The sequence below is a fragment of the Paracoccus sp. NFXS7 genome (assembly GCF_040148865.1).
In the GTDB taxonomy this organism is placed as follows: domain Bacteria; phylum Pseudomonadota; class Alphaproteobacteria; order Rhodobacterales; family Rhodobacteraceae; genus Paracoccus; species Paracoccus marcusii.
The window spans coordinates 896600-947995 of record NZ_JAKEKV010000001.1; the positions used below are offsets into that span (position 1 = coordinate 896600).

Genomic DNA, 51396 nt, shown 5'->3' on the forward strand with positions numbered 1-51396 from the left:
CAGCCCCGCCGCGCGGCGCGCCTGTCCCAGCACGTGCCGGGCCAGCCACAGGCCCAGCGCCACGCCGGACAGTTCGGCGATCAGGGTGGCCCAGGCGACGCCCGCCACGCCCAGCCCCAGGCCCAGCACGAACCACACATCCAGCGCGACGTTCAGCCCGTTCTGCAACAGCTGCAGCCCCAGCACCGCACGGGTGCGTTCGACCGCGATCAGCCAGCCGGTGATCGCGTACAATCCGATGGTCGCAGGCGCCCCCCAGATGCGGATCGCCAGATAGTCGCGCGCCAGCGCCTCGACCGCATCCGAGGCGGGGGCCAGCCGGAAGGCCGCCCAGAAGATCGGCGCCTGCAGCGCGATGAAGACCAGCCCCGCGGCGGCGGCGATGGCCAGCGCGCGCAGCAGATGGGCGCCGACCTCGGGCGCGTCGCCCGCGCCATGCGCCTGCGCCACCAGACCGGACGTGCCCATGCGCAGAAACCCGAACACCCAGTAGATGGACGTCAGGATGATCGCGCCGATCCCCACCGCACCGATGGCCTGCGGCTGGCCCAGCTGGCCCACCACGCCGGTATCGACCAGCCCCAGCAACGGCACCGTCAGGTTGGACAGCACGATGGGCACCGCGATCTGCAGCACCCGGCGGTGGGTCAGCAGGCTCAAGGCTGCGGCATCAGGAAGTGACCGGTGGCCTGGGCAATCAGGCGGGCGCGGTTGTCCTGCCACGCCTCGACATGGACGGACGCATAGCGGCGTCCCGACCGCACCACGCGGGCGCGGGCATAGGCGTCGCGCGGCAGGCCCGAGCGCAGGTAGTCGACGGTGAAATCGATGGTCTTGGGCAGCCGCGGCAGGCTGTCGGGAACGGCCGCGTCGGGGGCGATGCGGCCTGATTCCAGATCCTCCCACATCGCGGCCCAGCCCAGCTCGATGATCGCCGTGACCTCCAGGAAGGCCGCGGTGACCCCACCATGGATCGCAGGCAGCATCGGGTTGCCGATCAGCTTGTCGTCATAGGGCAGGATCGCGGTCAGTTCGTCCCCGCGCCGGTCGAAGCGGATGCCCAGCCAGGTCATGTAGGGCACGCCGGTGACCATCGCCGCCAGGGCCGAATCGCGGCGCGACTTGATCTGGTGCAGGGGTTCGTTGCGGTCGCCCATGATCACCGCTCCGCCGTGAAGGCGCCGGTGGCGGCGGCGACGGGATTGGCCTCGTCCTCGTCCAGGGCCACGGCGCGCAGGAAGGCCACGCTGCGGGTCATGTGATAGCATTCGGCCCGCGCGGTGATCCGCTGCCCCGGCGTCGCGGCCCGCATATAGTCGATGCGCAGGTCGATCGTCGCGGTCGATCGCGGGTTCGTCGGATGCGCCATCACCGCCGCCCCGCAGCAGGTGTCCATCAGCGCCGAGACGACACCCCCGTGGATCACCCCGGTGCGCGGATCGCCGACCAGGTGTTCGGCCCAGGGCATGCTGATCGTGGCGCGGCCCGCGCCGATCTCCTCGACCCGCATGCCCAGGGCGCGCGCATGGGGGATCGCCTCGATGAACTGCTGGGCGATGCGGGCGTGATCGTCGGGATCGGTCATGGAGCGTCCTTCTTTGCGCGAGGGGTAGCGTCCGGTCGGGACCCGGATCAAGCCCCGGCACGCGATTCGGTTGAGAAAGGATGCGGCTGCGCTTAGGTTGACGCCAAGGGAAATCTTCCAGGGAGGTGCCGGGTGACCGAAGACCGCATCAGCTTCAAGGACATGTGCGCACGGTTCGAGGTGACGCCCCGCACGCTGCGCTATTACGAATACATCGAACTGCTGCAGCCCCGAAAGGAAGGCCGCGCCCGGTTCTATGGCCCGCGCGAGGTCGCCCGCATGACCCTGATCCTGCGCGGGCGGCGCTTCGGCTTCAGCCTGGAGGAGATCCGCCAGTGGCTGCAGATCTATGACAAGAAGGGCTCTCGCGAGCAGTACCAGGTCTGGATCGACATGGCCGACCGCCAGCTGGCCGTGCTGGACGGGCAGATCGCCGACCTGACGGCGGCGCGGGCGGACCTGGACCAGCTGCGCCAGACCACCGTGGCCGAACTGGCCAAGATGGGCTGACGCGGCGGCACGCGCCCTTGTGACGCCGCGTCCTGCTTACGTTCGCGTCAACTTGGGGCTATGTTCAGGGAAGGACGGAAAGCCGGTTTGAGGAGGAGCCGCACCCATGTCCGAAGATCTGATGACCATCCGCCAGATGTGCGACGCCTTTGACGTGACCCCGCGCACGCTGCGGTTCTACGAGGCACGAGAGCTGATCTTTCCCCAGCGCCGCGGCCAGCACCGGCTGTATGACCGGCGCGACCGGGCCCGGCTGATCCTGATCCTGCGCGGCAAGCGCTTCGGGTTCAGCCTGGAACAGATCCGCCAGCTGCTGCAGCTGTACGAACCCGGCGGCACGAACCGCGCGCAGATCGCGGCCACGATCGATGTCGGCCGCGACCGCCTGGCGGACATGGAACGGCAATATGCCGAACTGAGCGAGGCGATCGCCGACCTTCGCCAGCAGATCTCGGATGCCGAGGGCCGGCTTTCCGCAGCCCCCACAGAACAGCCGTAAAGGATCCCGACATGCCTTCGTACACGCCCCCGATCCGCGACCTGCAGTTCGTCCTGCACGACGTTCTGATGCTGTCGCAATCCGACCTGCCCGGCCATGACGAACTGGCCCCCGACTTTACCGAGGCCGTGCTGGAAGCCGCCGGCAAGCTGTCCGCCGAGGTGCTGGCGCCCCTGAACCTGTCCGGCGACCAGGAGGGCTGCGTTCTGGAGAATGGCGTCGTCCGCACGCCCAAGGGCTTCCGCGAGGCGTTCGAGCAGGTCAAGGAGGGCGGCTGGACCGCGCTGGACTGCGACCCCGAATACGGCGGTCAGGGCATGCCCTACACGATGGGCGTGGCCACCGGAGAGATGTTCGTGTCGGCCAACATGGCCTTCAACATGTACCAGGGCCTGACCCACGGCGCCTATTCCGCGATCCACGCTCACGGCACCGACGACCAGAAGCAGACCTATCTGCCCAAGATGGTCAGCTGTGACTGGACCGGCACGATGAACCTGACGGAACCGCATTGCGGCACCGACCTGGGCCTGCTGCGCACCAAGGCGGAACCGCAGGATGACGGCAGCTACCTGATCACGGGCCAGAAGATCTTCATTTCGGCCGGTGATCACGACATGGCCGAGAACGTCGTCCACCTGGTCCTGGCCAAGGCACCCGGCGGCGGCGAGGGCACCAAGGGCATCAGCCTGTTCATCGTGCCGAAGTTCCTGGTGAACGCGGACGGCTCTCTGGGCGATCGCAACGGCGTGTCGGTGGGCGCGCTGGAGCACAAGATGGGCATCCACGGCAACGCCACCTGCGTGATGAATTACGATAGTGCGAAGGGCTGGCTGCTGGGCGACCTGCACAAGGGCATGCGTGCCATGTTCACCATGATGAATGAGGCCCGCTTGGGTGTGGGCCTGCAGGGCTATGCCGCGGCCGTGCCCGCCTATCAGAACGCCCTGGCCTATGCTAAGGACCGCCTGCAGGGCCGCGCGGTGACCGGCGCGCAGAACCCGGCCGGGGCCGCCGATCCGCTGATCGTGCATCCCGACATCCGCCGCAGCCTGCTGGACCAGAAGAGCTTCATCGAGGGCGCCCGCGCCCTGGCGCTCTGGGGCGCGCATCTGATCGACCGCGGCCACCTGGCCGGCGACAAGGATGCCGAGGGGCTGGTGTCGCTGATGACCCCGGTCATCAAGGGCTTCCTGACCGACAAGGGCTTCGAGGCGACGGTCCTGGCCCAGCAGGTCTTCGGCGGCCACGGTTATGTCGAGGAATGGGGCATGAGCCAGTTCGTCCGCGACGCCCGCATTACCATGATCTACGAGGGCGCGAACGGCGTGCAGGCGCTGGACCTGGTCGGCCGCAAGCTGGCCCAGGATGGTGGCAAGCATGTGATGGCCTTCTTCGACATGGTCAAATCGTTCTGCAAGGAACAGTCCGGCAATCAGGCACTGGCGGCCGACTTCATCGAACCGCTGAAGGCCGCGTCCAAGGACCTGCAGGCGGCGTCCATGTTCTTCATGGAGCGCGGCATGAAGAACCCGAACGATGCGCTGTCGGGCAGCTACGACTTCATGCACCTGTTTGGTCACGTGACCCTTGGGTACATGTGGGCCCGGATGGCGGTCGCCGCACAGGCGGCGCTGGATGCGGGCACCGCGGACCCGGCGTTCCACAAGACCAAGCTGGCAACCGGCCGCTACTACATGAAACGGCAGCTGCCGATGACCGCCACGCATCTGGCCCGCATCCAATCCGGAGCAGCCACGGTGATGGAGCTGGAGGCAGAAGCCTTCTGATCCGGCAGCAAGGGCGGAGAGGTCGGATTGGGTATTTTTGCAAAGAAGAAGCAGGATGCGCCCCGACTTCTCCCGATTGTTGTCGGGTCAGGCGTTGTCGGCCCACAGGCCGGGGCGACTTCTCCTTTGGCGGTCATCGGCTCCCCAGCCTGTACCGCAGGACCAGACTAATGCCGTTCAGTTGAAGAAGTGGTTAACGCCGCTTCTTCTTTGCCCAAATACCCCGCGGGGGGTCCGGGGGGGCGCGCAGCCCCCCGGCGTCGAGGAGGAAAGATGACCGCGCAACTCTGGTGCTTCGGCGAATCCGGGAACGCCTACAAACCGGCCCTGACGATGCAAGTGGCGGGCTATGACTGGCAGCCCGTCTATGTCGATTTCTTTAACGGAGAGGGGCGCAGCCCCGCATTTCGGGCGCTGAACCCGATGGGCGAGGTCCCGGTGTTCCGTGAGGGCGATGTGACCCTGACCCAATCGGCCGTTATCCAGCTGCATGTCGCGGAACGCACCGGCCGGTTCCTGGGCAGCGACCGCAACGAGACGCTGCGCTGGCTGATGTTTGACAACCACAAGGTCTCGGGCCAGGCGGGACCGGCGCGGTTCCTGTTGAACTTCCTGCCCGCGGACAAGCGGCCGGCAGGGGCCGCGGAATACCTGCAGGGACGGCTGAAAGGGGCCTATCAGGTGCTGGACGCGCATCTGGCGGACCGCGACTGGGTCGCACCCGGCGGCCCGACCATCGCCGATTTCGCGCTGTGCGGTTACCTGTACTATCCCGAGCCCTTCGGCTTTGACCGCAAGGATTGGCCCCATATCGATCGCTGGCTGGACGGCATCGCCGCCCTGCCCGGCTGGAAACACCCCTATGATCTGATGCCCGGCAACCCATCCGACCGGGCGCCCAAGGAGGACACATGACCGACGCATTCATCTATGACGCCGCCCGCACGCCGCGCGGCAAGGGCCGCCCCGATGGCAGCCTGCACGAGGTCACCTCGCTGGCGCTGTCGGCGCGCCTGCTGAACGCCGTCAAGGACCGCAATGGGCTGGAAGGCCACGCGGTCGAGGATGTCATCTGGGGCAACGTGACCCAGGTCAAGGAACAGGGCGGCTGCCTGGCGCGCAGCGCCGTGCTGGCATCGGACCTGGACCAGAGCATTCCCGGCCTGTCGATCAACCGCTTCTGCGCGTCTGGCATGGAGGCCGTGAACCTGGCCGCCAACCAGATCAAGGGCGGCGCGGGCCAGGCCTATATCGCCGGCGGGGTCGAGATGATGGGCCGCGTTGCCATGGGCAGCGACGGGGCGGCCATCGCGGTCGATCCGGGACTGGCCATGCGGTCGTACTTCGTACCGCAGGGGATCAGCGCCGACATCATCGCGACCGAATACGGCTTCAGCCGCGCGGATGCCGATGCGCTGGCGCTGGAAAGCCAGCGCCGCGCGGCGCAGGCCTGGGCCGACAACCGCTTTGCCAAATCCATCGTCCCGGTGCTGGACCAGAACGGCCTGACCATCCTGGATCGCGACGAATACATGCGCCCCGGCACCACGGCGGACGATCTGGCCAAGCTGCGCCCGGCCTTCAAGGAGATGGGCGAGATGATGCCCGGCTTTGACAAGGTCGCGATGCTGAAATACCCGCACCTGACCCATGTCGATCACATCCACCATGCCGGCAACAGCAGCGGCATCGTCGACGGCGCCGCCGCCGTGCTGATCGGGAATGCGGAATTCGGGCAGGCGCATGGCCTGAAGCCCCGCGCGCGCATCCGCGCCACCGCCAAGATCGGCACCGACCCCACGATCATGCTGACCGGCCCGGTTCCCGTGACCGAGAAGATCCTGAAGGACAGCGGCCTGTCCATCGGCGACATCGACCTGTTCGAGGTGAACGAAGCCTTCGCATCCGTGGTGCTGCGCTTCATGCAGGCCTTCGACGTGGACCATTCCAAGGTCAACGTGAACGGCGGCGCAATCGCCATGGGCCACCCCCTGGGCGCGACCGGCGCGATCATTATCGGCACCCTGCTGGACGAGCTTGAGCGGCAGGACAAGACCATGGGTCTGGCGACCCTGTGCATCGCGTCCGGCATGGGCGCGGCCACCATCATCGAACGCGTGTGAGGAGCCCGGACATGACCGATTTCACGATGGAGAAAGGCGCCGACGGCGTCGCGGTGATCACCTGGGACGTGCCGGGCAAGTCGATGAACGTGCTGTCGATGGACGGCGCGACCGCCCTGAACGGGCTGATCGACGACGCACTGGCCGACGATGCCGTCAAAGGCATCGTCATCACCAGCGGCAAGAAGGATTTTGCCGCCGGGATGGACCTGAAGGTCATCGCGGGCATGAAGGACGCGAACGGCGCGCAGGGCGTGTTCGACGGCGTGATGACGCTGCACCACCTGCTGCGCAAGATCGAGCTGGCGGGCATGGACCCCAAGACCAAGAAGGGCGGCAAGCCGATCGCCAGCGCCCTGCCCGGCACCGCGCTTGGCATCGGGCTGGAGTTGCCGCTGGCGACGCATCGCATCTTTGCAGCCGACAATGCCAAGGCCAAGATCGGCCTGCCCGAGATCATGGTCGGCATCTTTCCCGGCGCCGGCGGCACCACCCGCCTGACGCGCAAGCTGGGCGCCATGATGGCCGCACCCTTCCTGCTGGAAGGCAAGCTGTCGGACCCCAAGAAGGCGAAGTCGGCCGGGCTGATCGACGAGGTCGTCGAAGACCCGCTGGCCGCCGCCAAGGCCTGGGTGCTGGAGGCCAAGGAGGCCGACCTGGTCAAGCCGTGGGACGCCAAGGGCTACAAGATGCCGGGCGGAGAGCCGTTCCACCCGGCGGGTTTCATGACCTTCGTGGGCGCCTCCGCGATGGTGCATGGCAAGACGATGGGCGTCTATCCGGCGGCCAAGGCGCTGCTGTCGGCGGTCTATGAGGGGTCGATGGTACCCTTTGACCAGGCGCTGAAGATCGAGGCGCGCTGGTTTACCAACGTGCTGATGAACCCCAGCAGCACCGCGATGATCCGCAGCCTGTTCATCAACAAGGAAGCCCTTGAGAAGGGCGCGAACCGTCCCGAGGCCCCCGACCAGACCGTGCGCAAGGTCGGCATCCTGGGCGCGGGCATGATGGGCGCGGGCATCGCCTATGTCAGCGCCATGGCCGGGATCGAGGTCGTGCTGATCGACGCGGCCCAGGACAGCGCTGACCGCGGCAAGGCCTATTCCACGGGCCTTCTGGACAAGGCCATCAGCCGCAAGAAATCGACCGAGGAGAAGAAGGCCCAGGTGCTGGACCGCATCACCGCCACCACGGACTACGCCGCGCTGGAGGGCTGCGACCTGATCGTCGAGGCGGTCTTCGAGGACCCGTCGGTCAAGGCCGAGGTGACGAAGAAGGCCGAGGCCGTGATCCCGCATGACGCAATCTTTGCCACCAACACGTCGACCCTGCCGATCAGCGATCTGGCGAAAGCCAGCGCGCGCCCCGAACAGTTCATCGGCATCCACTTCTTCAGCCCAGTCGACAAGATGCTGCTGGTCGAGATCATCAAGGGCCGCGAAACCGGTCCCGTGGCGGTCGCCAAGGCGCTGGATTTCGTGCGCCAGATCCGCAAGACCCCCATCGTCGTGAACGACGAACGGTTCTTCTATGCCAACCGCTGCATCATCCCCTATATCAACGAAGGCATCCGCATGGTGGCCGAGGGCGTGAACCCCACGCTGGTGGAAAACGCCGCAAAGATGATGGGCATGCCCCTGGGTCCGCTGCAGCTGGTCGACGAGACCTCGATCGACCTGGGCGTCAAGATCGCCAAGGCGACCAAGGCCGCGATGGGCGACGCCTATCCCGACGGCGCGGTCGACGACGTGCTGTTCTGGATGGCCGATCAGGGCCGGATGGGACGCAAGGGCGGCGCGGGCTTCTATGCCTATGAGGACGGCAAGCGGCAGGGCCTGTGGGAGGGTCTGGACGCGCAGTACCCGCGCAGCGCCGATCAGCCCGACCTGCACGAGATCCAGCACCGCCTGATGTTCGCCCAAAGCCTGGAGGCCGTGCGTGCGCTGGAGGACGGCGTGCTGGAGGACATCCGCGAAGGGGATGTGGGCGCCATTCTGGGCTGGGGCTTTGCGCCCTGGTCAGGCGGTCCCTTCGGCTGGCTGGACATCCTGGGCGCGCAGAAGGCGGTCGAGATCTGCGACCGGCTGGAGGCCGCGCACGGTGCCCGCTTCAAGGCGCCGCAGATGCTGCGCGACATGGCCGCCAAGGGCGACAGCTTCTACGGGCGCAAGGCCGCGGCCTGACACCCCCGGATGGGCCGCGCTTGTGGCCCATCCGCACCATCCGCTGTGTCCGCCCTGCCATGTGACGAAACTTTCCGGTCTGGCCGTCGTTGAAGCCGCGGAAATTAGTCATATGCTGCGACAACGGAACCGCCCGACGGGCGGATGGCCGTAAAGGGGACATGCCGATGAGTGACGAGACGAAACGCCGCGCCGAAGCTGCCCAGGCCCAGATCGAGGCGATCGCCTCGGCCCCGCTGCCCGAGCCTGCTCCTGCGGCGCAGTCCCTGTCCGATGCCGACCCCGCCGTCCAGGCCCAGATCCGCGCCCGCATGGCCGAGATCGACCTGAAGGACAGCAATTCCATCCTCCGCTTCGGCACCCGTGCGCAGGCCGATCTGCAGCAGATCAGCCAGTCCATGCTGGCCGATGTCAAGGCCAAGGAGGTCGGCCCGGCCGGCGACAGCCTGCGCGAGGTCGTGACCACGATCCGCGGATTCTCGACCAGCGAGCTGGACATGCGCCGCAGCCGCAGCTGGTGGGAAAAGCTTTTGGGCCGGTCGGCGCCCTTTGCCAAGTTCGTGGCGAATTATGAACAGGTCCAGACCCAGATCGACCGCATCACGGCCGAGCTGGAGGGGCACGAGCAGAAGCTGCTCAAGGACATCAAGTCGCTGGACATCCTGTATGACCGCACGTTGACCTTCTATGACGAGCTGGCCCTGTACATCGCCGCCGGCACCGAAAAGCTGGCCGAGCTGGACCGCGAGACTATCCCCGCCAAGGAGGCCGAGCTGGCCGCAAAGGCGCAGCCCGACCAGGTGATCGAGGCGCAGGAGCTGCGCGACCTGCGCACCCTGCGCGACGACCTGGAACGCCGCGTCCACGACCTGAAGCTGACGCGCCAGGTGACGATGCAGTCGCTGCCCTCGATCCGGCTGGTGCAGGAGAACGACAAGTCGCTGGTCACCAAGATCAACTCGACCCTGGTGAACACGGTGCCCCTGTGGGAGACGCAGCTGGCCCAGGCCGTCACCATCCAGCGCAGCGCCGAGGCCGCCCGCGCGGTCAAGGAGGCCAACGACCTGACCAACGAGCTGCTGACGCGCAACGCCGACAACCTGCGTCAGGCGAACGCCCAGATCCGGGCCGAGACCGAGCGCGGCGTCTTTGACATCAAGGCGGTTCAGACCGCCAACGCCCAACTGATCGCCACGATCGAGGACAGCCTGCGCATCGCCGACGAAGGTCGCTCGCGGCGCGCCTCGGCCGAAACCGAACTGGTGCGGATGGAGGCCGAACTGCGCGATGCGCTGGCGGCGGCATCCTCGCGGCAGCCTGCGGCCGTCACCGGCCCCGGCGGGCGGCGCTGATGCGGCGCCTGGCTGCCCCCGCCCTGGGATTGGCGCTGCTGCTGGGCGGCTGCGCCCCCGACCCGTTCACGGACACGCCCGGCTCTCCGCGCCCGCAGGCACGCCCCGAGGCGGCCTCGGCCGCGCAAAGCCAAGCCGAGTTGCGCCGCGCGCGGGCCGAGCGCAACCGCGCCGCGAATGCCGTTGCGCGCCAAGCCTCGGCCTCGCCCAGCCAAGCCAGCCAGTCACAGCGCGACTATTATGCCGCGGCGGAACGGCGGCTGGTGGCGCAGGGTCGCCTGCGCCGCGACCGGACCCCGCTGGACGCGCCGATCGACGCCGAGATCCTGACCCGCAACTTCATCGACATCGCGCTGCGCGACGAATACAGCCAGACCGACGGCGGGCTGGTCTCTCAGTCCCGCGCGGCGCCCCTGCGCCGCTGGCAGGGTCGGGTGCGGATGCAGCTGGAATTCGGCGCCTCGACCGACATGGCCGCCCGCCCCGCCTGGCGGTCGGAGGTCGCAGATTTCGCGGGCCGCCTGTCGGACGCCACGCGCCATCCCGTGTCGCTGACGGCCGAGGGCGGCAACTTCACCATCCTGGTCCTGACCGAGGATGAGCGCCGGGCCATCGGCCCGCGCCTGGCCCAGCTTGTGCCGGGCATCCCGGCGCAGGACGTGTCGATCATGACCGACCTGCCCGCCGCGATCAGTTGTGCGGTCTTCGCCTATTCGCAGGGGGCGGCCGCCGACTATGCCCGCGCCGTGGCGGTGATCCGGGCCGAACTGCCGCCACTGCTGCGCACGTCCTGCATCCACGAGGAGCTGGCGCAGGGAATGGGGCTGGCCAATGACAGCCCCGGCGCGCGTCCGTCGATCTTCAACGACGACGAGGAGTTCGCGCTGCTGACGCGCCATGACGAGCTGCTGCTGCGGATCCTCTATGATCCCCGCCTGCGTCCCGGCATGTCCGAGGCGGAGGCCGCGCCCATCGTCCGCCGCATCGCGACCGAGCTGCTGGGCGAGAACGCTTGATCCCGTCCCCGGCCCGCCCCTAGAAAGGGGCGAGGTCAGCGGGAGGCACCTATGTCCATCTTCGACATCCTGGGCGGCGAATTCATCGAGATCATCGAATGGACGGCCGACGACCGCGACACGATGGTCTGGCGCTTCGACACGGTCGGGCGCGCGATCAAGTATGGCGCCAAGCTGACCGTCCGCGAGGGTCAGGCCGCCGTCTTCGTCCATGAGGGCCAGCTGGCCGACGTGTTCGGCCCCGGCCTGTACCTGCTGGAGACGAACAACCTGCCGGTGCTGACGCGCCTGCAGCACTGGGACCACGGCTTTCGCAGCCCCTTCAAGTCCGAGGTCTATTTCGTCAGCACGACCCGCTTCAACGATCTGAAATGGGGCACCCGCAACCCCATCATCGCACGCGACCCCGAATTCGGCCCGGTCCGCCTGCGGGCCTTCGGCACCTATGCGATGCGCGTGGGCGACCCCGCCCGGTTCATGTCCGAGATCGTCGGCACCGATGGCGACTTCACCCGCGACGAGATTACCTTCCAGATCCGCAACGTGATCGTGCAGGAGTTTTCCCGCGCCATCGCCGCGTCGAACATTCCCGTTCTGGACATGGCCGCAAACACCGACCAGCTGGGTGCGCTGGTCGCCAAGGCCATCGCCCCGGTGATCGAGGCCTATGGCCTGGTCCTGCCGGAATTCTACATCGAGAACATCAGCCTGCCCGCCGAGGTCGAGGCGATGCTGGACAAGCGCACCAGCATGGGGATCATCGGCGATCTGGATCGTTTCGGCCAGTATGCCGCGTCCGAGGCCATGCTGGCGGCCGCGCGGAACGAGGGGGGCGCCGGTGCCGGCCTGGGCGCCGCGATGGGGGCCGCCATGGGCGCCACGATGCGCGGACCCTGGGGCGCCGTGCCCTCGGCCGCCCCACAGCCCGCAGCGCCGCCTGCGGCCCCGCCGCCCCTGCCCGGCGGCACGGCACCACGCTGGCATGTGGCCATCGACGGCGCGGCCTCGGGGCCCTTTGCGCAATCCGACCTGCTGCGGCTTGTGGCCGAGGGGCGCCTGACCCCTGCCACGCTGGTCTGGACCGAAGGCCAGGATGGCTGGCTGGAGGCCGGTCAGGTTCCGGCCTTGGCCGCCATCCTTGGTGCGACGCCGCCGCCCCTGCCGCGCTGAGGACCGGATGATCCCGGCCGAACACCGCTTTCCCTGCGGACAATGCGGAGCCAGCCTGACCTTTCGCCCCGGCCAGCAGGAGCTTGTCTGCGACTGGTGCGGCCACCGCCAGGCCATCGGCCCCGGCCCCGCCCGCGCGCCGGGGCGCAAGGCCGATGACAGCAGCGCCGACCCCGCTCTGCAATGGTCCGAGGGCCCGCGCGCGCCGGGCCCCGCGCTTCGCGAGATCCCCCTGGCCGAGGGGCTGGATCTGTCCCAGGGTGCCGCGGACATCGTGCAGACCGTCCGCACCCTGTCCTGTCCGAACTGCGGGGCACAGGTCGATCTGGACGCCGACCATCACGCCAGCGCCTGCCCCTTCTGTGCAACGCCGGTCGTTACCGACACCGGCCCCACCCGCCGCATCAAGCCGCAGGGGGTGATGCCCTTTACCCTGACCGAGGCGCAGGCCCGCGCCGCGATGAAGGCATGGCTAGGCAGCCTGTGGTTTGCGCCGTCCGGCCTGACGGCCTATGCGCGCAAGGATCGGCGGCTGAGCGGGATCTATTCCCCCTTCTGGACCTTCGACGCCGACACGACGTCGCGCTATCGCGGCCAGCGGGGCGATGCGTATTACGTCATGGTGCAAAGCACCCAGACCGTGAACGGCCGGACGCAGACGGTCAGCCGCCAGGAACGCCGCATCCGCTGGACCCCGGTGTCGGGTCAGGTCGCGCGCCAGTTCAACGACGTGCTGATCCCCGCATCGACCGCGCTGCCGCCGCGCTTCTCCGAGGCGATGAAGCCCTGGGACCTGTCGGCCGTGGCGGAATACGACCCCCGCTTCCTGTCGGGGTTCGAGGCCGAGGGGTACACCGTCCCCCTGGCGGACGGTCACGGGGCTGCGCGCCAGCAGATGGCGCAGGTCATCCACCAGGACGCCCGCCGCAGCATCGGCGGCGCGGAACAGCGCGTCGATCACGTCGACAGCCGCTTCGTGAACGAGACCTTCAAGCACGTGCTGCTGCCGATCTGGGCGGCGGCCTATCGCTACAACGGCGCAAGCTACCGCTTCGTGGTCAATGGCCAGACCGGCAAGGTCATGGGCGAACGCCCGTATTCGGCATGGAAAATCGCCGGGGCCGTCGCCGTGGCACTGGTAGCGTTAGCAGCCATCCTGTATCTGACCCAATAGGGCCGAACCAAGGGGGACCGACCATGATCCTGTGCGCAGGCGAATCGCTGATCGACATGGTGCCGTCCGACGGCACCTTCCGCCCGCTGGCCGGCGGCGCGGTCTACAACACCGCCATCGCGCTTGGGCGGCTTGGCCAGGACACGGGCTATCTGTGGCCGATCAGCCGCGACCCCTTCGGCGACCAGATCCTGCGGCCGCTGGCCGAGGCCGGGGTGAACACCGACCTGTGCCCCCGCACCGACCGGCTGACCACGCTGGCGCTGGTGACGCTGACGAACGGCGAGGCGCGCTACTCCTTCTACGACGAGGGCTCCGCCGGGCGGATGCTGCTGCCCGAGGATATCGGGCCGCTGCCTGATACCGTGACCGCGCTCTTCGCCGGCGGCATCAGCCTGGTGCCCGACCCCTGCGGCGGCACCATCGAGGCGCTGATCGCGCAGCATCACGACCGCCTGCCGGTGATGATCGATCCCAACATCCGGCCGTTCTTCATCACCGATGCGGGCGCCTATCGTGCGCGGCTGGCACGGCTGATGCCCATGGCCGATATCGTCAAGCTGTCGGCCGACGACCTTGAATGGCTGCACCCCGACCTGTCGCCCGAAGACGCCGCCCGCGCGGTGCTGGCCACCGGCCCCAAGCTGGTCCTGCAGACCGGAGGAGAGGCCGGCGCCAAGGCGATCTGGGCCGGAGAGACAGTCCACGCCCCCGCCGTGCGCGCCACCGTGGCCGACACGATCGGCGCGGGCGACACGTTCAACGCGGGCGTGCTGGCCTCGCTGGACCGCCAGGGCCTGCTGACCAAGGACGCCATCGCGGCGATCACCCCCGCCCAGATCCACGCGGCGCTGACGCTCGGCGCGCAGGCCGCCGCCGTCACCGTCTCGCGCCCCGGCGCAAACCCGCCCTGGTCACACGAAATGCCTGCCTGATCTGGGGGAGGGTCCGGGAGGGGCGCAGCCCCATCCCGGCGGGGGGGGTGCGGGGGGCTGGCCCCCCGCCCTTCCGTCGCGGGACGCAAGGGGCTCAGTCCGCCGGGTGCCACCCGCCGCTGCGCGGCTCTTCGGGTTCGTCATCCTCGTCGGCCTCGGTGGCCGTGCCGGTGAACGCCTCGAACGCGCCTTTCTGCCGCGCGGTCCAGCGCAGATCCAGATGCAGCCCGTCCTCGCCTGCCTCCTCGCGCTCGACCACACCGGCCTCGTGCAGCCAGGCACGGCTGCGCCCATCGGCAAAATCCAGCACCACCTGCCCCTCCACGCGCGGCTCGTCCAGAACCTCGCCCAGCTGACGGTCGATGGCGGCGATCAGGTCGTCCAGCCCCTCGCCCGACAGGGCGCTGACCGCCTGCACGCCCTCGGTGCGAGCATCGGTGCGACGCAGGGCCGCCCGGGTGTCGTCGCCTAGGGCGTCGATCTTGTTCCAGACCTCGATCGCGGCGACGTCCTCGTCCACGCCCAGGCTGTCCAGGATCGCGGCCACGTCATGGGCCTGCTCCTCGGTCTCGGGGTGGCTGATGTCGCGCACATGCAGGATCAGGTCGGCCTCCAGCACTTCCTCCAGCGTGGCGCGGAAGGCCGCGACCAGTTCGGTCGGAAGATCGCTGATGAAGCCCACCGTGTCCGACAGGATCACCTTGCGCCCCGAATTCGCGCCCTGCGCGTCAGGCAGGCGGATCGCCCGCATGGTGGGGTCCAGCGTCGCGAACAGCATGTCCTTGACGAACACGTCCGCCCCGGTCAGCCGGTTGAACAGCGTCGATTTCCCGGCGTTGGTGTATCCCACCAGCGCGACGATCGGATAGGGCACCTTCGCACGCGATGCGCGGTGCAGGCTGCGGGTCTTGACCACGCGGTCCAGCTGCCGGCGCAGGCGCGTCATCTGGTCGTCGATGGCGCGACGGTCGGCCTCGATCTGCGTCTCGCCGGGACCGCCCACGAAGCCCAACCCGCCGCGCTGACGCTCCAGGTGGGTCCAGGCACGAACCAGCCGCGTGCGCTGATAGGACAGCGCCGCCAGCTCGACCTGCAGGACGCCCTCGCGGGTGCGGGCACGGTCGGCAAAGATCTCCAGGATCAGCCCGGTCCGGTCCAGAAGCTTGACGCCCCAGTCCTTCTCCAGGTTGCGCTGCTGGACCGGGGTCACCGGCCCGTCGATCAGCACCAGTTCGACCTCAAGCGCCTCAAGGCGCTCCTTGATCTCGGCCAGCTTGCCCTTGCCGAACAGCTTGCCGGCATTGGGCTCGCGCAGGTTGGCGACCTCGGATCCGACCATCTCGATGCCCGGCAGGGCCAAGGCCAGCGACACGGCCTCGGCCAACGCATGCTCGGGCTCGCGCCGTTGGGTACGGGCGCGGCCCAGATCGGGGTGGATCACATAGGCGCGTGTCGGCTTGGCTGCGGTTTCCGTCAGTTCGGCCAATCAATCCTCGCCTTCGTACAGGGTGATGGGTTGGCCCGGCATGATCGTGCTGATCGCATGCTTATAGACCAGTTGCGACTGTCCGTCGCGGCGCAGCAGGACGCAGAAGTTGTCGAACCAGGTGATGACGCCTTGCAGCTTGACACCGTTGATCAAAAAGATGGTGACGGGCACCTTGGCCTTGCGGACATGGTTCAGGAACGCATCCTGCAGGTTCTGCTTGTCGCCAGCCATTTGTTTATCGTCCGTTTTTCACTGTCCCTGTCCGTTCAACATCTAAGCCGATGCCCCACCCCATGCAAGCATGGCGGATTTCGCGAAAACGCGAAGGCAACATTTGGGCCACACCTAGCGGCGCCAGAACTCCGGAGAGAACAGCGCCAGCACCGCCAGCGTCTCGATCCGGCCCAGGACCATCGCGCAGGCCAGCACCGCCTTGGTGAAATCGGGCAGGCCCGACCAACCCTCCCACGGCGCGGAGGCGATGCCGGCGGTACCTTCGAAGGCGGGCGTCAGGGGAATGGCGCTGGCCAGCGGGCCGGCATTGGTCAGCGCGGCGATGGACAGGATGGTCGCGGTCTCGAACTCGATGGCGTGGATGGACACCAGGCTGACCACCAGCGCGATCGAAATCGCGAACAGCATAAAGAAGATGAAGGCCAGATAGGCGCCTTCGCGACGCAACCTGCGGGCGATTCGCCCGCCGCCGGACACGGAATGGGGGTGGATGATCCGCTCCATCTCGCGCTGGCCGTGGGTGGCCAGCGCATAGACGCGCAGCAGCTTGACGCCCCCCGCGGTCGTGGCGATCCCACCCCCCATCAGTGCCAGCCCCGCCAGGACCAACCCCGGCGCGTCCAGCCCCGACCAGGACCGCGCCCCCGCCCAGGCGACAGAGGTCCAGCCGGTCGTGGTCAGATAGCTCAGCGCGCTGAACATGCTGCCCCACATGGCCGACAGGGCGCGCCCGACCTCGGCCATGCCGGTCGGATCGGGGGGCGCCGCGCGGTCGACCTCGATCGCTCCCAGGAAATGGCGCAGGAACAGCATCACGCCGACCCCCAGGACCAGGCCCAGCGCCATGCGCAGTTCGGGGTCCTCGATCAGCCGCTCGGTCGCGCGCAGTTCCGCGCCCCCGGGCCAGAAGCGCCGTGACAGGGCGGGGATCAGGAAGATAAAGACCAGCATCTCTCCGGGAATGCCCGAAGCCTCGCCCGACGGCCCGATCACCGGAGAGATGCCCGACGTCGACAGCGTCCCCATCGCCCGCGTCAGCGCCACGAAGGACGGATCGCCCAGCATCAGCAGCCCCACCCACAGCACCAGCGTGAAGCCCAGATAGAGCGGGCCCACCTGCAGCGCGGCGCGGCCCAGCCGGCTGGCGGGATCCGCCAGCTGCGTGTCGAAGCTGGGATCGGACAGGTGCAGGACCGGGCGGCGCGGCTGGTCCGACGGCGGCAGGTGCTCGCGGTATTCCTCGCGGCCATAGGGGTTCGACATGATCTCGAACCCGCCGACGCGCAGCGGCGCCAGGATCGCGACCGCCGCCACCAGCACGAAAAAGCCCCCCATCCAGCCCACCATCGACCGCCACAGATGCAGCGGCAGCGGCAGCAGGTCGGCCGAATAGAGCGACGCCCCGGTGGTGGTCAGCGACGACACCATCTCCCACCAGGCGTTGAAGAACCCCGTGTCGGGCTGGCTTTCCGCAAAGGGCACGGCCAGCAGCAGCGGCAGCAGCCCATAGACCCCCAGCATCAGCAGCAGCATCTCGCGCGCGGTCTGGCCGCGGGGGTTGGCCTGCGCCGCAAGCCCGATCAGCCCGCAGAAGGTCAGCGTCAGCAGCGCCGCATAGAAGAAGTTGCGCGCGATTGCGGCGTATCCCGTGACCGAGGCAAAACCCGCGGGCGCCAGCATCAGCACCGCCGCCAGCCCGACCAGCAGCACCAGCAGCGGCATCCGCAGAAGAAAGCCCGTCATCCCCCGACCCTCAGAAGAAGTCGATCGAGACCTGCAACAGGCGCTCGACTTCGGGGACATCCTTGGTCAGGGCAAAGATCAGCACGATGTCGCCCTCGTCGATGCGGGTGTCGGCCAGCGGCTTGACCACCCGGTCGCCCTTGCGCACCGCGCCCAGCAGCGCGCCTTCGGGGAAGTCGATGTCGCGGATCGCGCGGCCCGCCATGGGGCTGGTGGACAAAACCTGCGCCTCCATCACCTCGGCCTCGGCGTCGCCGACGGAATAGATGTCGCGCACGCGCCCGTGGCGGATGTGGCGCAGGATCGTGGACACGGTCGTCGATCGCGGGTTGATATAGGCGTCGATGTCCAGCGCCCCCATCAGCGGCACCAGCGTGGGGTCGTTGATCAGCGCAATCGCCATTTTCGCCCCCGCCTGCTTGGCGCGCACCGAGGCCAGGATGTTGGTCTTGTCGTCGTCCGTGACCGCCAGGACGGCGTCGGCCTGGGGAACGGCAGCCTCGTCCAGGATCTCGGCCGACAGGCCGTCGCCGTTCAGCACGATGGTCCGTTCCAGACGGTCGGCCGCGAATTCGGCGCGCCCCCGGTCGCGTTCGATCAGCTTGGCGCGGATGCGGTCCGGCCGCGCCTCCAGCGCCTGCGCCACGGCCAGGCCCACGTTGCCCGCCCCGATGATGGTCACGCGCTCCTGCTTGCGGGCGGGCTTGCCAAAGATGTCCAGCGTACGCGCCACGTCGTCGATGTGGCAGAAGACATAGATCTGGTCCTCGGCGAACAGCTGATCGCCCGGTTCGGGCGCGAACAGCCGCCCCTTGCGGCGTACCCCCGCCACGATAGCACGCAGGCTGGAGAACAGCTCGGTCAGCTGGCGCAGCGGCGTGTTCAGCGCCGGACAGTCCGGTTCCAGGTCGATCCCCAGCAGCTGGATTTTGCCGTCCATGAAGGTCTCGACGTCGAAGGTCGACGGGGCCGACAGGCGCTGCAGGGCAGCCAACGCGACCTCGCGTTCGGGACTGATGACCACGTCGATGGGCAAGTGCTCGGTGCGGTACAGATCGGAATAGATCGCGTCCAGATAGGCACCCGACCGCAGGCGCGCGATCTTGCGCGGCACTTGGAAGATCGAATGCGCGACCTGGCAGGTGACCATGTTCACCTCGTCCGAATGGGTCGCGGCGATGATCAGGTCGGCGTCGCGCGCGCCGGCGCTGTCCAGGATGTCGGGATGGCTGGCAAAACCCGTCACCCCCTGCACGTCCAGCGATTCCGTGGCCCGGCGCACCAGGTCGGGATTGTTGTCGATGACGGTGACATCGTTGCGCTCGCCCGACAGGTGGCGTGCGATCTGCCAGCCGACCTGCCCTGCCCCGCAGATGATGATCTTCATGCGTCACCCTTCCTGTCCCGCGCCCCCTTGCCTAAGCCGGGCGCGCGGTCCGCGCAAGCGGCAGGCTATTTGCCCATCATCAACTCGTCCTCGCCGCGCATCCCGCCGACGACCCCAAGCGACTTCAGCTTGCGGTGCAGCGCGCTGCGCTCCATGCCGACGAACTGCGCGGTGCGGCTGATGTTGCCGCCGAACCGGTTGATCTGGGCGACCAGGTATTCACGCTCGAACAGCTCGCGCGCCTCGCGCAGCGCCATCGCGGTGACCGACGGCCCCAGGCTCAGCGTGTCGCTGTTGTCCGGCGTGGCCCCCTGGGGCTCCAGCTCGGACGGCAGGATCGGCCCGTGGCTTTCCGCCAGGATCAGCACGCGCTCAATGACGTTGCGCAGCTGGCGGATGTTGCCGGGCCAGCGCATCGATTGCAGCGCGGCCACGGTCTCCTCGGGCAGATCGCGCGGGGTCAGGCCCTGGTTCTTGTGGAACTGCTCGATGAAATGGCGCGCCAGGGCCGCGATGTCGTCGCGCCGGTCGGCCAAGGACGGCACCGCGATGGGCACCACGTTCAGCCGGTCGAACAGCTCCTGCCGGAACCGGCCGGCGGCGATCTCCGCCACCAGGTCGCGGTTCGTCGACGACAGCACCCGCAGGTCGACCCGTACCTTGTCCGCGCCGCCCGCGCGCACGAACTGCTGTTCGGTCAGCACGCGCAGGATCTTGGGCTGGGTGCCCATGGGCATGTCGCCCACCTCGTCGAAATAGATGATGCCGCCATGCGCTTGCTCCAAGAGGCCCGGCTCTATCCCGCGTTCGGGGGATTCGCGGCCGAACAGCACCTCCTCCATGCGCTCGGGCTCGATCGTGGCACAGGGGACGGTGACGAAGGGCGCCGACGCGCGCGGGCTGTGCGTGTGGATATAGCGCGCGGCGCTCTCCTTGCCGGTGCCGGGTTCGCCCGCCAGCATCACCCGGCCGTTGGACCGCGCCACCTTGTCCAGCGCGTCGCGCAGCCGCTTGAAGGCTGCGGACTGGCCCAGCATGTCGGCCACGCGGTCGCCGCCGCGCCGCAGGCTGCTGTTCTCGCGGCGCAGGCGGGCGGTCTCCATCGCGCGGTTGATGACGACCATCAGCTGGTCGATGTTGAAGGGCTTCTCGATGAAATCGTACGCCCCCTGCTTGATCGCGGCGACCGCGATCTCGATGTTGCCATGCCCCGAGATGATGATGACCGGCACGTCGGGATTGTTGCGCTTGACCTGTTTCAGGATGTCGATCCCGTCCATGCGGCTGTCCTTCAGCCAGATGTCCAGGATCATCAGCGATGGCTCGCGGTCGTTCAGGGCCGCCACGGCCTCGTCCGAATTCGCGGCCATGCGGGTGTCAAAGCCCTCGTCGCGCAGGATGTCGGCGATCAGTTCGCGGATGTCGCGTTCATCATCGACGATCAGGATGTCGTTCATGGTGTCGCCTCGTCTTTTTCTTGTCTGCTCTTGGTCTTGGGCCCCCGCACGGGATGGCGTTCGCGGGGCAGCCGGATCTCGGCCATGGCGCCCGGCGGATCGGGCGCATCGGTCAGGGACAGGCTGCCGCCATGTTCCTCGACGATCTTCTTGACGATGGGCAGGCCCAGCCCGGTGCCGTGGCTTTTCAGCGTCACATAGGGTTCGAACAGCCTCGACCGGTCGGCGGGCAGGCCCGGCCCGGTATCGGTGATGCGGATGCAGACGGATTCGGGCTGCACCTCCAGCGCGACGGCGATCTTCGGCGTCCAGCCGGGGATCGCCTGCGCGGCCTGTTCGTCGATGGCCTCTCCGGCGTTCTTCAGAAGGTTGGTCAGCGCCTGGCGCATCATCCCCGCGTCGCAGTCGACGATCACCGGCTCCTCCGGGATGTCGCGGATGATGGTCGCGTGCAGGGCGTCCTGCTGCAACAGCAGCACCTGGCGCAGCAGCGCGGCCAAGTCGGTCTCGGCCCGGTCGGGTTCGGGCATCCGGGCAAAGCGGCTGAACTCGTCCACGATCCGGCGCAGGTCGTTCGTCTGGCGGATGATCACCTCGGTGTACTGGTCCAGCGCGGCGCGGTCGCCCTCGGCCGCCAGCGGGCCGAACTTGCGGCGCAGGCGTTCGGCGGACAGCTGGATGGGCGTCAGCGGGTTCTTGATCTCATGGGCCACGCGGCGGGCGACGTCGCCCCAGGCGGCCATGCGCTGCGCGCTGACCAGTTCGGTCACGTCGTCGAAGGCCACCACGTATCCCTCCAGCGCACCGTCCGCGCCGCGGCGCACGGCCATGCGGACCAAGAGGCTCTCCACCCGGCCCTCGCGCATCAGGCGGACCTCGTCCTGGATCGTCTCGGCGACCGAGGCGGACAGGCGGGCGAACAGCGGCGCGAATTCCGGCACCACCTCGGACAGCAGGGCATCGATGTCGCGTTTCGCATCCAGCCCCAGAAGCCGGCTGGCCGAGCGGTTGACGAAGTCGATCTCTCCGGCCGCGTCCAGCCCGATGACCCCTGAGGTGACCGAGGTCAGAACGTTGTCGAACAGCCGCCGCTGGTCATCGGACAGGCGATAGCTCTCGACCAGCTCCTCGCGCTGCGTCTTCAGCTGGCGGGTCATGCGGTTGAAGGCCTGGCCCAGGGTCTGGATCTCGTCCCCGGTGCGGACCTCGGGAACCTGCACGTCCAGATCGCCGCGCCCCACGCGGTCGGTCGCCTGCGCCAGAAGGCCGATGGGCCGCGACAGGCGGGAAGCGAACCACAGCCCCAGCCAGATCGCCGCCGCCACCAGCAGAAGCGCAAAACCCAGATAGACCAGCGAAAACTCCAGCAGGACCTGGCTGCGCATCGCCTCCAGCTGGCGGTAATCGCCCGCGGTCGCACGGGTATCGTCCACCAGCCCCAGCAGGTCGCCATCCACGTCGCGTGTCACGTACAGGTATCGGTCGGCCAGCGGCGGCAGCGCGACAAGCGCGCGGAACTCGTCATTCGCCCAATCCTCGATCAGGGCGATGCCGTCGGCCTGCGCGCGGTCCAGCTGGTCGGCACCCGGCGCCTCGTACCAGAACAGATAGCTCCGCTCGCCCCGGGCGCGGATCTCTCCGGCGCCGTTAATGATATAGGCTTCGCGCAGTCCGCGCTGGATCAGGCCCTGGCCCTGCACCAGCAGCTCGCGCATCTCTCCGTCCTCAATCAGGGGATTGGCGCGCCCCGCACGGGTCAGGATGCTGGCCAGCGCGCGCGCATCCTCGGTCAGATCGCCGCGATGTTCCGCGTGATAGGCCTCGGCCGCGGCCTGGGACGTGGTCACGACCTGCTGCACGCGGTCGGAGAACCAGCCCTCCAGCCCGATGTTGACCAGAAATCCCGCGAACAGCGCGACCAGCACCGTGGGCACCAGCGCCAGCCCGCCAAAGATCGCGACCAGCCGTGCATGCAGGCGCGATGCAGGCGCCGTGCTGCGCCGGGCCGAGATCAGCCGCGCCATGCGCGCGACGATGAACCCGATCAGCACGATCAGAAAGGCCAGGTCCGCCAGCAGGACCACCCGCAGGGTCGCGCCCTGCATGCCCCGACCGAACGGTCCCATCACCGCCAGCGTCGCCACGGCCAGTGCCACGCCCGACAGCACGATGCCCCAGGTCAGCGCCCCGCGCCACGGTCGGGGCAATCGGATACGGGCCAGCCTGTCCCAGCTGAGCCCCGATGCCAAACCTGCCATATCCCCCACTTGCCGTCTTTCGCGGCTTTTGTTGCGGGCGCGCGTGTCCTTCGCGCTGGTCCCTGTGGCGGTTTTACATCAGTTTGCGCCTCCGTGTCACCTCGATATTCAGCTCGGTCAGTTTCTTGCGCAACGTATTGCGGTTGATCCCCAGCAGATCGGCACAACGCAGCTGATTTCCCCCGGTCGCATCCAGCGCCACCTGCAGCAGCGGGCGTTCCACCTCTCGCAGGATGCGGTCATAGAGGCCCGGCGGTGGCAGCGCGTCGCCATGCAGGTCGAAATAGCGCTGCAGATGCGCCTCGACCGAATCCGACAGGCGCGATCCGACCTGGGGCAGGCTGACGACGCCCGCGGGTTCGGGCGCGGGCGCCAGGGCCGATACCGGCGCCGCCGCGGGGGTGCGGTGGCCCGACTGCTGGGACAGCGCCTCGCGCATCTCGGCGGTGCTGATGGCGGGGCCGCTGGCAGTCAGGGCCAGGCGGCGCATCATGTTCTCCAGCTCGCGGACGTTGCCCGGGAACGGATGGGCGCGCAGCATGGCAGCCGCATCGTCCGACAGCATCCGCTCCGGCAGGCCCTGTGCGGCGGCACGGGCCAGCAGATGCGCCGCCAGCGGCAGGATGTCGTCCACCCGCGCGCGCAGGGGCGGCACGCTGACGGTGACGCCCGCCAGGCGGTAATACAGGTCCGACCGCAACCGGCCCGCCGCCACGTCGGCCTGCGGATCGGACCCGGTGGTCGCCACGATGCGGGGCGCATGGGCGCGGTCGGGGCCGGCCTCCATCGTCTCGATCAGGCCGATCAGGCGGGCCTGCGCGCCTGTGTCGAACCCCGCCGGGTTCTCGATGATGATCGTGCCACCGCGGGCCTTGTCGGCGGCGCGCACGATCGCCTCCTCGGTCGCGTCGGACGAGGTCAGGACCGCAAGCCCCCGGTCGCGCCGGTCCGACAGCTCGTGAAAGCTGCGGGCGATGGTGGTCTTGCCCACCCCCGCCTCTCCGGCGATGATCACCGGCAGGTCGGCGTTCAGCACCCGCGCGACCATGCGGAACAGCGCCTGCATCGACGGCGCATGGCCGATCAGCGGCATGGCCGGGTCTGCCGCCTCGCGCGGGGCGGGCAGCGGTTCGGGGATCGGGTCGGACTTTCGCGGGCGGCGCGACAGGGCCTGGTTCGCCTTGGACATCAGGTCCGGCAGATCGAAGGGCTTGGGCAGGTATTCGAACGCCTCGGCCTCGGTCGCGCGGATCGCGGTGACGATGGTGTTCTGGGCCGAGATCACGATCACCGGCAGGTCGGGCCGCGCCTCGCGGATGGCGGGGATGCGGTCGATGCCGTTGCCGTCGGGCATCATCACGTCGGTGATGACCAGGTCGCCGCGCCCCTCCTCGACCCATTTCAGCAGCTGTGCCAGGCTGCCCGTGGCGTGGACGCGGCACCCCGCGCGGGTCAGCGCCTGCGTCAGCACCGTGCGGATGGTGCGATCGTCGTCAGCAATCAGAACGGTGCCGTCCATGGGTTCAGGTCCTTATGCCTTGGGCAGGGAGATGCGGAACACGGTGCGACCGGGGCGGCTGTCCACCCGGATCAGCGCGCCGTGGTCGGTGATGATCTTGCTGACCAGCGCCAGGCCCAGCCCGGTGCCGTTCTCGCGGCCCGAGACGAAGGGCTCGAACACCTGGTCGGCGATGGCCGGGGGGAAACCGGGGCCGTTGTCCTCGATCTCGATCTGCAGGGGCAGCGGGCGGCCCGTGGGATCGGTCTCGTCGGGGGGACGGCGCAGCGTGTGGTCGTAATGGGTGCGCAGGCGGATCGCGCCGCCGGCCTTGCCGTCCAGCGCCTCGGACGCGTTCTTGACCAGGTTCAGGCAGACCTGCACCAACTGGTCCGCGTCCGCCAGCGCCGCAGGCAGCGAGGGGTCGTAATCGGTCACGATCTGCACGTCGCGCGCGAAGCCCGCCTTGGCCGACCGGCGCACCTGTTCCAGCACGTCATGCACGTTCAGCGCCGACAGGCGCGGGGCCGAGGTGTCGCCGAACCGTTCGACCTGGTCCAGAAGCGCCACGATACGGCGCGATTCCGCGACGATCATCTCGGCCATCTCGCGGTCCTCGGGGGTGGCGTTCATGGCCATCAGCTGGGCCGCGCCGCGGATGCCCGCCAGGGGGTTCTTGATCTCATGGGCTAGCATCTCGGCCATGCCGATGGCGCTGCGTGCGGCGCTGCGCACATGACGGGCCTGGTGCGCGCCATCATCGTCCTGCGGCACGATCAGCAGCGACACCGACCCGCCGGCCCCGTCCGCGGGGCCCGCATGCACGGCCGCCCGCCGCGCCTGGTGGTTGCCGGTCCGGTCGCCGATCTCGAACTGGACGCTGGTCTGGTACAGCGCCTCCTCGCTGGCGCGCACGCGGGCCAGCAGCGGCCCCAGGCCGGGCTGCAGGCGCAGGCGCATCGACATCTCGTCCCCGTCCAGTGCGCGGCCCAGGGTCGAGTTGCGCGACAGGTTCAGCCAGATCTCGGCGGCGTCGTTCATCGCGGCCACGCGTCCGTCGGCGTCCAGGATCAGCGCGGGCAGCGGCAACGCCGCCCAGCCCGGTCCGGGGGCCGCCTCACGGAAATCGCGCGGCCGAGGCGTCATGCGGCCACCCCCGCGGCATCGCCGAAGGCACGGGCGATCAGGTCCAGGGTCGCGCGGGGCGTGTCGGCCCGCATCATCTGGTCGCGCAGCGGGGCGCCGTTCGCATCGGCATACCAGCCCAGATGCTTGCGCGCGACGCGCAGGCCCAGATCGCTGCCATAGAAGTCCAGGATGTCCTCGTAATGCTCGGCCACCAGATCGGCCAGCGCCGCGCCCTGCGGCACGTCGGGCGCGGGCGTGCCCCACAGATCATGCGCGATCTGCGCCAGGATCCAGGGCCGCCCCTGGGCGCCGCGACCGACCATCACCGCATCCGCCCCCGACGCCGCCAGGGCCGCACGGGCGCTGGCGGCATCGACGACGTCGCCATTGGCCACCAGCGGCGGGCGCGCCGGCAGGTCGGCCACGGCGCGGATCGCGGACCAGTCGGCCTGCCCCTTGTAGAACTGCGCCCGCGTGCGTCCATGCACGGTCAGCATCGCGACCCCCGCATCGCGCGCCCGCGCCGCCAGATCGGCCGCGTTCAGGCAGTCGTCGTCCCAGCCCAGCCGCATCTTCAGCGTGACGGGCACGTCGACCGCCCCCACGACCGCATCGACCAGCGTCATCGCGTGATCCAGGTCGCGCATCAGCGCCGCGCCGGACAGCCCGCCGGTGACCTTCTTGGCGGGGCAGCCCATGTTGATGTCGATGACACGCGCCCCCATGCCGGCCACGATGCGCGCGGTCTCGGCCATCGGTGCGGCTTCGCGGCCCGCGATCTGGACGCTGACGGGCAGCGCCCCTTCGGTCAGCGCCTTGGCGCGCACGGCGGCACGCGTCGACGGGCGCGGCGTCACCATCTCGGTCGAGGCGACCATCTCGGACACCATCAGGCCCGCGCCGAACCGCGCGACCGCGCGGCGGCAGGGGACATCGGTGATCCCGGCCATCGGCGCCAGGAAGACCGGCGGGCCAAGAGGTGTGTCACCAAGCATGATCGGGTCGGGCAATCGCATGTTCTGTTCCTTCACCCCGGGGCAGACCGCCCGCAAGAACGGCAGGGGGCGGCTGGCCTGCCCAAATCGCAGGCGCGTCCCGGTTGCCTGCAAACCGGGCATGTTGCAATCATCTTAAGCAGACCGCGCGCCAAGGCTGCAAGCGGGCCGATGTCGCAACCGGAACCGGAAGCGACGTGGACGGTGGTGGCGGCGGGGCCTGCGTCGTGCTTGGATGGGCGCGGAAATGCAAGGGGGTGCCATGTTTCTGTCGGTGTTCGATCTGTTCAAGCTGGGGGTGGGGCCCTCCTCCTCGCACACGATGGGGCCGATGGTGGCCGGCCAGCGGTTCCTCGACTCCCTGCGGGTGCAGCCGTTCCGCGCGCATGGGCTGCGCGCCAGCCTGCATGGCAGCCTGGCCTTCACCGGCAAGGGACACGCAACCGACCGCGCGACGATCCTGGGTCTTGCGGGCTTCACCCCCGCCAGCATGGACATGGACGCGGCCGAGGCCGCGCTGGCCCGCAACCGAGAGACGCGCCTGCTGGAACCGCAGGGGCTGGGCCCGCTGGTCTTCGACCCCGAACGCGACCTGCGGTTCGATTACGACCACACCCTGCCCGGCCATGCCAACGGCATGACCCTGTCGGCGACCGACGCGCAGGGCGACGTGATCTATCACCAGATCTACTACTCGATCGGCGGTGGCTTCGTGATGACCGACCAGGAACTGGCCGACAAGGCGGGCGCGGTGCGCAGCGATGCCACGTCCAGCGTGCCCTATCCCTTTGCCAGCGCGGCCGAGATGCTGGAGATGGCCCAGGCCTCGGGCAAGTCCATCGCCCGCATGAAGGAGGCCAACGAGCTGTGCTTTCGGTCCCGTCCCGACATGCTGGCGGGGCTGGACCGCATCTGGACCACAATGCGCGACTGCATGGACCGCGGCCTGTCGACGGAAGGCGTCCTGCCCGGCGGGCTGCACGTGCGTCGGCGCGCGCGCGCGATCCACGCCAAGCTGGTCGAGGAACGCGGCCTGAACATGACCGCGCCCCATGTCATCAACGACTGGATGTCGGCCTATGCGATGGCCGTGAACGAGGAGAACGCCGCCGGCGGTCAGGTCGTCACCGCACCCACGAACGGCGCCGCCGGCACGGTGCCCGCTGTGATCCGCTATTGGCTGGACCATGTGCCGGGCGCGTCCGAACGGCTGCTGCCCGATTTCCTGCTGACGGCGGCGGCGGTGGGCGGGCTGATCAAGCACAACGCCTCGATCTCGGGCGCGGAATGCGGCTGCCAGGCCGAGGTCGGATCGGCCGCCGCGATGGCCGCCGCGGGCCTGGCCGCCGTCCTGGGGGGCACCCCCCAACAGGTCGAGAACGCCGCCGAGATCGCGCTGGAGCATCACCTGGGCATGACCTGCGACCCGGTGCGCGGCCTGGTCCAGGTGCCCTGCATCGAGCGGAACGGGCTGGGCGCGATCAAGGCCGTGGCGGCCGCCAGCCTGGCGCTGCGCGGCGACGGCAGCCACATCGTGCCCCTGGACGCCGCCATCGAGACGATGCGCCAGACCGGCCGCGACATGTCCGAGAAATACAAGGAAACGTCGCTTGGCGGCTTGGCCGTGAACGTCCCGAACTGCTAGGGGGTCAGCTGCCCGCGCAGCGTGTAATGCAGGCCCTGGGGCAGGAATTCGGCCTGTCCCTCGCCGTTGAAATAGGCCGGGACGATCATGTTCACCAAGCGCGACCCGAACCCTTCACGCGTGGGCGCGGCCACGACCTGACCGCCGGTCTCCTGCCAGTCCAGCGCGAAGTCGTCGCCCATGACCGACCAGGTCAGGTCGACCATGCCCAGCGGGCTGGCCAGCGCGCCGTATTTTGCCGCATTCGTCGCCAGTTCGTACAAGGCCAGCGACAGGCCGACTGCCTGCTGGCTGCTCAGCGGCACGGGCGGGCCGGACAGGCGGATGCGGTCGTTCCCGACCAGATGGGCACCAATGGATCGGGCCATCACCTCGGTGATGTCGGCGCTTTCGCCCAGGCCCGTGAACAGACCCTGTGCCTTGGCCAGCGCCATGATGCGCGCGCCGACCGTGTCGCGGGCCTCCTGGATGCTGGTCGCGTTGCGCAGGCTGGAGGACACCACGGTCGAGGTCACCGACAGGATGTTCTTGATCCGGTGCAGCAGCTCTTCCTGCATGACCTGCTGGTTGCGGCGTGCCAGCACCAGCGCAGTCATGTCCACGGTGATGTTCATCAGACCCGCCACGCTGCCGTCGTCGTCGTAAAGCGGGCTGTAGCTGAAGGTCCAGAACGTCTCCTCGTCGAACCCGTTGCGGGTCATGACAAGGCGCATCTCCTCGGAATAGGTGCCGCGGCCTGACAGCGTCTGGTCAACCAGCGGCTTGACGTCGTCCCAGACATCCGCCCAGATCTGCTGGAAGGGCTGACCCAGGGCCCGCGCCTCCTTGCGGCCCAGGACGGGCGCATAGGCGTCGTTGTACAGCATGATCAGCTCGGGGCCCCAGAACATGCAGGACGCGTGCCGCTGCGCCAGCATCATCCGCACCGCGGTCGTCAGCGCCACCGACCATTCCGAGATCGGGCCCAGGGGCGTGGCCTGCCAGTCAAAGTTTCCGGTCGCACGCGCCATCGGCCCGTCGTCCCAGGAAAATCGCGCCGGTTCGGGCCGCGCGGCGGGGCCCCGGGCGTGCTGTGCCGATCCCGTCATGTGGGTGCCACCAGAGAGAACATCACCGAAACCTATGCCGGTTCCCGTATGATATTCAACGAATAACCCTCGATCCCGCCGGTTTCGCACTAATAATCATCATTTATCAACAAGGCGAACCGTCCGGTGCGGCCGATCCATGCGGCGGCGACATGCCGGGACGGGGGCGTGACGCTTGCCCCCTGTGGCTGCGGTTGCTAACGCTTGGCAGACAGTGATCCCGCGACAAATCCGCCCAGAACCAGAAGGCCAAAGCCCCATGTTCCCCCGCCTTGCCATCCTTGCCCTGATGACCCTGCCCCTGGCCGCCTGCGACACCCAGGTGATGACCGACCTGCGACGCGGGGTCGGCCTGGACGACGCCGCAGCCCAGCCCGAAGAGCCGACCGGCCCGCGCCCGCCCGCCGTCTCTCCGCTGGAACAGCCGATCGAGACGGGCACGGTCGGGCGCGTCGTGCCCACCGCGGAACCGGTGACCTATCGCACCACCGCCTTTGTCGCGGGCGGGAACGAACCGGCCTGGAACGTCCAGGTCAGCGGCGACACGGCCGTCTATCGCACGGCCGACAACCAGGCCGGGCGCCAGATCCCGGTGAACCGCCTGGTCTTCAGCCAGGGCGTCGAATACATCGGCGTGCTGGGCGGGCGGCCCTTCGTGCTGAACCTGCGGGCGGCGAAATGCAAGGACAGCATGGTCGACGAGACCTATCCGCTGACCGCACGCCTGACCGTGAACGGCCAGACCCAGCCCGGCTGCGCACAGCCCGCCGCCCCGGCCGCACCCGCCACAGCCGAGGCCGCACCGGCCGCCGCCGGTTGACGCGCGCGCGCGGCTCACGCATTCGTGTGTCGATCCGTGCCGCAAAGCCTGCCACTGCGCCTGACGATCCTGCCCTGCCCGCCCTGATCCTGCCGCCGAAAGGAAGCCGCCGATGCGCCGCTCGCGACTGACCCGCCAGCTGATGGCCACCACCCTGCCCCTGGCCCTGATCGTGGGGTCGGGCGTCGGCGTCGCGACCGCCGACCCGATGCTGGGGCGCAACATGTCGACCTATGGCCTGCCCGGCGGCATCGACACGCCCACGGCCGAGACGATGCCCGACGGCAGCCTGGGCGCGACACTGTCGCTGTCCGACTATGCCCGGCGCGGCAACGTCTTCTTCCAGGCGCTGCCGGGGCTGACAACGGTCCTGCGCTATGGTCGCGTCGACGGGATCAACGATTACCGGCAGGAGGGGTTCATCTCGGACCGATCGCTGGACCTGCGCTATCAGATCGTGGACGAGGACGGCTGGCGCCCCGCGGTGGCCGTCGGCCTCCAGGACTTCCTGGGCACCGGCGTCTATTCGGGCGAATACATCGTTGCGACGCGCAACGTGACGCCGACGGTGCGCGCATCGGTCGGCCTGGGCTGGGGCACGCTGGCGGGCAAGCCGCGCATCATCGACGTCGGCGACGAGGGCGGGACGCCCAATGTCGAGGACTGGTTCACCGGCGGGGCCAAGCCCTTCGCCTCGGTCAGCTGGCAGGTCAACGACCGCCTGAACCTGGTCGCGGAATACTCCAACGACATCTATCGCGCCCGCTACAGCGACGGCAACGAATACCAGCAGGGCGACGAGCCGGGCAGCAACATCAACCTTGCCGCCAACTACCGCTTTGGCCGCAACTACGAGGCCGGGCTCTATACCATCGGCGGAGAGACGATCGGCGCCCAGTTCACCATCGCGCTGAACCCGCGCGACGCCACCTATCCGTCGGGCCTGGAAAGCGCGCCGGCCCCGGTGCGTCCGCGGCCGGCGCCCGCGCAGGACCCCGAGGGCTGGTCGGGCAGCTGGTCGCAGGACCCGACCGCCCAGCCCGCCATCCAGAAGGCCCTGGGCGACGGCATGGCCGACGAGGGGATGCTGCTGGAAAGCATGGCCCTGGCGCCGACCCGCGCCGAGGTCCGCCTCCGCAACCAGCGCTATATCAACCAGGCCGAGGCCGTGGGCCGCACCGCGCGCCTGATGACCCGCGCACTGCCCCCGTCGGTCGAGACCTTCGTGATCACCTCGACCAGCGACGGGATGCCGACCTCGTCGGTGACCCTGCGCCGCAGCGATGTCGAGCGGCTGGAGAACACCGAGGCCGGGCAGATCGCCGCCGCATCCACCCTGTCGGACGCCGCACCGGGCGCGCCGGGGCTGGTGGCCAGCCAGGGCCTCTATCCGCGGTTCCGATGGTCGGTGAAGCCCTATCTGGACCTGGGCATCTTCAGCGCCGAGGACGGGCTGACCCACGAGGTCGGCGCCGAGGCGCGTGCCAGCTATGAGCTGATGCCCGGCCTGATCGCCACCGGCGCCCTGCGCCAGCGCGCCTTCGGCGACATCGGTCAGCGCGGACCGGGCATTCCGGGCCAGCGGGGCGAATATTACAGCCCCGACGAGTATGAATCAAACCCCGCCCTGGAAACCACGCCGCAGGGCGTGCCGCGGGTGCGGTCCGACACGCGGATGTACACGGGCAATTCCAGCCCGGTGATCCCGGAACTGACGCTGGCTTGGTACGCCAAGCCGTCGGACGCGATCTATACCCGCGTGACCGTGGGCCTGCTGGAACGCGCGTATGGCGGCGTCTCGGCCGAGGCGCTGTGGAAGCCCGCCAATTCGCCCCTGGGCTTTGGCGCCGAGATCAACCGCGTCCGCAAGCGCGACTTCGACCAGCTGTTCGACTTCCGCGACTATGAGGTCACGACCGGCCATGTCTCGGCATACTATGAGTTCACGCAGGGCTTTACCGCCCAGCTGGATGTCGGCCAGTATCTGGCGGGGGACGTCGGTGCGACCGTGACCCTGGCGCGCGAGTTCGCGAACGGATGGCAGATCGGCGCCTATGCCACCAAGACCGACCTGTCGGCCGAAGAATTCGGCGAGGGCAGCTTCGACAAGGGCGTGACCCTGTCGATCCCGCTTGGCTGGGCCACGGGCCAGGCCAGCCGCGACCGCGTGTCGACCAACATCCGCTCGCTGTCGCGCGACGGCGGATCGCGGGTCAATGTCAACGGACGCCTGTACGACCGTGTTCGCGAAAGCCACACCGTCGATCTTTACGAAGGCTGGGGGAGGTTCTGGCGATGAGCAGAGCGATGCAGACGCGCGCAATCCTGGCCGGGGTGGCCCTGGCCGCCCTGTCGGCCTGCGGCAATACCGGCGCGGACGAGGCCGGGGCCAGCCCGCTGTCGGTTCTGGCCCAGACCGCGACCCAGGCCATCACGGCCCGCGGGGCGGCCCAGCCGGCGCAACCCGCCCGCAACCCCCAGCAGGCCGCGGCCGAGGCGTTGCGCGTCAATCCCGGTCCGCTGATCCAGGCGACGTTCGAAAGCCCTGCCCGCACGCAGGTCTTGGCGCTGACGGGGACGAACGGTGCCATGCGCACCTACATGACCCCCGACGAACAGGCGGTGATCCTGCGCGGCGGCATGCTGATCGGCACGCGCGGTCTGGGCCGCGACCTGTCGGTGGCGGAACCGGGGACCGAGGCGCTGATCCGGGCGGGCCAGTCCGGCAGCGGCACGCGCGTCATGCGCTATCTGTCGGGCGACGGGCTGGAACGGCCGCTGCAGTTTTCGTGCACCACTGCGCCCGGCCCCAACCCCGGCGTGATCCTGGAGACCTGCGAAGGGCACGGCGCGACCTTCCAGAACAACTATCTGGTCCAGAACGGGCAGATCCCCGTATCGCGCCAATGGATCGGGCCGGGCATGGGCTATGTGACCATCCAGACGCTGCGTCCCTGACAGGCAACACCGGAACGGAAAGACCGGCCCTTTGCGAGGCCGGTTTTTTCATGCGCGGGTGCCATGGCGGGCAGGCCTGCGGACAACGAAAAAGGGGCTGGCCAAAGGCCAGCCCCTTGTGGCTCGGACCGTGCGAACGATCCGATCCGATATCAGCTGTCGTCGTCGTCCGAAGCGACTGCGGCGATGACGCCCAGCAGCAGCAGGGCGGGGACGACCAGGCCAGCGTTCGAGGAAGCGGGCTGCTCCTCGACGATGACGGGCTCGACTTCCACGACGGGGGCGACATAGCCACCGGCCAGAGCCGAGGTTGCGGTCAGGCCGAGAGCGGCCGCGAAAGTAGCGAATTTGGTCATGATCATGCTCCGTTTCGATTGACGGCTGCCATTTCTGGCAACATCGAGGCGACAGTTACACAAACCCGAACAGTTGAAAAGCAGCATTGAATTGATTCCCCCGTGGGCTTGCAACCACTGTTGCATATTGGCCAACACCTGTTTCGGCACTTGGTTCCGGCCCCCGCAAACCCCCGGAAAAACTGTGACAATTCGGCACTATGCCCGGCGAAGTGCCTGTGAGACGACGAAAAAGATCGCCGCCGCGGTCACGATCGAGGGACCCGCCGGCGTGTCGAGTCGCAAACTGGCCCACAACCCCAGGATGACGGATGCGGCGGCGATCAGGGCGGCGCCGGCGGCCATCCGCTCGGGGGTCCGGGCCCATGTGCGGGCCGCCGCCGCCGGCACGATCAGCATCGCCGAGATGAGGAGCGAGCCCACCACTCGAATCGCCAGCGCGACCACCACGGCCAGCGCCAGCGACAGGACCAGGCGCTCGACCCGCGGGTCGATCCCCGCGGCCATGGCCAGCTCCTCGTTCAGGCTGCTGGTCACAAGCCGTTGCCAACGCAGGGCCAGGACCGCCAGAACCAGCGCCGCCCCCGTCCAGATCAGCACCAGGTCGGCACGGCCCACCGCCAGAATGTCGCCGAACAGATAGCTGGACAGATCGGACCGCGCCGCAGGCACGAAGCTGATCGCGACCAAGCCCACGGCCAGCGCGGAATGTGACAGCACGCCCAGGATCGTGTCCATCGCCTGCCCCCGCGTCACCAACGCCGACACGAGGCACGCCATCGCCACCGCAACCGCAAGTGTCCCGGCATAGATCGATACCTCGAAGGCCAGGGCCATCGCGACACCCAGGATGGCGGCATGGGCGGTCGAATCGCCGAAATAGGCCATCCGCCGCCAGACCACGAAACTGCCCAGCGGTCCCGCCACCAGGGCCAGCCCCAACCCCGCCAGAACGGCGCGCATGAAGAAATCGTCAAGCATAGATGGTCACCCCTGCGCCCGGTCGGCGTGGTCATGGCCGCATCCCGGCCCGTGGACATGCGGCGTCAGGTCGTGGTCGTGGTCGTGGCGGTGCTGGTACAGCGCCAGCGTGCCCTCGGCCCCGGCGCCGAACAGGGCGCGGTATTCGGGGGCGGTGCTGACATGCTGGGGCGTGCCCTCGCAGCAGACATGCCCGTTCAGGCAGACCACCCGGTCCGACGACCGCATGACCACCAGCAGATCGTGGCTGACCATCAGCACGGCCGCGCCGGTCTGCCGGCGCACCTCCTCGATCAGCTGATAGAAGGCCACGATGCCCGGCTGATCCAGCCCCTGCGTGGGTTCGTCCAGGACCAGCAGATGCGGGTCCGCCAACAAGGCCCGCGCCAGCAGCACCCGCTGGAACTGGCCGCCCGACAGCTGGGTCAGTTGCCGCGCACCAAGGCCCGGAACGCCGGTGCGGACCAGCGCATCCTCGGCCTGGTCGTCGGATACGCGCACGGGCAGCGACAGGAACCGGCGCACTGTCATCGGAATGGCCGTGTCCAGCTGAACCCGCTGCGGCACATAGCCGATGCGCAGTCCCTGCCGCCGCGTCACCGCGCCCGAGGCCAGCGGCATGTGCCCCAACAGCGCCCGGATCAGCGACGACTTGCCCGACCCGTTCGGGCCGACGACGGTCACGATCTCGGCGGGGCGGATGCGGAAATCGACCTGCGCCAGCACCGGTTCGGTCGTGCCGGGGCGATGGATCGTCAGCGCGCGGGATTCGATCAGCGGGGTCATGCGACGCCTTCGGCGGCACAGGTGGCGCAGAGGCCCAGCGCCTCGATCGTGGCGCGTTCGACGCGGAACCCGCCCTGGGCCGCGACCGCGGTCAGCGCATCGCGGATCGGGGCGGCGGCGGCCTCTGCCACCTTGTCGCAACTGCGGCAGATCAGGAAGGCCGGATGATGGTCATGCCCCGGATGCAGGCAGGCCGCAAAGGCGTTCAGTCGCTGCAGCCGGTGGGCCAGCCCATGCGTGACCAGAAACTCCAGCGCGCGATAGGCGACGGGGGGTTGGCGGCCGAACCCTTCGGTCGCCAGGCGGTCCAGCACCTCATAGGCGCCCATTGCGCGGTGGCTCTCCAGCAGGATCTCCAGCGTGCGGCGGCGGACGGGGGTCAGGCGCGCGCCCTGCTCGGCCAGCCGGGCCGCAGCCTCGTCCAGCGCACGGTGCGCGCATTCGCGGTGGTCATGCGGCGCAAAGGTCGCGGCGATGACATGGTCGTGGTCGTGGTCTGGCACGGGGGTCCTTCACGCAGCGATGCGTTACTTTATTACAATGCAGTTGACTTGTTACCCTGTAACACACAGAACCCTGCCATCGCAACAAACCCGCCCTGCAAAGGAGATCCCGATGCGCAGCCCTGCATCCCTTGCCGCCATCCTGTCAGTGACCGCCGCCCCTGCCCTGGCCGCCCCGCAGGTCGTTACCGATCTGGTCCCCACCGGCGCCCTGGTCCAGGAGGTCATGGGCGATCTGGCTGAGGTGCGCGTCCTGCTGCCCCAGGGGGCCAGCGCGCATCATTACCAGATGCGCCCGTCGGACGCCCAGGCGCTGCAGGGTGCCGATGTGGTGATCTGGATGGGACCCGAGCTGACGCCCTGGCTGTCGCGGGCGTCGGACACCCTGTCGGGGGCCACGCAGCTGCGCCTGCTGGAGGTCGAGGGCGTCGCCTTGCGCGACTATGCCGGTGCAGCGTCAGAGGGTGACGCGGACCATGGCGACCATGCGAGGCATGACGACCACGCGGATCACGCCGGTCACGATCACGGCGATCATGCCGACCACGACCACGACCACGACCACGACCACGACCACGGGGACCATGCGGGGCATGATCATGTCCATGCCGGCACCGATCCTCATGCCTGGCTGAACCCCGCCAACGCGGCACCCTGGCTTGACGCCATCGTCGCGACGCTGTCCGAGCAGGACCCCCAGAACGCCGCCACCTATCGCGCCAATGCGGATGCGGCGGCCGAACGCATCGCCGCCCTGGACGACACGTTGCGCGAACGCCTTGCCCCGCATGCGCAGGACCGGTTCGTCGTGTTCCACGACGCCTATGGCCACTTCACCGATCACTTTGGCCTGCAGCCTGCGATCGCCGTGTCGCTTGGGGACGCCTCGACCCCGTCAGCGGCGCGCATCGACCAGATCCGCACCCAGATCGCCGAGTCCGGGGCCGTCTGCGCCTTTCCGGAATACGCCCATGATGCCGGCCTGATCACCACCGTGACCGAGGGCAGCGACATCCGCACCGGCGGCGAACTGAGCCCCGAAGGCGGCACGCTGTCTCCCGGCGCGGGCCAGTACGAGATGCTGCTGACACAGATGGCAGACACCATCGTCGATTGCCTTGCCGATCAGTGATCGCCCGTCCGGGCCGCCTTAGCGGCGGTCCGGACCACCTGTCAGCGGGTCGAAATCCGATCGCAAAGAATCCTGACTATTTTACTTTGACAAACCTGAACGAATTTGTCAGCATTGGGGCATCATCACTGTCCCAGCATGAGGCTGACCATGACCGCAACGCGCCCCGCCGATTTCACCCGTCCCGGCACCGCCATCCTGGCCCGGATGCCGCAGCATGACGCCACCGCCCTAACGCAGGGCGGCAACCAGGCGCTGATCGTCTTGGACGAGCAGGTCTATCAGTTGCGGATCACCCGCGCGGGCAAGCTGATCCTGACGAAATAATCGACCGACCTTGGCAAAAGGGCCGCCCTACGGGGCGGCCCTTTCGTCATGCGTGCTGTCGCCTGTCAGCCGCGGGGCTTGCCGCCGGGGCGGCCACCACCCTGCGGGCGATCTCCGCGCGGAGCGCCGAACGGCTTGGCCCCGCCCGGCCGCGGCTTGCCCTGAAACTTGCCGCCCGCATCACCACGCGGACCGCCGAACGGCTTGCGACCCTCGGCCCCTTCGCCGCGCGGTGCGCCATAGGGCTTGCGGTCGCCATCGGCGCGGGGTTTGCCGAAGGACTTTCCCTCCGGACGCGGCGCGCCGAACGGCTTGCGGCCTTCGGCCCCTTCGCCACGCGGTGCGCCATAGGGCTTACGGTCGCCATCGGCGCGGGGCTTGCCGAAGGGCTTCCCCTCCGGACGCGGGCCGCCGAACGGCTTGCGGCCTTCGCCACCTTCGCCGCGCGGTGCGCCATAGGGCTTGCGGTCCCCATCGGCGCGGGGCTTGCCGAAGGGCTTGCCCTCAGGGCGCGGACCGCCGAACGGCTTGCGCGCCTCTCCGGGCTTGCCGGCAAAGCGCGCGGGGCGGGCATCGTCGCCCTGAACGGACATGCGGCCGCCCCCTTCGCCGGGGCCGGATTTCTTCCAGCGCGGCTTGTCGCCTGCGGGCCGGGGACGGTCGCCGAAACCGCCAGCCGAATCGTCGCGGGCGCCAAAGCGCGGGCGTGCGCCGTCGGTGCCTGCGGGCTTGGCACCCCAGCTGCGGGCCGGGCGGTCGGACTGACCATCGCGCGGACGGTCGCCAAAGCCGCGGCCGGCGGGCTTGCCGTCAAAGCCCGGCTTGGGGCCGAAGCGGCGCGGGCCGGCATCGCCGCCATCGGACCGGGCGGCGCGTTCACCGGCGGCCCCGCGGGGGCGCATCTCGCGCGGCTTGTCCTCGACCTCTCCGGTCAGCAGGCCGCCCAGCTGGTCGCGCAGGACCTTGCGCTTGACCTCGGTCACCTGGTTCTTGTCCATGCCGGTCAGCTTGAACGGACCATAGCCGATGCGGATCAGGCGGTTCACCTGCAGGCCGACATGAGCCATCGCGCGGCGGATCTCGCGGTTCTTGCCCTCGCGGATACCTACGCTGATCCAGGCGTTCGCGCCCTGCTGGCTGTCCAGCTTGATCTCCATGGGGGCGAAGTCCTCTCCCTCGATGGTGACGCCGCGACGCAGTGGGTCGAAGGTCATGTCCGAAGGCGTGCCGTTCACCCGCACGCGATACCGGCGCAGCCAGCCCGTGGCGGGCAGCTCCAGCCGCCGCTTCAGCTCTCCGTCGTTCGTCAGCAGCAGCAGACCCTCGGAGTTCAGGTCAAGACGCCCCACGGTCATCACCCGCGGCATGTCGCGCGGCAGCGCGTCGAACACGGTCTGGCGGCCCAGCTCGTCGTTTTCCGACGTGATCAGGCCCAGGGGCTTGTAGTACAGCCACAGCCGCGTCTCCTGCGGCTCCTCCAGCTTCTTGCCGTCGACGGTGATCCGGTCGGTGGGCAGAACGTCCAGGGCGGGACTGTCGATCTTCTTGCCGTTCACGCTGACGCGGCCCTCGATGATCATCCGCTCGGCCTCGCGCCTGCTGGCGACACCGGCGCGCGCCATCACCTTGGCGATGCGGTCGGCTTCGGTGCGGGGGGCGACCTGGGGGGCCTTGCGGTCGGGAATCTGATCGTCGGTCATGCGCGTCTCCTTCGCATCGCTGCGGGGCAAAGAGGGGTGCATACGCCCAAGCGGGCCGTGTGGGAAGCGTTTCTTTCCCCGGCTTGCGCGCCGCGCGGGGGATTGCGACAAGACGGTCATGGTCCACTTCACCACCCATATGGCGCTTGCCCTGTCCCAGGCCCGCGACGCCGCCCTGCGCGGAGAGGTGCCGGTGGGCGCGGTCGTGACCGACCCGCAGGGCCGCGTGGTGGCCGCCGCGGGCAACCGCACGCGCGAACTGTCCGACCCGACCGCCCATGCCGAGATCCTGGCCATCCGCGCGGCCTGCGCGGCCCTGGGGTCCGAACGCCTGCCCGGTCACGACCTGTGGGTCACGCTTGAGCCCTGCCCGATGTGCGCGGCGGCCATCTCGGCCGCGCGGATCGCCCGGCTGTATTACGGGGCGTCGGACCCGCGCATGGGGGGCGTCGCCCATGGCGCGCAGGTGTTCCGGCACGCGCAGTGCCATCACCGCCCCGAGGTCTATGACGGCCTGGCCGCGCCGGAATCACGCGACCTGCTGCGGCGGTTCTTTGCGCAACGACGGTGACGCGACCGCTTGAACCTGCCGCGCGGGCGGACTATACCGATCCCCGCGCGGGTGTTGTGTAATGGTAAGACCCTAGCCTTCCAAGCTAGAGACACGGGTTCGATTCCCGTCACCCGCTCCAATCCCTCTCACGACATCAGACGACCGGATGAAACCGCATCACGCGGCTGCCGTCCTGCGGATCGGTCAGCGTGCTTGCCCGCACCTGAAAGACGCGCGCCAGCAGGTCCGCGGTCAGGACCCCGTCGGGCGGGCCCAGGGCCACCATCCGACCGGCCTGCATCACCGCCAGCCTGTCGCAGCGCATCGCCTGGTTCAGGTCATGCAGGGCGATCACCGTGGTCAGGCCCAGGCCGCCCACCAGATCCAGGATCGCCAGCTGATGACGGATGTCCAGGTGGTTCGTCGGCTCGTCCAGCAGCAGGATCCGTGGCGCCTGCGCCAGTGCGCGGGCGATATGGGCGCGCTGGCGTTCGCCCCCCGACAGGGTCGACCAGTCGCGCCCCGCCAGATGTGCAAGGTCGACCCGCGCCAGCGCCTGCGTCACATGCGCCTCGTCCGCCGGGGACCAGGGCCGCAGGGCGTCCAGCCAGGGCGTGCGCCCCAAGGCCACGGCGTCGCGGACCGTGATGCGGTCCGACGTCTCGGCGCTTTGGGCGACCAAGGCGATGTGGCGGGCGACCTGGCGCGCGGGCATCGCGCGCAGCGGCTTGCCATCCAGCGCGACTTGGCCGCCGTCGGGGCGGACCAGCCCGGCCAGCATCCGCAGCAGCGTGGACTTACCCGACCCGTTCGGGCCGATCAGGCCCAGCATCTCTGCGGGGCGGACGTCCAGGGTGACGCCGGCCACCAGGGGGCGCCTGCGCACGCGGCGGGTCAGATCACGCGCGGTCAGCATCATGACGCGGACCGCCCGCGGATCAGGATCGCCGCAAAGGCCGGCGCGCCGACCAGCGCGGTCACGACGCCAATGGGCAGGGTCTGGCCGGGCACCAGCATCCGCGCGATCACGTCCGCGGCGATCAGGAAGACCATGCCGATCAGCGCCGACACGGGCACCAGCCGCGCGTGGCGCGTGCCCACCAGGAACCGTGCGGCATGCGGGACGACCAGCCCGACAAAGCCGATCGCACCGGTGACCGACACCATGACCGCCGTGGCCATGGCGGTCGCCAGGATCAGCACGGCCTGGACGCGCCGGACCGGCACGCCCAGGGACGCCGCCGATTCCGTGCCGAAGGCAAAGGCGTCCAGCGCGCGGATATGCCATGCGGCCGCGCCAAGGACGGTCACAACGGCGGCCAGCGACAGGCCGACATCGTTCCACCGGACGCCCGACAGGTTGCCCAACAGCCAGAACATGATGCCGCGCGCCTGTTCCGCGCTGGCCGACCGCGCGATGATGAAGCTGGTCAGGGCGTTGAACAGCTGCGACCCGGCGATGCCTGCCAGCACGATCTGCGCGGCACCCCGCGCCCCCGGACCGCCGCCCGACAGGCGCGCCAACCCCACCACCAACGCAAAGGCCGCGATCGCGCCCAGCAGCGCGCCCGCCGACATCGGCACGAACCCCGCGCCGATCCCCGCCACCGCGACCGTCACGGCCCCCGTAGACGCCCCGGCCGAGATGCCCAGCAGATAGGGGTCGGCCAGTGCGTTGCGCAACAGCGTCTGCAGGACCAGCCCCGAGATCGCCAGCCCCGCTCCGCAGGCCCCCGCCACCAGCGCGCGCGGCAGGCGGTAAGCCCAGACGATACCCTGATCGATCGGGTCCAGCGGATAGCCCGCACCCAGCATCTGGTTGGCCAGCGCCTGCCAGACGGTCGAGAGCGGGATCGGCGTTTCCCCCAGGGCGGTGCCGGCCAGGGGGGCCGCCACGATCAGCAGCGACACCCACAGCCAGACCGGGGCCAAGGGGCGGCGGACGGTCGGCACCCCGACATCGGCGGTCATTCGGACAGCCCGTCCATGCCCGCCGCCAAGGCCTCCAGCCCGTCGATCATGCGGATGCCGGGATGCAGCGCCTCGGCGTCCAGGATGACGATGCGATCCCGGCGCACGGCGGTCATCCGGCGCGTGACCGGGTCCGTTTTCAGAAAGCGCAGCTTTGCCTCGACATCGTCGGCGGGAAAGCGGCGGCGGTCCATGCGCGCAATCACCAGCACCGAGGGGTCGGCACGGGCGATCGTCTCCCACCCCACGGCGGGCCATTCCTCGTCCGAGGTCACGACGTTGCGTAGGCCAAGGCGGTCCATCATCCAGGCCGGGACGCCCATCCCGCCCGCCATGTAGGGGTCCAGCGCCAGATCGGCCGAGGAGAACCAGACCGCCGCGGACGCATCCGGCAGGTCCATCGCCCGCGCGCGCTCCACGACCGCCGCCTCTCGGGCCTGCAGGTCGGCGATCAGCGCCCGGCCCGCGTCCTGCGCGTCCATGACCCGCGCGATCTGGTCGATGCCGTCCCACAGGGTCGCGATGTCGAAGGGCGCAAGGCGGGTGCCGTCGGCGCCCACGCTGTTGTCCTTGCCCTGGCAGTCCGTGGGCATGACATAGGCCGGAATGCCCAGATCGGCGAACTGTCGGCGCGTGCCGACCGCCCCTTGGTCCCCGATCATCCAGGCGAACATCGTCGGCACGAAGCCGGGCCGCCGGTTCACCACCGATTCAAAGCTGGGCGTATCGTCGCTGATGCGGTCCACCGTGGCGTCATCCTCCGCAAAGGCGGGCAGCACCGGGGTGAACCACAGCGCGGTCCCGGCCATCCGGTCCGCCTGGCCCAGCGCATACAGGATCTCGGTCGTGGACTGGCCGATCGACACGACGTTGTCGGGACGCGCGGGGATGGTCACTTGGTACCCGCAATTGTCGATCACCAGCGGATAGTCGGTCGGCGCGGCAAGGGCCGCCTGGCCCAGGCCCAGCGCCACCGCGGTCGTCAGGAAGATTCTTGTCGTCATGGTCGTCCTTCATGAAACGAAGGACGGGGCTGAAAAAGGCGCAGAGGCGTCACCGGGGTCCCACCCACCTTCGCGGTCGCGTCGGACGAAGGCCGTGGATCGGCGCATGCGGTCTTTCTCCGGGGCACCCCGCCCGGGTTGGTTCAGGTCATGATGGCAGGTCTCCTGACTTGCGGATCGCGGCCTTCCCCGCCTTCCCGGCGCAGGGGGCGCCAGTGGCATCATGGGGTCGGCTACCGCTTACAGTTGCGGGGGCAGTCGCGGATTCGGCGCCTGATGGCTACACCTCACCACGTTCCCTTTTCACCCTGCCGGGGCCTTGGCCGGCACGGGAACCATCACGGACGGAAATGCCGCCGGGTGGGGACAAAGTCAACCGCCGCGGCAAGCAGCCCGCAGCCGACCCGGCCGCCACGGCCGACGCACTGCGACACCCGCGGCTTATGCCAGCCTGATCCCGGCGACCGGTGCGCCGCAGGTCGAACGCGCTGGCGCCCTGCGGGGGAAGGAGTTGGTCGCAGTCCTTCCTGCCAGGCATGGATGGGGGGTCGGATGCAGGGCGATCCGGCGCCTGACACCGGAGGGCTTCAAACCTTGCCGGGCCTCTTTCGCCACAGGTGGCGAAGGTCCAGCCGGGGATAGTCCCGCTCGATCTGGCTGCCCCAGAACAGGCCTGCGATCGGGGCGTCGGGATGGTCGGGGTCAAGACCATAGTCGATCTGGGCGATGCGTTCGGCCGGCATGTGAAGGGTGTATCGCAGGAACAGGAACTGCTCCAGCCAGGCGTCATGGTCCTTGTTCGTGAACAGGTCCGGGCGGGGGACGGGTTCGGGGTCGTGCATGGTGGGTCAGCCTTGGGTGACGGATCCCGATTGTCCGTCAATCCGCCTGCCGGTGCAACATTCCCGTCCCCGAACGAAAAGGGGGCACGCCGCATCCGGCATGCCCCCCGATCCACGGCAGGCGATCAGTAGATCGCCAGGGCCGGGAACAGGATCAGCAGGCCCACCGCCAGGATCTGCAACCCTATGAAGGGCAGCAGGGCGCGGAAGATCTCTCCCAGCGAGATGTCCGGCGGGGTCACCGACTTCAGGTAGAAGGCGGCGGGCCCGAAGGGCGGCGACAGGAAGCTGACCTGCATGTTCATCGCGAACAGCACGCCGAACCAGACGGGGTCGTATCCCAGGCTGACGATGATCGGCACGAAGATCGGCATGGTCAGCAGCGCGATGCCGACCCAGTCCAGGAACATGCCCAGCACGAACAGGATCGCCATCATGAACAGGATGATGATCGTCGGGTTGTCGCTGATGCCGGTGATCAGTTCCGACACGAAGTTGATGCCGCCCATCAGGTTGAAGACGCCCACCAGGGCGGATGCGCCGATGCCGATCCAGACGATCATGCCGACCGTCTGCAGCGTCTGCATTGCCGCGCCGCGCAGAAGGCCCCAGGTGAATTCGCCGCGGATCACGGTCGAGATCAGCACGCCCGCCACGCCCACGGCGCTGGCCTCGGTCACGGATGCGATGCCGCCATAGATGGAGCCCAGCACCATAATCACGACCAGGATCGGCAGGAACAGGCCCTTGAGCAGGCGCAGCTTTTCGTCCCGCGGGACGCGGGCGGTGACGGCCGGGGGCACGTCGCCCGGCGTCAGCCAGGCACGGATCAGCACATAGGCCACATAGAGCAGTGCCAGCATGAAGCCCGGCACGAAGGCGGCCGTGAACAGGTCGCCGATCGAGACGTTCGCGGTCAGGCCATAGATGATCAGCACGATCGAGGGCGGCACCATGGTCCCCAGGCTGCCGCCCGCGCAGACAACCCCGATGGCCAGCTTGCGGTCATAGCCCTGGGCCAGCATCTGGGGCAGCGCGATCAGGCCCAGCAGCACGACCTCTCCGCCGATGATGCCGGACATGGCGGCCAGGATGACGGCCACGAAGATCGTCTGGACTGCCACGCCGCCGCGGATGCGGCCGCCGACCAGGCGCATCGCCTCGAACAGGTCGCGGGCGATGCCGCTGCGGTCCAGGATCGCGGCCATCAGCACGAACATCGGCACCGACACGAAGACGAAGCTGGACACGAAGGTATAGACGCGGCTGGTGATCAGCGGCACCACGTTCGGGCCGAACCATCCCAGCGCGAAGATCAGCGTGACCAGCAGCGTGACGAAGGCCAGCGGGATGCCCGTCAGCAGCAAAAGCAGCAGCAGCGCGAACAGAAGGCCCGTCCCGGCCTCGATCCCCAGGGATTGCAGCGAACCGAAGATCTCCATCAGCGGGCTCCCTTGTGCCCGCGGGCATAGTTGACGGTCAGGATGGCGAATTGCAGGGCCATGATCGCCAGCGCCACCATCAGCAGCACCTTGAGCACGCCCGGATAGGCCGGGTTCCAGGCCGAACCCGAGGTCTCGAGGTGAAAGCTGCCGTCGGGGCGCCAAGCGGACCGCTTGACCATCTGCCAGGCCGCCCAGGCGAAGGCGCCCGAGGACAGGCCGCAGATCGCCGAGATGAGGATGTCGGCCACGCGCCGCGCGGCGGGCGGCAGCAGGTCATAGACCAGGACTACCCGGATGTGCCGGTCGCGCGCGGTGCACAGCAAGCCCCCGTAGACGAACGAGATCGCGCACAGGAACACCGTCGTCTCGTGCGCCCAGTTCGTCGGGCGGCCGAACACGTAACGCAGCACGACTTCCTGGATCAGGATCAGCATGGCGACCACCAGGCCCAGGGCCGGGATGATCGCCAGACGGTCGATCACGCGACCCAGGCGCCCCGACTGGGGCACGGCCTCGTGTTCTTCGCGCGGAATGGCTTCGGATGCGTCCATCATGTCCTCCTCCCTGGAAGGGACCGGGCGCGAACGCCCGATCCTGCGGCGCTTACTGCACCAGGCCCTTTTCGGTCAGGTACGCGGTCAGCGCGTCATAGACCTGCTGCGCCGCGGGCGACTGTCCGGCGACCTTTTCCCATTCGCCCATAGCGATGCCGCGGAACTTGGTGCGCTCCTCGTCGGACCAGTCGTGGACGGTGATCGTCCCGCCGGCCTCTGCCTCCGCCACGGCGGCCGCGTCGGCCTCGGCCAGGGCTGCGACCTGGACGCGGGCGAAATCGCGCACCGACTGCGTCATGACCTGCTGCAGGTCCTCGGGCAGGGCGTCCCATTTCTCCTTGTTCATCGAGATCTCGACCAGGGGCATGGAGTGGAAGCCGGGATAGACCGGATGGGGCGCGACCTCGTTCAGGCCCTGGGCCTGGTTGGTCGAAAAGACGCTGTAATCGGCCGCGTCGATGACCTTCTTGTCCAGCGATGTGAACACTTCGGATCCGGGCAGGTTCACGGGCGATGCGCCGGCTGCGGCAAAGACCGACTGGACCAGGCCTTCAGGCGCGCGGATCTTGACGCCGGCCAGATCATCGACCCCGTCCAGCGGCACGGCGCTGACCAGCGCCTCCAGGCCCGGCGTGGTGGCGCCGATGAACTGCAGGCCATAGGGGTTCATGATCTGGTTCAGCAGCTCCGCCCCGCCGCCGTTCTCGACAAAGTCCAGCATCTGCTCGGGGTCGGACCAGGCGCCGACCGGGTTGCCCATCAGACCGAAGGCCGGATCGCGTCCCGAGAAATACGACAGGTCGGTCACGTGACCGTCCAAGATGCCCGTGGCGATCGCATCCTGGGTTTCGTTATGGGCGACGATGGATTCGACCGGCAGCAGGTCGATGGCGATGCGGCCGCCGGACTTTTCCGCGACATCCGCGGCCCAGCCCTGCTGGAGGACAAAGTTCGGGTTGCCCGACGGGTCGGACGACTGGAAACGGAAGCTGTGATCCTGGGCCATGGCGGGTGCGGCCAAGGCCATCGCGGCGCTGGCCGACATCAGGAAACGGGTCATCTTGGTCATGGTGTCTCTCCTCCGGTTGAAACTGGGCGCGGGTCGGACAGGGCCGCGACCGCGCGGTCGATGATCTGGTCGGGCGGCAGCGCCACGTCGATCCACAGCGCGCCTTCGGCGGCGGGATCGGGGGGCTGCAGCGCGGCCAGCTGGCTGTCGATCAGGCTGGCGGGCATGTAGTGGTCGCGCCGTGCCGCCATGCGCGCCGCGATCAGGTCGCGGTCGCCGTGCAGGAACACGATGTCCATCGCCCCTGCACCGGCCCGCAGCCGGTCACGATGCGCCTGGCTGAGCCCCGAGCAGGCCAGAACGGCGCGATGGGGCGTCGCACGCGTCGCCGCCGCCAGGCGGTCCAGCCAGCCCCACCGCATGTCGTCGGTCAAAGGCAGCCCGGCCCGCATGCGCGCCACGCTGGATTCGTCGTGATACAGGTCCGCCTCGATGAAGCTGCCGCCGATACGGTCGGCGATGCCACGGGCCACGGTCGACTTGCCCGTGCCGCAGATGCCCATGACCAGAATCGGCCGCGCGTCCATGATGTCTCCTCCCGATGACAGCGCAATCATGGATGACAGCGCTGTCATTGGTCAAGCCCCTTTTCTTTGCGCGGCGATGGCGTAATCTGCGCGCGTCATGAACAAAACCTCGCGGATCACCCTGTCTGATGTGGCGCTGGCCGCCGATGTCAGCCCTATCACCGTGTCGCGCGCGCTGCGGGACCCGTCCAAGGTGTCGCCGCTGGCCCGCGACCGGATAGACCGGGCGATCCGCGAACTGGGCTATGTGCCGAACCCTGCGGCGCGCGCGCTGGCATCGGGGCGCACAGATATCGTGGGGGTCATCATCCCGTCGGTGAGCAACAACGTGTTCGCCGACGTGATGCGCGGCATCGACGAAGGTCTGCAAGGCAGCCCGCTGATCGTGCAGCTGGGCACCACGCGCTACTCTCCGCTGACCGAGGAGCAGCTGATCCGCGTGTTCCTGTCACAGCGCCCGGCCGGATTGATCGTCGCGGGCCACGATCAATCCCCCGCCGCCCGCGCCCTGCTGGCCGGGGCGGAATGCCCGGTCGTGCAGATCATGGAGGTCGGCCCCAATCCCATCGACCTGGCCGTCGGCCTGTCGCATTTCGACGGGGCGCGGGCCGCCGCCGAGCATCTGCTGGCGCAGGGATACCGCGCGCCGGCCTTTCTGGGTGCTCAGATGGACCCGCGCAGCCAGCGCCGCCTGGCAGGGTTCCGCGCCTGCCTGGAGGCCGCCGGGCTGGGGGGCGACGATCCCGTCGTCACCACACCCGAGCCGTCCTCGGTCAGCCTGGGGTGCCGGCTGTTCGCGGATCTGATGGCGCGCCTGCCGCAGACGGATGCGGTCCTGTGCAACAACGACGATCTGGCGCTTGGCGTCCTGTTCGAGGCGCGTCGTCGCAACATCGCGGTGCCCACCCGCCTTGGCATCTGCGGGTTCAACGACCACGAGATGATGTCCGCGGCCGAACCGCCCATCACCTCGGTCGCCACCGATCGGCGGGCGATGGGCGCTCAGGCGATCCGCCTGATCCGCGCGCGCCTGGCCGGACAGGATGCGCCCCGCGGCCATGCGGTCGACCTGGGATTTCAGCTGATCCCCCGCGCCAGCACGCGCCGCAACCGTTCCAGCGCCGATCGGCCGTCCTGACGCCCCCTCTTTCGGACGTGACCAGCCTTGCACATGCTGCAAAACTGCCCTTTCATGGATCGAAACGGATGGGAGGATGTCATGACCCTGAGGCCGCTTTACCGGACGCGGTTCCTGCTGACCCTGGGAGGCCTGTGCCTGGCCCTGCCCGGCGCGGTGCAGGCGCAGGACTATCCGCATGCGGACGAATCCATCGGCACGGTCGAGGACGTCTATGACGGCCACCTGACGCCGGACCTGGCGGTCAGCACCTTCCGCAACATCGACCGGCTGTTCCCCACCCGGACCATCCCGGCGGGCGACACGCCCCGCGACCTGCCGGAGGCCTTGGTCGATCTGCCGGAAATGGTGACCTATCAGGTCGATGACGCAACCTATGACCTCTACGACTTTCTGTCGCTGGACAATGTCACCGGGATGATCGTGCTGAAGGACGGCAAGGTCGTCTACGAGACCTATCAGCGCGGCAACACGCCTGACACGCGCTGGATGTCGATGTCGGTGGCCAAATCGATCACCTCGACCCTGGTCGGCGCGGCGATCGTCGATGGCCATATCGGCGGCGTGGACGACATGGTGGTCGATTACGTCCCCGCACTGGCTGGCAGCGCCTATGACGGGGCCAGCATCCGCGACATCCTGCTGATGGCGTCGGGCGTCGACTGGAACGAGACCTATACCGACCCCCAATCCGACCGCCGCGACCTGCTACGTGCGCAGATCGAACAGCGCCCCGGCGCCGCGATGGAGGTGATGGCCGCCCTGCCCCGCGCGCATGAACCCGGAACCCACCACACCTACTCCACCGGCGAGACGCAGGTTCTGGGCGAGGTTGTCCATGGCGCGGTCGGCATGCCGTTGTCGGACTATCTAGCGGAAAAGATCTGGCAGCCCTACGGGATGGAGGCCGACGCAAACTGGTGGCTGGACAGCCCTGACGGGGTCGAGATCGGTGGCAGCGGCCTGTCCGCGACCCTGCGCGATTTCGCCCGCTTCGGGCAGTTCTTCCTGGAGGGCGGGGTGATCGACGGCAGCACCATCCTGCCGGACGGATGGACGGAGACCGCCGGCCAACCACAGAAGCTGAAAAGCGGCGAGACGATCGATTACGGATACATGTGGTGGCCGGGCTGGACCGAACCGTCCATCGCCGACGGTGCCTTTGCCGCGATCGGCATCCAAGGGCAGAACATCTACATCAACCCGACGCGGAACGTCGTCATCGCGACGCATATGGCGCAACCGAAGCCCGTCGGACGCGAACCGGTTGATCCGCTGGTCGTGTTCGACGCCATCTCCGAGGCCTTGAAGTGATGGTCGCGCGGCCGTCTTTTGCCATCAGGCCGTCACAGGAGAACTGCGCCCGGTCATTCGAAAGCCAGACCAGGTCCGTTGAAAGGAAAGGCGTATCATGATCGATGACACGGATCGAAAGCACCTGCAGCGCTGTGTCGATTTGGCATCCGAAGCGCTGGACCGCGGCAACGAGCCCTTCGGATCGGTGCTTGTGTCGTCCGAGGGTGAGGTGCTGTTCGAGGATTACAACCGCATCGGCGGGGGTGACCACACCCAGCACCCGGAGTTCGCCATCGCCCGATGGGCTGCAAACAACATGGACGTTCAGGATCGCGCCAAGGCCACGGTCTACACGTCTGGCGAACACTGTCCGATGTGCGCCGCCGCCCATGGCTGGGTGGGGCTTGGTCGAATCGTCTATGCAAGCTCTGCAGCCCAGATGACGGCGTGGCTTTCCGAACTGGGCGTCCCCGCGTTCCGGGTTCGCCCGCTGCCCATCGGCGACGTGATCAGCGATACTCCGGTCGATGGCCCTGTCGAGGAGTTTGCACAACAGGTCCGCGCTCTCCATGTCCGGTCGCACATCTGCTGATTTCCAGGGGTACAAGCCAAGGCCGACCCTCTAGCAACTTTTTGTCACATTTATAACCAAAGTCTTTCAACGAGGGCGGTTCGCAATGACCTGCCACTGAACTTTCATCCAGTCGCGACCGGATTTCGGTTGGTAGTTATGCCGGTTGGCTCGGCTTGAGCAATCGCCCGGCGCGCGGAACTCTCATCGCGTGCAGCGGGTAGGGCAGTTGCGGTTGGTCAGGTGTAGGGCGAAGCCTGCGGGGGTTTTGTAGCCAAGCGCGCGATGCGGACGCGCGGTGTTGTAATCGGTCCCCCATGCCGCCATCAGTGCGCGGGCATGGGTGAGGTTGCGGAACAGGGCGTCGTTCAGAAACTTGTCCCGTATCTGGCCGTTCAAGCATTCTACGAAGCCGTTCTGCATTGGCTTGCGGGGGGCGATGTCGTGCCATGCAACCTTGGCGTCGGGGCACCACGTCAGGATGGCGTTGGGGGTCAGCTCTGTCGCATTATCGCTGACGATCGTCCCGGGCTTGCCTCGCCGTTCGACCAGCGTCGTCAGTTCCCTGGCGACACGGCGGCCCGAGATCGATGTGTCGGGGATCGCGGCCAGGCATTCCCCTGTGACGTCGTCCACTACGTTCAGCACCCTAAATCGCCGCCCGCAGGCGAACTTGTCATGCGCGAAGTCGAGGGACCAGTGGGCATTGGCGCACGCCTCAATCAGGATCGGGGGCCTCGTGCCGAGCGCATTACGGCGCGCTTTGCGTTTGCGGACGGTTAACCCTTCCTCGCGGTAGAGCCGCTAGATGCCCGACAACTCCCCCTTACGTCGCCGCAGCACAAAAAGCTGCAGATACCCAAAGCGACGCCGCTCATTGGCCAGATCTTGCAACCGACCCTGCAGCGCCGTGTCAGGTGCGCGTCGCGACTGGTAACGCACCATCTTCCGGTCTGCCGCAGCAATCTGGCACGCCCGGCGTTACAACAGCCCAAACAGGGCTTTCAGATGCGCGACAGCATCGCGCTTCGCGGCGGGCGCTACCATTTTTCTGACAGTAGTTCATTCATCGCCGCAATGTCGGGCATCTGCTCTGCCACCAACTTCTTCAGCTTGACGTTCTCATTCGGCGCTATGCGTCTCATTCCAGCGTGTTCAACCGCTTGGTCTCGGACACTATCATCCCGGAATACTTCGCCTTCCAGACATAAAACGTGCCTTCCAACATTCCATGCTTGCAGCACAGATCAGCGCATTTCGTGCCTGCCTCGTACTTCTATAAGGTCCCGATGATCTGCTATCGCTTCCCTCACTCCCTGCCGTGCGGCTCCACCCGTCTTTGGGTGATCGATACTGCGTGGAGATCGCTCGGCTGGCGGAGGTGCTGCAGAGGCTGTCCACGCGGCCTGTGGCGACGGGGATTTTGCCGGGTCTGATCTGTAATACCGGATGGTGCCAGAGACTACTGCGCCGGGCGCCCACGGTTTTTCCACTTCTGGGTAAGCTTGCGGGAATCCTTGGCCTTGCGGAAGGCCAGGCCGGGATCGATCGTCCGGACATGACGAAGCCCCCGCGGGTCGCGAGGGCTGTTTGTTCGTCTGGGT

Annotated in this window: 47 protein-coding genes, 1 tRNA gene, 1 pseudogene and 1 riboswitch (1 of these 50 running past the window's edge); of the genes and pseudogenes, 22 read left to right on the forward strand and 27 right to left on the reverse strand. The window is 68.5% G+C overall.

Annotated elements, in window-relative coordinates:
* The 3 genes in view from LZ686_RS04420 to LZ686_RS04430 are tightly spaced (at most 2 nt apart) and all read right to left on the reverse strand, a layout consistent with a single transcriptional unit that may run on beyond the window.
* Positions 1-660, reverse strand: partial view of an MATE family efflux transporter gene (locus tag LZ686_RS04420; RefSeq protein WP_349547093.1) — the 5' portion only. It extends 639 nt beyond the left edge of the window; the window shows 660 of its 1299 coding nt (coding positions 1-660); the start codon lies at positions 658-660; its stop codon lies beyond the left edge, outside the window.
* Complete coding sequence (locus LZ686_RS04425) at positions 657-1157, reverse strand: PaaI family thioesterase (protein WP_042247551.1); 501 nt, start codon at positions 1155-1157, stop codon at positions 657-659. Before LZ686_RS04425 ends, LZ686_RS04420 begins: the two co-directional genes overlap by 4 nt.
* A 2-nt stretch (positions 1158-1159) precedes the next feature.
* Positions 1160-1585 (reverse strand): PaaI family thioesterase, encoded by a 426-nt coding sequence (locus LZ686_RS04430; RefSeq protein WP_045981990.1) that lies wholly within the window; start codon positions 1583-1585, stop codon positions 1160-1162.
* Positions 1586-1747: 162 nt separating this feature from the next.
* Here LZ686_RS04430 and LZ686_RS04435 point away from each other — a divergent pair, with 162 nt between their 5' ends.
* The 11 genes from LZ686_RS04435 (at position 1748) to LZ686_RS04485 (ending at position 14337) form a co-directional block, all read left to right on the forward strand.
* Positions 1748-2095: a MerR family transcriptional regulator gene (locus LZ686_RS04435; RefSeq protein WP_206692757.1), complete on the forward strand. Its 348-nt coding sequence runs from the start codon at positions 1748-1750 to the stop codon at positions 2093-2095.
* Between the two features lie 106 nt (positions 2096-2201).
* Entirely contained in the window at positions 2202-2594 is a 393-nt protein-coding gene (locus LZ686_RS04440) for a MerR family transcriptional regulator (protein ID WP_045981991.1), read from the forward strand.
* 11 nt (positions 2595-2605) lie between these two features.
* A complete protein-coding gene (locus LZ686_RS04445; RefSeq protein WP_349547094.1) occupies positions 2606-4384 on the forward strand; it encodes an acyl-CoA dehydrogenase C-terminal domain-containing protein in 1779 nt (592 codons plus the stop codon).
* A 273-nt stretch (positions 4385-4657) separates the two neighbouring features.
* Entirely contained in the window at positions 4658-5299 is a 642-nt protein-coding gene (locus LZ686_RS04450) for a glutathione S-transferase family protein (protein WP_304614104.1), read from the forward strand.
* Complete coding sequence (locus tag LZ686_RS04455; RefSeq protein ID WP_127899040.1) at positions 5296-6507, forward strand: acetyl-CoA C-acetyltransferase; 1212 nt, start codon at positions 5296-5298, stop codon at positions 6505-6507. Before LZ686_RS04450 ends, LZ686_RS04455 begins: the two co-directional genes overlap by 4 nt.
* Positions 6508-6518: 11 nt before the next feature.
* Entirely contained in the window at positions 6519-8690 is a 2172-nt protein-coding gene (locus LZ686_RS04460; RefSeq protein ID WP_349547095.1) for a 3-hydroxyacyl-CoA dehydrogenase NAD-binding domain-containing protein, read from the forward strand.
* Positions 8691-8857: 167 nt separating this feature from the next.
* Positions 8858-10042, forward strand: coding sequence for a toxic anion resistance protein (locus LZ686_RS04465; RefSeq protein ID WP_148911923.1), 1185 nt, complete (start codon positions 8858-8860; stop codon positions 10040-10042).
* Positions 10042-11058 (forward strand): DUF2927 domain-containing protein, encoded by a 1017-nt coding sequence (locus LZ686_RS04470; protein WP_349547096.1) that lies wholly within the window; start codon positions 10042-10044, stop codon positions 11056-11058. Before LZ686_RS04465 ends, LZ686_RS04470 begins: the two co-directional genes overlap by 1 nt.
* A 51-nt stretch (positions 11059-11109) precedes the next feature.
* Positions 11110-12228: an SPFH domain-containing protein gene (locus tag LZ686_RS04475; protein WP_349547097.1), complete on the forward strand. Its 1119-nt coding sequence runs from the start codon at positions 11110-11112 to the stop codon at positions 12226-12228.
* Between the two features lie 7 nt (positions 12229-12235).
* A complete protein-coding gene (locus LZ686_RS04480; RefSeq protein WP_046001110.1) occupies positions 12236-13402 on the forward strand; it encodes a TFIIB-type zinc ribbon-containing protein in 1167 nt (388 codons plus the stop codon).
* A gap of 23 nt (positions 13403-13425) precedes the next feature.
* On the forward strand, positions 13426-14337 hold the full coding sequence (locus LZ686_RS04485; RefSeq protein WP_304613600.1) for a carbohydrate kinase family protein: 912 nt from the start codon (positions 13426-13428) through the stop codon (positions 14335-14337).
* 94 nt (positions 14338-14431) lie between these two features.
* Here the strand turns inward: LZ686_RS04485 and hflX are convergent, their stop codons facing one another.
* The 9 genes from hflX to dusB all read right to left on the reverse strand — a co-directional run bounded on the left by hflX (position 14432) and on the right by dusB (position 26547).
* Positions 14432-15823, reverse strand: a complete 1392-nt coding sequence (hflX, locus tag LZ686_RS04490) for a GTPase HflX (RefSeq protein WP_295166471.1) — start codon at positions 15821-15823, stop codon at positions 14432-14434.
* The gene (gene hfq, locus LZ686_RS04495) at positions 15824-16057 is read right to left on the reverse strand and encodes an RNA chaperone Hfq (protein WP_042250201.1); all 234 of its coding nucleotides are present in this window, start codon (positions 16055-16057) and stop codon (positions 15824-15826) included. It abuts the gene before it with no gap.
* Between the two features lie 114 nt (positions 16058-16171).
* Positions 16172-17803: a TrkH family potassium uptake protein gene (locus LZ686_RS04500; RefSeq protein WP_045982008.1), complete on the reverse strand. Its 1632-nt coding sequence runs from the start codon at positions 17801-17803 to the stop codon at positions 16172-16174.
* A gap of 10 nt (positions 17804-17813) precedes the next feature.
* Positions 17814-19190, reverse strand: coding sequence for a Trk system potassium transporter TrkA (trkA, locus tag LZ686_RS04505; protein WP_045982009.1), 1377 nt, complete (start codon positions 19188-19190; stop codon positions 17814-17816).
* 65 nt (positions 19191-19255) lie between these two features.
* The gene (gene ntrX / locus LZ686_RS04510) at positions 19256-20647 is read right to left on the reverse strand and encodes a nitrogen assimilation response regulator NtrX (RefSeq protein ID WP_349547098.1); all 1392 of its coding nucleotides are present in this window, start codon (positions 20645-20647) and stop codon (positions 19256-19258) included.
* Positions 20644-22905, reverse strand: coding sequence for a sensor histidine kinase NtrY-like (locus LZ686_RS04515; protein ID WP_295166483.1), 2262 nt, complete (start codon positions 22903-22905; stop codon positions 20644-20646). The genes ntrX and LZ686_RS04515 overlap by 4 nt, the downstream gene beginning before the upstream one ends.
* A gap of 73 nt (positions 22906-22978) precedes the next feature.
* Complete coding sequence (locus LZ686_RS04520) at positions 22979-24424, reverse strand: response regulator (RefSeq protein ID WP_349547099.1); 1446 nt, start codon at positions 24422-24424, stop codon at positions 22979-22981.
* A gap of 12 nt (positions 24425-24436) precedes the next feature.
* Positions 24437-25549 (reverse strand): two-component system sensor histidine kinase NtrB, encoded by a 1113-nt coding sequence (locus tag LZ686_RS04525; protein WP_045982013.1) that lies wholly within the window; start codon positions 25547-25549, stop codon positions 24437-24439.
* Positions 25546-26547 carry a tRNA dihydrouridine synthase DusB gene (dusB, locus tag LZ686_RS04530; protein WP_349547100.1) on the reverse strand — a complete coding sequence of 334 codons (1002 nt, stop codon included), beginning with the start codon at positions 26545-26547 and terminating at the stop codon, positions 25546-25548. The genes LZ686_RS04525 and dusB overlap by 4 nt, the downstream gene beginning before the upstream one ends.
* A gap of 241 nt (positions 26548-26788) precedes the next feature.
* On the opposite strand from dusB, the gene LZ686_RS04535 reads away from it, so the two are divergent.
* Positions 26789-28171: an L-serine ammonia-lyase gene (locus tag LZ686_RS04535; RefSeq protein WP_349547101.1), complete on the forward strand. Its 1383-nt coding sequence runs from the start codon at positions 26789-26791 to the stop codon at positions 28169-28171.
* On the opposite strand, the gene LZ686_RS04540 is transcribed toward LZ686_RS04535, so the two are convergent.
* Complete coding sequence (locus LZ686_RS04540) at positions 28168-29259, reverse strand: sensor histidine kinase (protein ID WP_206692751.1); 1092 nt, start codon at positions 29257-29259, stop codon at positions 28168-28170. The two genes, LZ686_RS04535 and LZ686_RS04540, sit on opposite strands and share 4 nt — an antisense overlap.
* Before the next feature lie 259 nt (positions 29260-29518).
* Here LZ686_RS04540 and LZ686_RS04545 point away from each other — a divergent pair, with 259 nt between their 5' ends.
* From LZ686_RS04545 to LZ686_RS04555, 3 genes are all read left to right on the forward strand, one after another.
* A complete protein-coding gene (locus tag LZ686_RS04545) occupies positions 29519-30079 on the forward strand; it encodes a hypothetical protein (RefSeq protein ID WP_148911914.1) in 561 nt (186 codons plus the stop codon).
* 112 nt (positions 30080-30191) lie between these two features.
* Positions 30192-32378 carry a YjbH domain-containing protein gene (locus LZ686_RS04550; RefSeq protein WP_282028625.1) on the forward strand — a complete coding sequence of 729 codons (2187 nt, stop codon included), beginning with the start codon at positions 30192-30194 and terminating at the stop codon, positions 32376-32378.
* 8 nt (positions 32379-32386) lie between these two features.
* Entirely contained in the window at positions 32387-33037 is a 651-nt protein-coding gene (locus LZ686_RS04555) for a YjbF family lipoprotein (protein WP_232303358.1), read from the forward strand.
* Positions 33038-33189: 152 nt separating this feature from the next.
* On the opposite strand, the gene LZ686_RS04560 is transcribed toward LZ686_RS04555, so the two are convergent.
* The 4 genes from LZ686_RS04560 to LZ686_RS04575 all read right to left on the reverse strand — a co-directional run bounded on the left by LZ686_RS04560 (position 33190) and on the right by LZ686_RS04575 (position 35663).
* Positions 33190-33393, reverse strand: coding sequence for a hypothetical protein (locus LZ686_RS04560; protein ID WP_369799442.1), 204 nt, complete (start codon positions 33391-33393; stop codon positions 33190-33192).
* 198 nt (positions 33394-33591) lie between these two features.
* Positions 33592-34374: a metal ABC transporter permease gene (locus LZ686_RS04565; protein WP_045982018.1), complete on the reverse strand. Its 783-nt coding sequence runs from the start codon at positions 34372-34374 to the stop codon at positions 33592-33594.
* A gap of 6 nt (positions 34375-34380) precedes the next feature.
* Complete coding sequence (locus LZ686_RS04570; protein WP_046001121.1) at positions 34381-35160, reverse strand: metal ABC transporter ATP-binding protein; 780 nt, start codon at positions 35158-35160, stop codon at positions 34381-34383.
* Positions 35157-35663: a Fur family transcriptional regulator gene (locus tag LZ686_RS04575; protein WP_369799443.1), complete on the reverse strand. Its 507-nt coding sequence runs from the start codon at positions 35661-35663 to the stop codon at positions 35157-35159. The genes LZ686_RS04570 and LZ686_RS04575 overlap by 4 nt, the downstream gene beginning before the upstream one ends.
* A 112-nt stretch (positions 35664-35775) precedes the next feature.
* On the opposite strand from LZ686_RS04575, the gene LZ686_RS04580 reads away from it, so the two are divergent.
* Positions 35776-36795, forward strand: coding sequence for a zinc ABC transporter substrate-binding protein (locus LZ686_RS04580; protein ID WP_349547102.1), 1020 nt, complete (start codon positions 35776-35778; stop codon positions 36793-36795).
* A 150-nt stretch (positions 36796-36945) separates the two neighbouring features.
* The gene (gene hemP, locus LZ686_RS04585; protein ID WP_064503568.1) at positions 36946-37122 is read left to right on the forward strand and encodes a hemin uptake protein HemP; all 177 of its coding nucleotides are present in this window, start codon (positions 36946-36948) and stop codon (positions 37120-37122) included.
* A 65-nt stretch (positions 37123-37187) separates the two neighbouring features.
* On the opposite strand, the gene LZ686_RS04590 is transcribed toward hemP, so the two are convergent.
* Complete coding sequence (locus tag LZ686_RS04590) at positions 37188-38822, reverse strand: pseudouridine synthase (protein ID WP_349547103.1); 1635 nt, start codon at positions 38820-38822, stop codon at positions 37188-37190.
* 118 nt (positions 38823-38940) lie between these two features.
* Between LZ686_RS04590 and LZ686_RS04595 the strand changes: the two genes are divergently transcribed.
* Positions 38941-39393: a nucleoside deaminase gene (locus LZ686_RS04595; RefSeq protein WP_349547104.1), complete on the forward strand. Its 453-nt coding sequence runs from the start codon at positions 38941-38943 to the stop codon at positions 39391-39393.
* A gap of 47 nt (positions 39394-39440) precedes the next feature.
* Positions 39441-39514: transfer RNA gene (locus LZ686_RS04600), tRNA-Gly, on the forward strand.
* A gap of 15 nt (positions 39515-39529) precedes the next feature.
* Here LZ686_RS04600 and LZ686_RS04605 read toward each other — a convergent pair.
* The 8 genes from LZ686_RS04605 to LZ686_RS04640 all read right to left on the reverse strand — a co-directional run bounded on the left by LZ686_RS04605 (position 39530) and on the right by LZ686_RS04640 (position 46787).
* Positions 39530-40294: an ABC transporter ATP-binding protein gene (locus LZ686_RS04605; RefSeq protein ID WP_349547105.1), complete on the reverse strand. Its 765-nt coding sequence runs from the start codon at positions 40292-40294 to the stop codon at positions 39530-39532.
* A complete protein-coding gene (locus LZ686_RS04610) occupies positions 40291-41346 on the reverse strand; it encodes a FecCD family ABC transporter permease (RefSeq protein ID WP_295170746.1) in 1056 nt (351 codons plus the stop codon). The genes LZ686_RS04605 and LZ686_RS04610 overlap by 4 nt, the downstream gene beginning before the upstream one ends.
* On the reverse strand, positions 41343-42350 hold the full coding sequence (locus LZ686_RS04615) for an ABC transporter substrate-binding protein (RefSeq protein WP_148911906.1): 1008 nt from the start codon (positions 42348-42350) through the stop codon (positions 41343-41345). Before LZ686_RS04615 ends, LZ686_RS04610 begins: the two co-directional genes overlap by 4 nt.
* A gap of 138 nt (positions 42351-42488) precedes the next feature.
* Positions 42489-42705, reverse strand: a riboswitch (cobalamin riboswitch).
* A 232-nt stretch (positions 42706-42937) separates the two neighbouring features.
* Positions 42938-43192 (reverse strand): hypothetical protein, encoded by a 255-nt coding sequence (locus LZ686_RS04620; RefSeq protein ID WP_349547106.1) that lies wholly within the window; start codon positions 43190-43192, stop codon positions 42938-42940.
* Between the two features lie 125 nt (positions 43193-43317).
* Positions 43318-44634 (reverse strand): TRAP transporter large permease, encoded by a 1317-nt coding sequence (locus LZ686_RS04625; protein ID WP_045982566.1) that lies wholly within the window; start codon positions 44632-44634, stop codon positions 43318-43320.
* Entirely contained in the window at positions 44634-45191 is a 558-nt protein-coding gene (locus tag LZ686_RS04630; RefSeq protein WP_045982565.1) for a TRAP transporter small permease subunit, read from the reverse strand. The genes LZ686_RS04625 and LZ686_RS04630 overlap by 1 nt, the downstream gene beginning before the upstream one ends.
* A 49-nt stretch (positions 45192-45240) precedes the next feature.
* Complete coding sequence (locus tag LZ686_RS04635) at positions 45241-46260, reverse strand: TRAP transporter substrate-binding protein (RefSeq protein ID WP_046001129.1); 1020 nt, start codon at positions 46258-46260, stop codon at positions 45241-45243.
* Positions 46257-46787, reverse strand: a complete 531-nt coding sequence (locus tag LZ686_RS04640; protein WP_204245741.1) for a gluconokinase — start codon at positions 46785-46787, stop codon at positions 46257-46259. Before LZ686_RS04640 ends, LZ686_RS04635 begins: the two co-directional genes overlap by 4 nt.
* A 97-nt stretch (positions 46788-46884) precedes the next feature.
* Between LZ686_RS04640 and gntR the strand changes: the two genes are divergently transcribed.
* From gntR to LZ686_RS04655, 3 genes are all read left to right on the forward strand, one after another.
* Positions 46885-47925: an HTH-type transcriptional regulator GntR gene (gene gntR, locus LZ686_RS04645; protein WP_349547107.1), complete on the forward strand. Its 1041-nt coding sequence runs from the start codon at positions 46885-46887 to the stop codon at positions 47923-47925.
* Between the two features lie 81 nt (positions 47926-48006).
* Entirely contained in the window at positions 48007-49239 is a 1233-nt protein-coding gene (locus LZ686_RS04650; RefSeq protein WP_349547108.1) for a serine hydrolase domain-containing protein, read from the forward strand.
* A 97-nt stretch (positions 49240-49336) separates the two neighbouring features.
* A complete protein-coding gene (locus LZ686_RS04655) occupies positions 49337-49813 on the forward strand; it encodes a nucleoside deaminase (protein ID WP_349547109.1) in 477 nt (158 codons plus the stop codon).
* Between the two features lie 104 nt (positions 49814-49917).
* Here LZ686_RS04655 and LZ686_RS04660 read toward each other — a convergent pair.
* Positions 49918-51062 (reverse strand): annotated as a pseudogene (locus LZ686_RS04660) (IS3 family transposase); the annotation flags it as partial.
* Positions 51063-51396 lie beyond the last annotated feature (334 nt).

What these genes read in the sequence shown, in the direction of transcription:
- LZ686_RS04425 (WP_042247551.1), bottom strand. Translation starts at nt 1,157, where the DNA reads ATGGGCGACCGCAACGAACCCCTGCACCAGATCAAGTCGCGCCGCGAT.
- LZ686_RS04430 (WP_045981990.1), bottom strand. Translation starts at nt 1,585, where the DNA reads ATGACCGATCCCGACGATCACGCCCGCATCGCCCAGCAGTTCATCGAG.
- LZ686_RS04435 (WP_206692757.1), top strand. Translation starts at nt 1,748, where the DNA reads ATGTGCGCACGGTTCGAGGTGACGCCCCGCACGCTGCGCTATTACGAA.
- LZ686_RS04440 (WP_045981991.1), top strand. Translation starts at nt 2,202, where the DNA reads ATGTCCGAAGATCTGATGACCATCCGCCAGATGTGCGACGCCTTTGAC.
- LZ686_RS04445 (WP_349547094.1), top strand. Translation starts at nt 2,606, where the DNA reads ATGCCTTCGTACACGCCCCCGATCCGCGACCTGCAGTTCGTCCTGCAC.
- LZ686_RS04450 (WP_304614104.1), top strand. Translation starts at nt 4,658, where the DNA reads ATGACCGCGCAACTCTGGTGCTTCGGCGAATCCGGGAACGCCTACAAA.
- LZ686_RS04455 (WP_127899040.1), top strand. Translation starts at nt 5,296, where the DNA reads ATGACCGACGCATTCATCTATGACGCCGCCCGCACGCCGCGCGGCAAG.
- LZ686_RS04460 (WP_349547095.1), top strand. Translation starts at nt 6,519, where the DNA reads ATGACCGATTTCACGATGGAGAAAGGCGCCGACGGCGTCGCGGTGATC.
- LZ686_RS04465 (WP_148911923.1), top strand. Translation starts at nt 8,858, where the DNA reads ATGAGTGACGAGACGAAACGCCGCGCCGAAGCTGCCCAGGCCCAGATC.
- LZ686_RS04470 (WP_349547096.1), top strand. Translation starts at nt 10,042, where the DNA reads ATGCGGCGCCTGGCTGCCCCCGCCCTGGGATTGGCGCTGCTGCTGGGC.
- LZ686_RS04475 (WP_349547097.1), top strand. Translation starts at nt 11,110, where the DNA reads ATGTCCATCTTCGACATCCTGGGCGGCGAATTCATCGAGATCATCGAA.
- LZ686_RS04480 (WP_046001110.1), top strand. Translation starts at nt 12,236, where the DNA reads ATGATCCCGGCCGAACACCGCTTTCCCTGCGGACAATGCGGAGCCAGC.
- LZ686_RS04485 (WP_304613600.1), top strand. Translation starts at nt 13,426, where the DNA reads ATGATCCTGTGCGCAGGCGAATCGCTGATCGACATGGTGCCGTCCGAC.
- hfq (WP_042250201.1), bottom strand. Translation starts at nt 16,057, where the DNA reads ATGGCTGGCGACAAGCAGAACCTGCAGGATGCGTTCCTGAACCATGTC.
- LZ686_RS04500 (WP_045982008.1), bottom strand. Translation starts at nt 17,803, where the DNA reads ATGACGGGCTTTCTTCTGCGGATGCCGCTGCTGGTGCTGCTGGTCGGG.
- trkA (WP_045982009.1), bottom strand. Translation starts at nt 19,190, where the DNA reads ATGAAGATCATCATCTGCGGGGCAGGGCAGGTCGGCTGGCAGATCGCA.
- ntrX (WP_349547098.1), bottom strand. Translation starts at nt 20,647, where the DNA reads ATGAACGACATCCTGATCGTCGATGATGAACGCGACATCCGCGAACTG.
- LZ686_RS04515 (WP_295166483.1), bottom strand. Translation starts at nt 22,905, where the DNA reads ATGGCAGGTTTGGCATCGGGGCTCAGCTGGGACAGGCTGGCCCGTATC.
- LZ686_RS04520 (WP_349547099.1), bottom strand. Translation starts at nt 24,424, where the DNA reads ATGGACGGCACCGTTCTGATTGCTGACGACGATCGCACCATCCGCACG.
- LZ686_RS04525 (WP_045982013.1), bottom strand. Translation starts at nt 25,549, where the DNA reads ATGACGCCTCGGCCGCGCGATTTCCGTGAGGCGGCCCCCGGACCGGGC.
- dusB (WP_349547100.1), bottom strand. Translation starts at nt 26,547, where the DNA reads ATGCGATTGCCCGACCCGATCATGCTTGGTGACACACCTCTTGGCCCG.
- LZ686_RS04535 (WP_349547101.1), top strand. Translation starts at nt 26,789, where the DNA reads ATGTTTCTGTCGGTGTTCGATCTGTTCAAGCTGGGGGTGGGGCCCTCC.
- LZ686_RS04540 (WP_206692751.1), bottom strand. Translation starts at nt 29,259, where the DNA reads ATGACGGGATCGGCACAGCACGCCCGGGGCCCCGCCGCGCGGCCCGAA.
- LZ686_RS04545 (WP_148911914.1), top strand. Translation starts at nt 29,519, where the DNA reads ATGTTCCCCCGCCTTGCCATCCTTGCCCTGATGACCCTGCCCCTGGCC.
- LZ686_RS04550 (WP_282028625.1), top strand. Translation starts at nt 30,192, where the DNA reads ATGCGCCGCTCGCGACTGACCCGCCAGCTGATGGCCACCACCCTGCCC.
- LZ686_RS04555 (WP_232303358.1), top strand. Translation starts at nt 32,387, where the DNA reads ATGCAGACGCGCGCAATCCTGGCCGGGGTGGCCCTGGCCGCCCTGTCG.
- LZ686_RS04560 (WP_369799442.1), bottom strand. Translation starts at nt 33,393, where the DNA reads ATGACCAAATTCGCTACTTTCGCGGCCGCTCTCGGCCTGACCGCAACC.
- LZ686_RS04565 (WP_045982018.1), bottom strand. Translation starts at nt 34,374, where the DNA reads ATGCTTGACGATTTCTTCATGCGCGCCGTTCTGGCGGGGTTGGGGCTG.
- LZ686_RS04570 (WP_046001121.1), bottom strand. Translation starts at nt 35,160, where the DNA reads ATGACCCCGCTGATCGAATCCCGCGCGCTGACGATCCATCGCCCCGGC.
- LZ686_RS04580 (WP_349547102.1), top strand. Translation starts at nt 35,776, where the DNA reads ATGCGCAGCCCTGCATCCCTTGCCGCCATCCTGTCAGTGACCGCCGCC.
- hemP (WP_064503568.1), top strand. Translation starts at nt 36,946, where the DNA reads ATGACCGCAACGCGCCCCGCCGATTTCACCCGTCCCGGCACCGCCATC.
- LZ686_RS04590 (WP_349547103.1), bottom strand. Translation starts at nt 38,822, where the DNA reads ATGACCGACGATCAGATTCCCGACCGCAAGGCCCCCCAGGTCGCCCCC.
- LZ686_RS04595 (WP_349547104.1), top strand. Translation starts at nt 38,941, where the DNA reads ATGGTCCACTTCACCACCCATATGGCGCTTGCCCTGTCCCAGGCCCGC.
- LZ686_RS04605 (WP_349547105.1), bottom strand. Translation starts at nt 40,294, where the DNA reads ATGATGCTGACCGCGCGTGATCTGACCCGCCGCGTGCGCAGGCGCCCC.
- LZ686_RS04610 (WP_295170746.1), bottom strand. Translation starts at nt 41,346, where the DNA reads ATGACCGCCGATGTCGGGGTGCCGACCGTCCGCCGCCCCTTGGCCCCG.
- LZ686_RS04615 (WP_148911906.1), bottom strand. Translation starts at nt 42,350, where the DNA reads ATGACGACAAGAATCTTCCTGACGACCGCGGTGGCGCTGGGCCTGGGC.
- LZ686_RS04620 (WP_349547106.1), bottom strand. Translation starts at nt 43,192, where the DNA reads ATGCACGACCCCGAACCCGTCCCCCGCCCGGACCTGTTCACGAACAAG.
- LZ686_RS04625 (WP_045982566.1), bottom strand. Translation starts at nt 44,634, where the DNA reads ATGGAGATCTTCGGTTCGCTGCAATCCCTGGGGATCGAGGCCGGGACG.
- LZ686_RS04630 (WP_045982565.1), bottom strand. Translation starts at nt 45,191, where the DNA reads ATGATGGACGCATCCGAAGCCATTCCGCGCGAAGAACACGAGGCCGTG.
- LZ686_RS04635 (WP_046001129.1), bottom strand. Translation starts at nt 46,260, where the DNA reads ATGACCAAGATGACCCGTTTCCTGATGTCGGCCAGCGCCGCGATGGCC.
- LZ686_RS04640 (WP_204245741.1), bottom strand. Translation starts at nt 46,787, where the DNA reads ATGGACGCGCGGCCGATTCTGGTCATGGGCATCTGCGGCACGGGCAAG.
- gntR (WP_349547107.1), top strand. Translation starts at nt 46,885, where the DNA reads ATGAACAAAACCTCGCGGATCACCCTGTCTGATGTGGCGCTGGCCGCC.
- LZ686_RS04650 (WP_349547108.1), top strand. Translation starts at nt 48,007, where the DNA reads ATGACCCTGAGGCCGCTTTACCGGACGCGGTTCCTGCTGACCCTGGGA.
- LZ686_RS04655 (WP_349547109.1), top strand. Translation starts at nt 49,337, where the DNA reads ATGATCGATGACACGGATCGAAAGCACCTGCAGCGCTGTGTCGATTTG.